This is a genomic window from Flammeovirga sp. AWQ4_249, from assembly GCF_056161045.1.
Window position 1 is genome coordinate 1 of the sequence record NZ_JBSWYJ010000019.1, and the last position, 57,671, is coordinate 57,671.

Below are 57,671 nucleotides of genomic sequence, written 5' to 3' on the forward strand. Positions count from 1 at the left end.
GTTTATTATAGTGTAGATAGAATGATAAAAAGTAGTATAGACAGTAGTTAGTTATACAGAAAGAGGTCTTCCAATGGAGGACCTCTTTTTTTATATACATCTCTATTTATCAATAATTTACATAGTCAAATTTTGATAGCTTATAGACGAATTGTATATATTTTAGTGACGACTATCACCGTTTATTATAATGTAGATAGAATGATAAAAAGTAGTATAGACAGTAGTTAGTTATACAGAAAGAGGTCTTCCAATGGAGGACCTCTTTTTTTATCTCTTTATGCAATAGATTTAATTCAATATTTCAAAGTGAATTGCACTTCCACCTCCCGCATTCATTTGAATTAATAAATTTTCCTTTGCTGTCACATTTTTTTCTGAGATAGCAAATTTCGTAGGTTCTTGTAAATAGGTTGTACCTGGTGCATCTGCATAGATTGTAGCCTTATAAACTTTATTTGGTTCTAAGAAATCTAATGAGACACTCACAGCTCTACCCTTTTCGTCAGTTGCTGCCCCAACAAACCATTCCTGACCATGTCTTCTAGCTGTAATAGCATATTGTCCAATTTCTCCAGCTATCATTTTACTTTGATCCCAATCTGCTGTAGAAGAAGATAAAAATTGGAATGCTTCCATCTCTTTTTGGTAATTTTCTACAACATCAGATGCCATTTGCAATGGACTATACAAAATAATTGATAAAGCTAATTGTTTCGCAAGCGTTGTATGTACTCTCGCTTCGTTCATGACTTTAGCTGTTGTATTCCAAGCGACACGGTTTGGGCTATTTTCGTACTGAACATCAAAGATTCCAGGTGTATAATCTACTGGGCCACCCAACATCCTAGTAAAAGGAATTGTAACAGTATGATTCGGAGGGTTTCCATCACTCCAACCGTTCCATTCCATGCCTCGTACACCTTCCCTTGTCATCATGTTAGGCCATGTACGTCGAATACCCGTAGGTTTTATGGGTTCATGTGCATCCAACATAATTTGATATTTTGCGGCCAACTCCACGACTTTTCTATAATGATTGACCATAAATTGACCATGATGATGTTCTCCTCTTGGATAAATACCGCCAGCATAACCAGTTTTTAAAGCATGAATACCTAATTTTTGATATAATGTAAAAGCTTGATTCATGTATTTCTCATAAGCTGGAATATCACCACCAGTTTCATTATGCATGATTAAGGATACACCTTTCTCTTCAGCATATTTTGCTACTTTTTCTAAGTCATAACCTTTTGCTGGTGTAATGTGATCAAAAGCATCTTTTTGTCCCCATTTATCCCAACCTGCATTCCAACCTTCGACTACGACACCTCCGATATTATTTTCTGCTGCAAAATCTATGTATTTTTCTGCAGACACTGTTGTTGCACCTTGTCTAGGTCCTTCTTTCCATTCTTTAGTTCCTAAATGAAACTCCCACCAAATACCTAGGTATTGCATAGGTTTGATCCATGAGGTATCTTCTATTTTTGAAGGTTCATTCAAGTTGACAATTAAATTAGAGTTGACTAGGTCTGCTGCTTTTTGTCCTACTTGAATCGTTCTCCAAGGTGTTTTCATCGGTGCTTTTGTTCTCACTTTATCACCATTCGCCCAAGGAGTTAATGCAGATTCGTAAGTAAATTTCTTATTATCATCCAGTTTTAACGTCATACCAGCATAATCTGTTAAAGCCGCCTCATGCAAACTGATGTAGATATTGTCCTTTGATTTAAAAGTAACAGGTGTTGCAACCCAAGTAGCTGAATCTACCTTTGTATGATTGTATAACTTTTCATATGTATTATAATCAGCCCAAATCCACCATGTATCATGGTTTTCATCCAGAGTGAATTCGGTTTTTTCATCCATGATTACAAACTCTTTTAAATTAGATTGCTCTGGAATTTCATATCTAAAACCAACACCATCATTGAATATTCTGAAAATGATATTCATCTTTCTTTTCAAACCATCTTTTTCTTGAAGAAAAACTGTCAATTCATTATGATGATCAAGTACTTTTTTATTCTCACCCCAAGGCTGATCCCATGTTTGATTCATGGTATTTCGAAGTTCTTTCACTACTTCAAAATTTCCTTTCAAAGGTGCTTGTTCTTTTAGTTCAAACCCTAAGTAGGACTTAAGAATAATAGGAGATCCATTTAACGTAACCTGATACCATGGTTTTCCTTCTTTATCTAAGTCAAATTCTAGAATTAAAGACTCATTGGGTGATGTTGAAGTTAAATACGATGGTGTACAAGATCCGAAAAAACAGATAGCAGTTATTGTAATAAGAATTACTCTTAATTTATTCATTTATTTAATTGTTATTGAATTTCCACAAATACAGGTAAGTGATCCGAAGGGAATTTTTGGTCTCTTGCTTCACTAATATGTGCATATCTCATTACTTTAAAATAACCATAAGTCATAATAAAGTCAATCTGAGTATCTAATTTAGCATTATAATCAAAGGCTTCCCAAGTACCAATTGGCCCCATCGGCGTTGTCAAACTTAAGGCTCTAGTATCTTGAAAAACATGTTTTAATTCCGTTAGTGCAGTTGAATTAGGTGTTGAATTTAAATCACCCATTAAAATCACAGGTATCTTACCATTTTCTGAAAATTCCTGTGCTTTCTTTGCGATGAGTTTTGAAGACTCAATGACTGCTTCTTTTCCCACATGATCATAATGTGTATTCATCACGATCATTGTTCTTTTAGAATGCTTATGCTTAAGTTTTATCCAAGTACAAATTCTTGGTAATGCTGCATCCCAACCTTGACTCGGTTTCTCAGGAGTGGTTGATAACCAAAAAGTACCAGAACCTAATACTTTAAATTCATTTCTATTATAAAAAATTGGAGAATACTCCCCTCCTTGTTTTCCATCATCCCTACCCACACCTACATAATCCATGTGTGGTAACTCTTTTTCTAAATCTTCTAATTGACCTTGTAAAACTTCTTGACAACCGAGAATATCTACTTGATTAAATTTGATCACATCACCTACCCAAGTTTTTCGGTTAGGCCATGCATTTTCACCATCAGAGGGTGTATTCATTCGTATATTAAAAGTCATTACATTGACAGACTTATCTTGAGCAAATAGTCCACTAACCCAAGCTATATTCAGTAGTAATAATAAGGATATTTTTTTCATAAATCTCTGATTCGAAGTTTTCTTCAATTTCCGATAGAAAATGCGTATTACAATTGCCTATTCAACATTGATAACAAATTTAAACTATTTTATCAGTCAGTTAGATGATTTAAGTTTAGTTATAAGAATGATTCCTTTTTCTATCGATATATGTAGTTTGATTTAAATAAAATGATTGTGTGTTTTAGTTTTGAAAAGAGGTATAAAAGGTATAGTATCTATTGAAACTATACCTTAATTATCAATTTATACTTTTTTCAATGCATCCCAATGTGGTTGTTTCATTCCGCCAAGATCAAAAATTGAAAAGCCTTTTGCTCCTCCTTTTTTGGCCATCTTAATGGCTTTCAACATATCTTCTTCTTTTGGCAATGCAGGTGTGAATAGTCCTGTAAATATTGGTTCTTTAAATTTTCCTTTTACATCTTTCACTCCCTGTTCTGTGGCAAATTTCACCCATTCGATGGGCTCCTCGTAAAAGTTGTTATAAACCATCGGAAAGACCATGTCCAATTTGAAATTATCCCAAGATTGACGACAGATTTTTCTAGCCAAATCAGGATAAGGGAATACCGCTGCAGAAAGCATTTTTCCTTCTTTATGTACTGCGTCATAGATTTTATTCACTAAACGAATTACAGAATCATATCTATATTGACGCCATTCTTCGGAAACTGTAGGGTCTTTTAATTCTTTAATATCAATACCCGATTCTTCTTTGAATTTAGTACGGCAAGTTTCGCAATAGCAGAAATCCCATTCAGGGTATTCTTTATCTTGAACAATACCATAGAGAGGTTGTAATGATGAAGCCAAAATTACATCTGAATACCTAACATAATCTAAATGTACACCCATCACACCCTCTACTTTAGCTAAAGAAACTGCTTGATTGATGATGTGTTGTTGTACTTCATCTTTTGATGGACAAACCCATTGATAATAATCTACATAAGGATGATATGTACTACAAGAACGACCATCGCCACTTACAGCATACCATTCTGGGTGTTTTTTAGCTACTTCATCCCCTGGACGGTTTAATGTCCACATCCACGCATGCATTTCAATATTTCTTGACTTAAGCAATGGATACATTCTTTTGAAAGTAGCTTCATTACCTCCCAGTAGTACTCCTTCTATACCTGCATCTTTTATTAGATCTAGTTTTTCATCCCATTGAGCATCCGTCCAATCATCATGAGCATGTAACCACATCCATTTTGTTGGCAGTTTTTTTCCTTTTGCTAGTACAGGCAACCCCAATACAGCACCCGCTGTGGCTAAACCAGCTATTTTTAAAAATTCTCTTTTATCCATTTTATGTATTGGTCTCTTATTTCATTTCAATTATATCTGTTGAGCTATCTTGTCGTAAGATATATATTTTCTGTTCTTGAGGAAGTTTTAATTCTATATCGTATCCTTTTGCTGTCATCATTAATTGGGGTGAAACAATTTGTCCATTGTACTTCATTTCAGTGTCCCAACCTAATTGGCTTAAACTATTGGCGTATTTTTTATGCTTTCGGTAATAGCTCTTTTGTGCATAATAAATTGTATATAATTGACGATGAAGTCTCTCTCCTTCTGTTTCAGAAACATCAATATTTACCTCTTTTCCTACAACAGTTTCTGTGAATTGTAAATAACCCCATTGTTCAGGCATATGCATAGAAATCTTCCCTTGTGGAGACCAAACCCAATTATGTTCTGGATTTACTTTTCCTGTTTTTGCATCTTTTTGTTTCACATAATTCCCATTATGATTTTCCAAATCCCAGTTCACTCTTGAAAAATTAATTCTCCAACGAACTCCTTCTCTTGGAGTAATTGTATAAGGACTTTCTTGACTTAAAACTTTCCATGGAAATGCAATCTCCAACGTCCATTTTTCATCCTCATCGGAAGGATCATTTAATGTCCCATACATTTTCACTGCTGATTTCAATCCTTCTATATGCCAAGAGTTCATATATTTTCCACCATCTCGATAAGGTTTTGTTAGTATTAAATCCCAAACAGTATTGAGTAAGTTCATTTCAAACTCATAATACATATGTGATGTTGGAACAGGATTAAAAAATACTTCAAAATCATTGTCCTGATAAATGATAGCATCTCTTTCTGTAATCGTACTCCAAAGTTGAGGTTCAATTAACTCTGCAGCTACATATAAATAATCTTTATCCCATAGCATCTTCATCCTAGTACGATGAGTAGGTTTTGGTTGCTTATCACCTTCAATATCAACAAAATCATGAGACCATTTTGTTTCACTCCAATCTGATTCGTCAATAATGCCATCAACATTAATTTTTGTTGAAGATTTATAACATAAATAACTCTCTGGTGTGGGGTATTTTTGTCCCAATGCATTGAATGCAAAAAGTAATAGTACACTTATAAATGTTGTAAATCTGAACTTCATTTTATGTTCAATAATAGTAAGAAGGAACCGTTCTCAAGTTCCTTCTTCAATTTATTTATTTTCTTTGCAACCTCACAGATTTTTGTTCTGCTTATTACTTTTATTTTAATAAATCAGGATGCGTTTGATATACTTTATAAACTAACTCACCAAACAAAGTATTGGTCCAAGCAAACCATGAACGCGTAAATTTCTCTGGATTATCTTTATGGAAAGATTCATGCATGAAGCCCGTTCCTGCATGAGTTGCTTTTAATTGATCTAAACACCATTTCAATTCTTTTGGGTCATTGGATGTTAATCCTTTTTGAATGATAGACATAGGCCAAACATAATCTAAGCCTACATGAGGACCTCCAATTCCTTCATATTTTCCTTTAAAGAAGTAAGGATTCCATTCTGACCAAACAAATTGACGCGTTCTTTGGTACAATGGATCATCAGCATCCATACAATCTAAATAAGGCATAGAAAGTAAACTTGGTACATTGGCGTCATCCATAAAATACTGATTGCCATAACCGTCAACTTCAAAAGCTAAAATTTCACCAAATTCAAGGTGATCTTTTGTTGCTAATTTTTTCAATGCCGCTTCTACCTCATCTGCCAAAGCGGTACATTCTTGTGCAAAAGCTTTATCTTTTACTACATTTTCATAAATATCTCCCATTTGTCTTAATGACGCAACTGCAAAAAGATTAGATGGGATCAAGAATGGTAATAACGAAGAATCATCTGAAGGACGGAAAGAAGATACAATCAATCCACAAGGTTTCATAGATGCTCCAGCACCCCAATTCGCCATAGTATCTTCATATTTCTGTGTAACTCTTGAAAAAGTATATGGGCCAACACCATCTTTTCTTTGTTGCTCCTTAAAGGTTTGAAGAATCAGTTTTGCTGATTTCTGCCATGTGGCATCAAAAATAGAAGCATCTCCAGTTTTCTTCCAATAGCCATTAGCCAAACGAACTGCATAACAAAGAGAATCGATCTCCCACTTTCTTTCATGTGTTCCAGGCTTCATATCAGTGATATCAGTATCAGCCCAGTGTGATTTTACAGTAGCATCTTTCTCAAAAGCATTTGCATATGGATCTAGTAACACACAAGCTGCCTGTCTGTTTACTAAACCTTTAATCATCATCTTTAAATTATCATCATCATTTGCTAGAGGAAGGTAAGGCCAAACTTGTGCAGTAGAATCCCTTAACCACATTGCAGGAATATCCCCCGTAATTACAAAAGTATCCGGTCGATCTCCGTTCATTGTAAACTCAACGGTTGTATCTAAAGTATTAGGGTAACAATTGACGAACATCCATCTTAGTTCATCATCACCTATTTTTTTGGCTACTTGTTTGATCACTTTTTCCACTGCTTCTGAAGTAAATTTCCGTTCAGCAACAGGTGGTCGTTGTGATGTGAATTTATCTTTAAATAGTTCATTTGCAATACTCCCTGAACTCATACTCATTGCCGTTGTAAATAATCCTGTTGTTTTGATAAAGTCTCTACGTTTCATGATCATTGATAGTATTTTTACTCCATAAATAAACTGTTTGAACAGAGATTACTGGAGATTATTTAAACATTTCACTTCTAATAATTTTTCTAATTCTGTAGCACTTAAAGTTGTTCTTTCCACAGCTATTTTCTTTTCTTGATTAGGTTCTAAATGAAAATAGTTGTCTGTAAAATGCGCCATAGCATCTCCTTTTAAAGAGAGTGCTACACTTTCAGCAAAAGCATTGGTTTTTATCATCACAAACGTTTTCCCACCTTCTGAAATCACTTTTGTGTCTAGATTTACTTTTGGTAATTTTTGGTCTTTCGGTTTTGTTAAAAATGTAAATTTATGAGCCACTTCTACACCATTTTCATTTATAGAAGATAAAGCTAAATACATACTTTTTCTTTCTTCTTCAGATGTTTTCTTATCGATTAGATCATCTAAACTGACTTCTAAAACAACTTCAGAAGTATTACCACTTATTGTTGCAGAGAATTCTTTTTCAGCTAATTTTTTTCCTGAAAATGTTTTCCATTGCACAATTAAATTAGTGTCTATTTCTTCCCATGTATCATTGACCATCCAAACTTTTAACTGTTCATTTTCTATATCCGTAGAAATAAGTAAGGGAGCAAAGGCTCTCTCTGCTGCATAGTGTAACGCTTTCCATTCTCCATAATAATCTATGGATGACCACGAAGCAGCAGGCCAACAATCATCCAATTGCCAATAAAGCGTCCCCATACAATAAGGCATTCTTCTTCTATGAATTTCAAAGCCTTGTCGCATACCATCAGCTTGTAGTAATTGGCCTACATATACAAAATCTTCAAAGTTTTCAGGGACCTTAAAATCTCTTTCCATGTATACTTTGATCAGACCATTGCCTGTATAACTTTTCTGATGAGTATTCATCACATCCGTTTCTAAGCCCCAATCTTCTTCTATAGTAAAGCGTTGAATTGACTTGAATGAAGGGAAAGATTGAAAACCATATTCACTCATAAATCTAGGAACATACTCTTTGAAACTTTCAAATGGATATTTGCCATGCCAAACACCCCAAAAATGATTATCGCCTTTTGTAAAATCTTCCAAATTACCCCAATTTGAAATTGGAGATGAAGGGAAATAAAAACGCCCTTTATCGTAAGTTGCTACCATTTCTGGAAGTACTTCTTTAAACAATCGATGATAATCTTCTTGTAACTGATCTTGTACTTCTTGAGACCATCCATAGGAAGTCTGCCATCCCCAATTGTCCCAAGCAACGCCTATTTCGTTGTTTCCACACCACAAAGCAGTTGAAGGACGGTTTCTGATTCTTTTAATATTATATTCAGCTTCCTCTTTTACTCTTCTTATAAAATCTTTATCACCAGGATACATCGTACAAGCAAACATAAAGTCTTGCCATACTAATAATCCATTTTCATCACATTGCTCATAGAAATAATCACTTTCGTAGATACCTCCACCCCAAACACGCACCATATTCATGTGTGCTTTGACCATGCTTTCAATCATCCAATCATATCGATCTTTCGTCACTGAAGGTAAGAAACTGTCTTGAGGAATATAATTCGCTCCTTTCATAAAGACAGGCTTTCCATTTACTTTCACGAAAAATGATTCGCCAATACTATCTGGTTCATTGATTACTTCAACAGTTCTTAAGCCAATTTTATGACTCAATTGGTCGACATATTCCCCATCAACATTCAATTGTGCTGTAATTTCATATCTTGTTTGTTCACCTAGACCATTTGGCCACCATAATTCAGGATTAGAAATTTCTGCATCAAGTTCTACTACATTTATCCCTTTATTTAAGACCACCTTTTTCTCTTCTGAAGAAAATGTATTAGAGCTATTATTTAATCGAATTTTAGCTTCTCCAACTGTATCAGATTTGATTGTAATCGTCGCATGTAAATAGGCTAAATTTTCTGTTAGTGTTTTCTGTACGATATAAACATCATCAATTTTTGCAGTATTCCAAACGACAAGTTTGATAGGTCTCCAAATGCCTGAAGTAACAAACCTTGGGCCCCAATCCCATCCAAATGAATAAGGTGCTTTGCGGGAATAAATACTAAATTTTTCTTTTCGAGCATCGTTGTCAGCAGGGTATTCAAAGCCTGCTTTTTCACGCATGGGCTTTGCAATTTTTATTGGGGAATGAAAATAAACTTTGAGTTCATTCCCTTTTTCTTTTAATAATGATGTTACTTCTTTTTCATATCCGACAAACATATTGTCAGCTGAAAGGATTTTTTCTCCATTTAAAACGACATCAGCATAGGTATCTAATCCATCAAACTTTAAAGCAAATTGATGTCCTTCCATCACTGAAACAGGAGCATCAAACGTAGTTTTATATACCCAATCTTCTTCTTCAATCCATTGTAAATCCTTTTCATTTTGTCTATAAAATGGATCTTCGATAAGTTTGTTGTCGAATAAGTCAGTATGTACTACTCCAGGAACTGTTGCTGGATACCATTTATCTTGGCTTACTTGTTTGAAGGTCCAACCTTCGTGAATAGTATAAGATTTTTTAAGTTGATCAGTTGAACTCCAATCTGTAGAACAACCAAAAACCAAGAGTAATAAAGCGTAAATGAAGTAGTAAATTAATTTTCTCATGTTATTTCAGTTAAGGAAGAAAAGCTCAAGTGTAATTATTAACCCTTGAGCTTTCTATATTTTATTTTAATTCACCGAATAAGTAAGTAGAAACAAACCAGAAGTTTTGCTCCTTTTCTTTTAATTTCTGAGCCGTTGGCATGCTCACAGTGATTTCATGTTTTCCAGAAATATTTTTCATTGGGACGATTACAGGAGGAACATCAGAACCGGGGCACCAATTTGATCTTGATAAATCAGAAGATGCTTCAGGTTCTTCTAGCTCTTTAGTTCTATAGGCTTCTGCTTCCCAATCGATATAATCTACTTTTCTTTTCTTCAACCATACACCTGATGTAGGATTGAATCTTCTGAAGGATGCACAATCTGTTCTCCAAGGCGTAAACTTGTACATTTCTTCACCATCTAATTTGATGATATTTTCAGTTGGAACAAATTCATCTCCCCCACTATGGCCTCCATGTCCTGTGGTGATGTAAGCTAAATTTACATACTTAGAATTTTCAGGAATTTCTACAGAAGTACCAATATCAGCTCTTTGGAATTTATCACAACCTCTTTGAGGAGGAATATATCTTACTGAATTTAAAACAGGAGCTACCCAACGTTTCTTAGCAGGATCATACGCATTCTCCGATTCATCAAAACGTAATTTCACATCCACTTTATACCCTTCTTTCGTCCAAGTATCAATATGAACACCAACATAAACTTCTCCTTCTAATAAGGGTAATAAATGTGTAATATCTTGTTCCCACATTGCCTTATCAGCCCATCCATCTATATAAACTGGCATTCTATTCGGGTATTTTGAAGTATCTCTTTCAGAGTAAAAACCCACTCCAAAAGGAGTCATAAAACGCATCAATTCTACAGCAGGTTTATATTCGCCTTCAGCAATCATCCCAGGAAAATTATCTGTAGCATCTGCATCATCTGTGTGTGCTAATTTGAAATCACCTTGTGCAACTGTCAACATATTCACACCTTTAGCGGGCATCACAAAAACAGACCCTGCCTTATCCCAACGGTCTCCTGCTGAAGTTTCCTCTACAACAATTGATACTTTTGTCTCACGATTGAATTTTGGAATGGAAATTTTCCTCAGCATGATTCTTCCTGATTCTATATAAAAAGGTTCAGAATCACTGACTTTAATACCATCTTTTGTTAAATCAGGATCAAAGTAAAGATGTTGGTGATCAAAAACATGATACTCTTTATCTCCAATTGCTGGAATCTCTTTAGGACCACAACTTACCGCTAATACGGCTAATGCTAAAAGTTGAATTAAATGCTGTTTCATTGCTTGTTTATTTTGATATTTCTTTTTTTAATTCAGCCACAATTTCTTCACTAGTAATAGATCTCAAATATTCAGACCCCGTACTTTCTTTACTCATGGCAACTCCATCATTTTGAAAAGTCATCAGGCTATCTACTGTTTTTGATGCAGATGAATGAACCGCTGTGACACCTGTCTTTTCAATTATTTCTTTTACATTAGAAGGTAAAACACCACTTCCAGCCATTATTTCTATTCGACCATTGGCTTGTTCTACCAGTTCTTTTAGTACTTCCATACCCTCAGGGGCTGTCATTTTTTGACCTGAAGTCAATACCCTATCCACACCTAGAGCAATTAAATCTTCCAGAGCTTTTTGGGTATTTTTTGCCATATCAAAAGCTCTATGGAATGTTACTCCCATAGGTTTTGCAGCTTCTATCAATGGCTTACATCGTTCAATATCTATTTCAGCATCCGCTGTTAAAGCACCAATTACGACACCGTTCATACCTATTCTTTTGGCTGCTTTTACGTCTTCCAACATCTCTTCAAATTCTAAATCCGTAAAGAAGAAATCACCACCTCTCGGGCGAATGATTGGATAAATATCAATATCCACATACTTCCTAACCAATTTCATCATTCCTTCACTTGGTGACGTCCCTCCTTCTAATCGTCCACCACATAGTTCTACACGATCTGCTCCTCCATTTTGTGCATTAATGGCTGAATCTACTGTATAAGAACAAATTTCTAATGTTGTTTTCATATTTATATCATCATTGGAAAAGGGTATTGAATCGTTTTTCTTTTCCTTTATTTTTTCGTTGCTTTGTTCTTGCTATTGAAAGGTCTTCATTGGAATAGTTTCCGTCGTGCCTAGTTTTTTATTAGGTGTATTTGACATTTCAAAAATCAATTCACCTCCATTCATTATCTCTTTATGTGTAATATAAAGACGGTCTATTGTCTTGCCGTTCAATATAATTTTATTGATGTATTTGTTCTCTTTTGAGACATTTTTTGCTAATACTTTAAATTGTTTTCCACTTGAAGGTGTGATCACTGCTTCTTCAAAAATAGGGCTACCAAAAACATAAATTCCTTGTGCAGGGTTTACAGGGTAAAAACCTAAACTACTGAAAACATACCATGCAGACATTTGACCACAATCTTCATTACCACTAATTCCTTCTGGTGTATTATCGTATTGTGTCTCTAAAATTTCACGTATTTTTTCTTGTGTTTTCCAAGGTTGACCTGCGTAATCATATAAATAAGCGATATGATGGCTAGGTTCATTTCCATGGGCGTATTGACCAATTAAACCCGAAATATCAGGAGATACATTTTCACCCTTTAATTCTGATGAAGCAGTAAACAATTCATCTAATTTCTTTACAAACGCTTCCTTTGAGGGATATAAATCAATCAACCCCTGTATATCTTGTAATACAAACCAACTATGTTGATACGCATTACCTTCTGTATAATCTGTATTTTCTCTATGATTAGATTCAGCTGGGTCAAAAGGCAATCGGAAAGTACCATTTGTCATTCTTCCTCTCATAAACTCGGTCGCTGGGTCAAATAAAGGTTTGAATGCCTCTGATCGTTTCATGTATTTTACATATCCCGCTTCATCTCCAACTACTTTAGCTACCTGAGCAATACACCAATCATCATAGGCATATTCTAATGTTTTTGTCACTGATTCATTTCCTTTATCAGAAGGAATAAATCCATACAACTTGTACGCACTAAGATCTCTTTCATCTTGCATAGAAGTGGCTACCATGGCATTGTAAACACGTTTTGGATCAATATTATCAATTCCTTTTAATACAGCATCTGCTAAAACAGGCATTGCATGATAACCTGTCATACAGTTTGTTTCATTCCCTGCCAAAGCCCACACAGGAAGTTTTCCTGTTTCATCAAAATGAGCTAACATTGAATTAATAAAATCAGCATTTCTTTTCTCAGAATTGATAATTGTAGACAATGGATGAACCGCTCTAAATGTATCCCAAAGTGAGAAGGTACTGTAATATTTAAATCCATCCGCATGATGTATTTTATTATCTGCACCCTTGTAATTCCCTTGTGCATCTGAATGTGTTACTGGAGCAATCTTCGAATGATATAATGCAGTATAGAAAATCTCTCTTGCTTTTTCGTCCTTGGTTGTCACCTTAATATGACTTAAAGCTTTTTCCCAGATATCACTCGCTATTTGTTTTTTCAAATCAAAATCATATCCATTGGCTTCTTGTTCTATTGCAACATGAGCCCCTTCTAAGGTCGCCGATGAAATACCCATTGCAGCCGTCACTTGATTTTGTGGATTAACACCCTTAAAGAATACTTGAGCAACAAGACGTTCTCCTTTCTTATCGATTTTTAAGGATTCAATAGGTTCTGAAAACTTCATTTCAAAGAATACTCTTTGGTCAGCCGCCCAACCACCAGATAACCTTTCTCCTTGTATCGTTTTATCATCAATTTGGATTAATGATGACTTCACTACACCATCCCAATTAATAGCAAAACCAAGATTAATTATCATAGAAGGCTTTTCAGTATTTTGGGGATACGTCCAACGGTGATAACCTACTCTTGTTCCTGTAGTTACTTCTGCACGAATACCACTATTTTCTAGTGTTACTGCATAATATCCAGGCTTTGCCACCTCAGTATCATGTGAATATCGTTCTGTATAAGGAAGCTTTGCTCTATCTTGCGTTTTTGCATCCAAATCGTATGCTTTCGCAGTAGGCATAACAATCAGATCATTTAAATCACCGATACCCGTACCACTTAAATGTAAATGGCCAAATCCTATCATCAGAGAATCAGAGATATGATAACCACTTACCCAATCCCATCCACTTACACCATTTACAGGGCTACATTGTACACCTCCATAAGGAATTGTCGCCCCAGGAAAAGTATGACCATGCTCGCCAGTTCCTATAAATGGATCCACATAATCTACTAGATTGGCTATTTCTGCCTGTTTCGGCAAGTCTTCTTTACAAGCAGACACTAATAAAAGCTGAGCTACAGCTACTACTTTTAAAGACTTTTTGATGTAATGTGAGAATGACACGGTTAATAAATTTAAGTTATTTATATAGTACGGGGAAATAAAGTGTTACTTCTACAGCAAAAATAGAAAAAAACAGAAACAACCACGCACCAAAACATGCAAAAACACGCGCTAAATTGATAACTAATGTAAATATTAGAGAAATAAAGAAAGAATATGCATAAATGATTATTTATAAAAATGCCTCTAGCTTTAAACTAGAGGCATGGTTGTTTTATATATTAAGTTTTAATGATCAAAAGGGACTTCTCTTTCACTTGATAAGAAGTAATTAATATTTGCTTGTGATGTACCTGCTATTCTACTTACTTCAAGGATTGAATATTCTTTCTCATCCTTTTGAATAATATAATATTTGCTCTCCCCATCATTTATAGTAGAAGTAGATACCTGTTCGCCATCACTATAAGATTGGCTTACAGAATCAAACACAAATTGTTTTTCTACACCATTAGAAATCGCTAATCCTAAATAAGTATTATACGTTTCACTTGATATCTCAACCATCATGTCATTTGCGTCAGCAGGAACAAAATAGGCTACATCATTATTATTTTTATAACCAGAAAATTCAAGACCTGCATTCGTATCAATATTGTTTCCGTCGTTTTGAGATGGTCCTGTATAATCTAAAGTATTCGCTGTATTTGCTCCTCTTAAGAATTCAGCAATTTCTAAAGTTGTACTTGCTTCATTACCTAATCTATCGACAACTCTACCTTGTAATATCATTACATCAGTTAATACAATATCTGTTGTTTCCATGGCACCATCAGTGACAGGAATTAATGTCACAACAGTATCTTGACTAATATCTATAGTTGTCAACTCAAATACTACAATTCCATCTTCTATATTAGAAGTAGACACTAAGGTCATCGTTTCATTTAGCGTCATACCATAAACTGCTGAACTTATGATTGAGTCAGCTGCATTTTGGAAATAAATTAAAGGTGGATTTACTGCAGTATTAATTGTAAACCTCAAAGATGCTTTATCACCTCTATCGTCACTATCAGATTGAGTAACATATGAGTTGAATTCTTTCTCTCCTACTTGTTGAATATTTAAAATATCAGCAGGGACTGTTAAAATAAATTCACTCGCATTCAAAACATTTGAAGCATCTACATTAAAAGCTTCAAAAATCAATCTTTCTTCATCTGTTATTGGTGCAACTGCAAAGTCAATCGAAAACGGCTTTATTTCAACTATAGTTCCATTGTCATCTATATCTAAGCTATCTGTTGCAAATACTAGACTTTGTATTCCTCCAGTTGGAGCAGAATATTTAATTCCAACATCTTGAAAAGCCCCTTGTGTACCAGATATTCCTGATTCTATTCTAATACCATCATCTTCACCAGTGATAGTAGTTGATGTAGTATCAATACTTACGGTTTCATCATCTTCTGAGCATCCTATGACACCCAAAAGAAATATTAAACTAAATAGTATATTTTTCATTTGATTATTCTCTAGGATTACTTTTTACTAAACCATTGTTTTACTGCAATAAAGTTGGTAGAAGCAGCCTCTCCTGCCTCATCTCTCTGACGAGTGATAGCATCTCCAACATTAACTGGATTTACTGTTAACTCTCTATCTGGATAAGGAAATCTTGATGGTCTAACTCCGTTTGTCACACCAAATGAGTGTAATTCTGTTGACTGAACTCCAGATTGCACTGCTCCTGGGTTCATTACAGGATCGATATTAAATACGGGTAGGTTATATGTTTTATCTGCATCAGTTAATTGGTATTCAACTACAGATGGTAAATGTGTTCTATTCCAGTTTGCAAAAGAATTATAACCATCTCCGATGAAAGCAATCCAATTTTCATAAGCTAATACTTCCAATTTATCACTTGCTGCATTAAAATCAGAAATTGCTTGCGTTATATAAACCGTTTTAGCAGATGAATGATCATAAGTATCATTCGTTTGGCGTTTATATAATTCAACGTACTTCATTTCATTATCTTGACCAGGAAATCCAATCGCATCATATTTCTCAAAAGCGAAAGTCACAGCATTTTCAAAAGCAGTTGCAGCATCACCTACTCCATAACCTCTTAGGTTTGCTTCCGCAATCATAAATTGAACTTCATCCGCACCTATAACAATAGATGGAGTATATCTATTAAAAGTTGCAGGACTAATTGCAGCCAATTGTCCAAATTGACCTCCTGCAGCAAAATCACTGTAAACATCATTTTGTCCAACCCAATAAGCTGCCTGTGTTACTTTTCCTGTTTCACTATTATAGTAAATACCTCTATTTCCATCAGATCTATCTCCTAATCTTACACCTCTATAATGCACTCTATTAAAAGTTCCTTCAAGACCCGCCTGTGCAAAAGGATCAAAATCAACATATAAAGAAGTATCTGAGACAGCTGTAATTATTCCACCTTCATATAAAAGGTGATTTGTAATTCTAAATAATCTAGGATCTTGTTTCCCTTGCATCAATTGTAATGCTAAGTCACTCATATAAGCATAAGAGGCTCCACCTACTTGTCCTTCTATAGCTATACCTGCCCCATTGTTATGTTCTCCCCAAGGTCCTCCATTAGACACATGCCTCACATATACAGCTTCACTCCAATTTGTAATGTATTCACCTGTATCATAACCAAGTTTAAAGATTCTAGCACCTTCAGTTGGGTCTCCTTCAGACATCATTAAACCAATTTTCATTAATAAAGAATTGGCTAATCTTACGTATTTTTCAGATCCAGAGACTCCTGCATCGTATAAATCATAAGTAATAATATCTCCATCTGCTAATCCATCGATAGCATCTCTTGCTTCTTGTAATTCTTTGGCAAGATCTATCAAAATATCACGTTGAGCATCTAATTCAGGATAAAAGTTTAAATCCGTAAAACCTTTACCAGCATCGAAGTAAGGAACATCTCCATACATTTGAGTTAATCTTAAGAAATTAACGGCTCTTACAATTCTAATCTGAGCTAGTTTTCCTTCCACATTTTCTTCGCCTTCTAGTCTAGACTTTACATCTTCGATATTTCTGGCTACATCACCTAAGATCAGATCCCAAGTTGTATTGGTAAAACCATCTGAAAGACCAAAACCTCCTGCTGTTGAATAAAGGTTAGCAGAATTTTGAGCATATGGACCAGACATAATCAAATTGGCTCTCCATCCTTCATGACCAGAAGAGTACATCTTTAATTGTGTAAAGGTATATACATGTTTTACATCTAAATCATTACTTGTCCATGGGTTGGTATTCATTTCTTCAAACTTATCCGTACAACCCATCATTGCAGTTCCTAGACATAAGGAACCTAAGAGTATATTTTTTAATTTCATTATTGGTTTGGTCTTAGAAGTTAGCATTTAATTTAAATCCATATGTTCTTGGAATCGTCAAGTTAGCGTATTCAATACCTTGACCATTACCTGTTGTAAATGAAGATTCTGGATCAATATTATCTGTATTTTTCCATAAATACACTAAGTTAAATGCATTGGCTGAAAGTGATAAATTACGAATAGGAGTATTGCCAATTAAATTATCAGAGAATCTATAGGTTAATGAAACTTCTCTTAACTTAATAAATGATGCATCGTAAACAAATTCTTCAGAAATACCTGCAACTGCACCATAATATTGTTCAGGGTCAATATTTCGAGTAAAAGGTGTACCATCAGAACTTACTAAATTTCCTGGATTCCAAAATCCATTTCCATTAGTATAATATTCTTCTCTACCCACTAAAGTATCTTTATGTTTACCTAAGCTAAACATTGTAGATTCTGTAGAAGAGTAAATATCACCTCCAAATTTACCATCGATTAAGAAGCTAAATGTAAAATTGCTGAAGTTGAAAGTATTTCTCCACCCTGCCATCCAAGGTTGAACACCATTTCCAATTTCATGTACTCCATCCATTGCTTGTGGTCTACCTTGATCGTCCACCACTATTTTTCCTGTAGCTTCATCTCTTAAATATTTCTTACCTACAATAACACCATAGGCATCACCAGGAATGGCTTGTACAGAGACACTACCCAATGACATCAATTGATATGATTCCACTCCATCTGTAAGTGAAACTACCTTGTTATCATTGTAGGCAGTATTAAATGTAAATGACCATGTGAAGTTCTCTTTTTGAATTGGTGTATAATTTAACATGATCTCAACGCCAGAGTTGTCAATTTGTCCTGCATTAATTAATGCATTTTCAAACCCTGATCCTTTAGAAATATCAACACCTAATATCTGATCTACTGCTGATGTTTTATAGTAAGCGACATCTAATCCAAATCGATCTTCAAAGAATCTTAAATCTAAACCAATCTCATAAGAAGTCTGAATTGAAGGTTTTAAGGTTTTATTTGGAATTTGTCCTCCTTCAATTTTACCTATATTAATACCATTATGATCCCAACCATCTAATGAATATTGAAGGGCTAATTTATACGGATCTGTATCACCACCTACTTGTGCTACATTGGCTCTAATTTTACCAAAAGAGAACCAATCTGGTGTATCCCAATCCATATCAGAGAAAATCCATGATGCAGAAATTGATGGATAGAAGAACGAATTATTATCAATTGGTAAAGTTGATGCCCAGTCATTTCTAGCAGAAACATCCACAAATAAAAATCCTTTATACCCGAAAGAGGCCGTTCCATAAAATGAAGCAATAGCTCTTTCATAAGTACTAAATTCTAAGAATTTATCGGAACCAGCTGAAGGATTTTGAAAGTCAATTGAATTAAACCCACTAGAACCCGTATCAGAATACTCTCTTCTTTGGTACATGTATGATCCACCAAAATTGGCCGTGATATCAAAATTTCCAAATTGCTTATTGAACATTAAAAGGAAATCATAATTGTTTTCTCTTTCAATACTCTTTCTTTCATATGCTCTTCCATTTTCATACCATGGAGTATATAAAGGTTGTAATACATCTTGTGAGAAACTACTGTAGTCTGTTCCACCTCTTGCCATTAATTTTAGATAATCAGTGAATTCATAAGTCAAACTAATCATACCCACTAATCGATCTAGTTCATCTTCATTGACTACTTCATTAATAGTCCAATAAGGGTTCGTTTCTTTATCATCATAACCGATCGGTCGACCCGTATCAGGATCTTTGTAATCTTCTAACCAAGCTTGATCAATAGTATTAGGCATGGTCAAAAGGTTTGACATATAGTTGTTTACAGAATTACCCATTTCTAACCTATTGTAAGCATTCTGATTGATATAAGTAGCTCTGGCATCCAATGTTAATTTTTCATTGGCCAATTTTGTTTTCCCTCTTAAGTTGAAAGTATTACGTTTGTATGTACTTTTATCAACTTGTCCTTTGTTATTCATATTTGAATAAGAAAAACGAACTGTTGTATTTTCTGTTCCTCCATTTAAGGCCACATTGGTATTCCAAGTCTGTCCTGTTTTAAAGAAACTACTGTAGTTATCATATGCTTGTACTACTCTTTCTTGTCCATCATAATAAGCAGAAGATGTTTGCCCCATAATTTTTGGACCCCACATTGCAGTTTGTGCTTTGGAATTAGAAGGTTCTTGCCCTAAAGTACCTTGTGCATATTTAGTCTGATCGGAAGGCCTAATATTTAAAGCATCAAATGTAACTCCTGTATTAAAGTCAATACCTAAAGATTTACCTTGTGTTCCAGACTTTGTTGTAATTAAAACTACACCATTAATTGCTCTTGAACCATATAAAGCGGTTGCTGCACCACCTTTTAAAACAGACATTGATTCTATATCATCAGGGTTCAATGAAGATAAACCATCACCTGTATTGACATCACCTGAATCAGAATTATCACCAGCATCTTTTAATGTATTATTCGCAATAGGTACACCATCTACAACATAAAGTGGTTGGTTATTACCTGCTAGGTTGGCATTACCTCTAATCACCACACGTGAACCTGTACCAGGTCCACCAGAAACAGGAGCGACTTGCACACCAGCCACTTTACCTGAAAGTGAGTTCATTACGTTGGAAGAATTACCTGCTGAACCTAAAGCTTCTGAATCAACTTCTTGCACAGCGTATCCTAAGGATCTTTCTGATCTTTCGATACCCAATGCCGTTACAACTACTTCTTCTAGTTCTTCAGCATCTACATCTAATTTTATTGTTATATCAGTTGCTGTAGTTACATCAACTTCTTTGGAAGCATATCCTATGAAAGAGAAAATCAAATAATTTTGTCCTTCTTCTAAAGTTATTTTGAATTTACCATCAAGATCGGTCACCGTACCCGTAGCTGTACCTTTCACAAGGACATTTACACCGGGAAGAACAGAGTCATCAGTCACGTCTATTACAGTACCAGTTACTACCTTCTCTTGAGCTAATAAGTTACTTTGCAACAATAGTATGCTGAGCAACAGTAGTAAGTATTTTTTCATTGTAAATAATAAGTTAATTAATAGGTTTTTGACTTTAGTTTTTAGCAGAAACAGTCAAGATTACCATCAAATTAGACTTTTTTTTTAATTAAAAAAAAACACCAAACTGATTATTAAAGAAAGCCTTTCACTATTTAAAGTAGGAATATAAAGAATTCAACAGATGACTAATAATCAATGTTATAACACTATATTTTTCAAGAAAATAAAAAGTCTTAAAAACAAAAAAACCAATTCAAACGAATTGGTTGATTGCATATCTAATAAGATTCGATATGAAATGATTGATAGTTAATTAATTTTTAGATTTACAATAATTCATTTCACTGCATACTATATAATATCTACCCCTTCATTGATGAAAGGTCTAAGCACATCGGCTGTTGGATTTAATTCTGTAATGATCGTATTGACCTGTTGCAATTTCACGCCCAAGAAAGGTTGTGCTGTCATCAGTTTATCTGATGTTGCAACTGAAATAACTTTTCTTGCCGCTCTTGCCATCGCTCCTTTAACTTCTACTTCCTCACGATCAATATCTGTAATACCTCTATTGACATCAATACTTCTTGTTCCCATAAAACAAAGATCCGCTTTAATATCTGACAATTCATTGATCACTGAATACCCTACCGTTACTAATGCATTCGGTAATAGTTTACCTCCTAAAAAGTAAACATCAAGAAAACGATATGGAGCAAGGCTTGAAGCAATAGGTAAGCAATTTGTAATAATTGTTGCCTTTAAATCTTTGGGGAGCTTTTTAGTAATCTCTAAGTTGGTTGTACCACCATCAATCAAAATCACTAAATCATCTTTAATCAAAGAAATCGCCTTATCTGCTATGATTTCTTTTTTTGCTTTGGAATACACTTCTCTATCTTCATAACTAAAAGGAATATATGAAGATACATCATTTGACATTTCTGTATCATTGGCATGCTTTACAGCACCTCCATGCACACGTCTAATTTTTCCAGAATCAGACAACTCTCTTAAATCTCTACGAATAGTATCTTCAGATACACTCAAAGAAATACTAAGTTCAGAACTTAAAACCTTGTTGTTTTTTCTGATTTCATCTAAGATATATTGTTGCCTCTCCTCTTTTAGCATTCTAATTAATAATAAAGTGTGATGATTACACTGCAAATTATGAAAACATGCACAAACATGCAAATAGTATCTCTTGTCATTTTGTAATAAATGCTAACAAATACAACAAAATCAACTTTCTGTTTAAATTAATAATTGTATATAATCAAGCTAAAAATTAGAAATAAGCCCTTATTTATTGATAAAATTATATCTTTTAAAATGTAGAGTTTCACAATCGAAATTTATGAAAGCACACATTAAGTAGGCAAAAACACGCATAAAAAAAAGAGAAAGCATTTCTACCTTCTCTTTTTTATCTATAATAATGCTGTATTTAAACCGTTACGTTGGTTGCATTTTCTTCTAAAAACCCTTTCACTTGTTCCATCAACCACATTGGTGTTGACGTTGCTCCAGAGATCCCTATTTTATCTCCTTCTTTGATCCATGATAAATCAATCTCATGTTCGTTTTCTACAAAATAACTTCTTGGATTATTTTTCAAACAAACATTATATAAAGCTTTACCGTTAGATGATTTCTTTCCACTAACAAAAATGATTACATCCATTTCAGTAGAGAATTTCACCATTTGTGGTTCACGATTGGAAACTTGACGACAGATACTATCGTTCGCATTGAAGTAGTCAATATGTGCTCCTTCACCATGTAAATCATCAAATTGTTTTTCGATTTCAGCTTTTAATTCATAAAATCCTTTTGTTGATTTCGTGGTCTGACTGAAAAGTGTTACGGGTTGATTGAAGTCAACATTAACTAAATCTTCAATTCCAGTAACGATAATACAGTTATCCCCTGTTTGACCTGTTAAGCCGATCACTTCAGCATGCCCAGGCTTACCATAGATCACTAATTGTCCTTCTTTAGCCTCAGTTTTGTCATAAGCATTCTTGACTCTGTTCTGTAATTTTAAAACAACAGGACATGAAGCATCAATCAGTTCAATGTTATTTTCTATAGCTGTTTTATATGTTGCAGGAGGCTCACCATGTGCTCTGATAAGTACCTTACAATCCCTTAGATCCTTAAGTTCTTCTCTATCAATTACGACTAACCCCTTTGCACGAAGACGTTTTACCTCCATATCATTATGCACAATATCACCCAAGCAATAAAGCTTTCCTGACTCGTCCATTTCTTCTTCAGCCATTTGAATTGCGAATTCAACGCCAAAACAATAACCTGATTTATGATCTATTGTAACTTCCATTAGTGTAATTAAATTTGAGAACAATGCAAAAATAACATTTTTTCAGCAGTGAATTGCTATTTTTCTTGTTGTTCGGTGAATTTTTCAATCTTGTTAAGTTCTCCACGATCCACTTCCTTTAAGTCGAAGTTCGATGGTTTGAACTCATTAATTAAATATTCCATTGCTTTTTCAGGAAAAGCCGTATCACCACAAGTATAAAAATCAACGGATACAAATTGATGCTCAGGCCAAGAATGAATTGCAAAATGACTCTCCTGTATGACAACAACACCTGATACACCATAAGGGGAAAAATGATGAAAAACAGATTGCACGATAGTTGCATTTGCTGCTACCGCTGCAGCTTCCATTACTTTCTTCATTTCTTCGGGATTGTTTAATGCTTCATGATTACATGCATACAATTCACCCAAAAGTTGTTTCCCTAAAAAAATTTCTTCTCCTTTATAAAAACTCATGTATTATTACTCTAACAAGTTATACATTCTTATGTTTAAAAATACTTTTATTTTTTTAGTTTGCTTAGGACTATTTATTAGCTGTGACAACAAACCAAAACAAATTTCCACTCCACTTACAGAGCTTGAGTCGGATACAAATTCTAAAACTGATACATTAATTCAACAAATGATCAGCCAAAAAATGGCACAACAGAAATATTGGGATGAAATAAAAAATCTTCCAGATTCTTCCTTTGTTGAGTTAGTAAAGCTAGATAGTATGTTTGTGTTAGATATACGATATGCCACCACCAATAACTTCACAAAAACAGTCTTGTATCCATGTGCAGAGGCTATGCTTCGAAAAGTTGTCGCCCTACAGCTTGTAAAGGTACAACAAGAACTGATTAAAAAAGGATATCGACTTAAAATTTTTGATGGTTATAGACCTTTAAGTGTCCAATGGAAAATGTGGGAAGTCTACCCAGACAGAAGATATGTTGCAGATCCTAAGAAAGGTTCATGGCACAATAGAGGTTCTGCAGTCGATCTAACGCTCTGTACTTTAGAAGGTAAACAAATAGAAATGGGAACGCCTTATGATTTCTTTGGAAAGGAAGCTTGGCCAACTTATACCGATCTTCCCAAAGATGTATTAAAGCACAGAAAGTTACTTGCTGATACCATGTGGAAGTTTGGATTTAGACCAACTTCTACAGAATGGTGGCATTATTCTTACCGTCCAAAGAACTTTGCAGTCTCTAATCATCCACTAAATTGTAAATAGTGGTTCAAAAAAATAAAAAAACGCTTAATAAAGTACTGTAAGATACCGATTTATAAAAAAAATGTATACATTGGAAATGGATATAACAAGGTTTCTAACCTAATTGTTTTTATCTGTATCGTCAATTATTTTATTAATCATGAACACCCCGCTTCCAACATGATTGTATTCAAGAATGAATCAGGATTTGTAGAATGGGATACCATCACAAATACGATTATTTGTAACTGGATAACTGTTTCTCGTACTTCAAAAATGGACGAAGTAATTCAAGCCATTATCGAAATCAGAAATGAAAACAAAATTATAAATTACGTTTCGAATAGAAGCCAACTAATTTATAATTGGTCAGGTATTAAAGAGTGGAAATTGTTTCAAAAAAATGATGAAAGCTCTAACAAAAAGTTTAAAAACATTTTTGTTATTGACCCTAAGAAAGAATCCAATCAAGTGCTATTTGGTAATTTAAAGAAGATATTCAACTTCAAAAGTTACAAATACACGACCTTTAAAAGCTTAAAAGTGTATCAATCACTTTCCAAAAGCCAAGTGGTTTAAAAAAATAGCCTACTCCTTTTTATAGAGAAGTAGGCTATTTTTCAAGTAGACCATTATAGTAAATCCATTATTGGTTTAATTGTAAACAAACTTATCTACAATAGGAACTAGTTAATACCTTATCAATTATATCATTTCGGCTCCACTTGTAGCCTTTGACATATATTGTTATTTCATAGGTATTATTAGAAAATGGTAATTTAATTGTATCAAAACTAACTATTTCACCAATTGCTTGATCTTCTAAAAGAAGGTGTTTTCCAATTATTATTTCTCCAATCAAAAGTTCACAGACAAAAATTAAGTTATCTATACTATGAAAATCTCTAAATATACCATTGAGTTTTAATTTATTTTCTGTCTTCATATAAAATTGTTTTAGCACTATTTCTAGTAGACCATTAAATTCATTTCCTTCAAATATTTATAAATTCTAGTTTGTGAACCCATTTCTTTGTTGCCATTTGACAAATATTGATTCCCTTGAGTTTGATCTATTATCCTTCCCTTTACAGCGTCTTCCCACTGTATTTGCATAAATTTCTTGACCTTTTCAAAATTTTCCTTGTCTAAAACAGGTGTTATTACCTCTATTCTATGATCAATATTTCTTGTCATCCAATCTGCAGAACCTATGTACATCTTCTCATCTTCTCCCTCTCCAAATAAATAAACTCTAGCATGTTCTAGATAACGATCAATAATACTAACAATCTCTATATTTTCACTTTGACCCTTTACTCCTGGGACTAAACAGCATATTCCTCTCACAATCAACTTTATCTTCACTCCTGCATTGCTGGCTTTATATAATTGTTTGATCATTTTCGGGTCCTCTATACTATTCAATTTTAAGAATACATTCCCGTTCTTCCCTTCTTTAGCTTTTTTTATTTCTTTATCTAATAACCTTGTAAAATGATCTCTAGAGGTAAATGGAGATACAATTAAATTTTTGATTTTTGGCACAATCAACTCTCCTTCTAAAACTCTAAATACCTGATTTACTTCTTCAGTTAATTTTTTATTTGCTGTCAAAAGCCCATAATCTGTATAAATCCCAGCCGTTTTTTCATTAAAATTGCCTGTTCCAATGTAAGCAAAAGCACTATCTTTCTTTTGGATAAATAAGATTTTAGAATGCACTTTAATTCCAGGGTAACTATATCTCACTGTTGCTCCAGCACTTTCTAAAGCTTTTCCCCACTTAATATTATTCTCCTCATCAAAACGAGCCTTTGTCTCAATAAATACAAATACTTGTTTTCCATTTTGTACTGCTTGGACTAATGCTTTTGCGATTTTTGAATCAGAAGACACTCTATACAAAGTAATCTTAATTGTATCCACTTCATCATCTTCTGCAGCTTCCTCAATCCATTGTACAATACTTTCATAGGATTCATAAGGAAAATGGAGGATTCTTTCTTTTTCTTCTAGTAATGAAAAAGTTGTTTTTTCTTCTTTAAAATAATTGGGTGTTAAAGCTTCTTGCTTTTCATTTTCAAGTGATGCCCCAATTGGGTTTGGCAATCCAAAAAAGTCTTTAAGGTTATGATACCTACCCCCCATTACAAGATCAGTATCATTGATATCTAATGAGTTTTTTAAAGCCATTAATGTATGCTCGTCCACTGATGCATCAATTAATGCTCTTGTAATTTGTCCTACTTCACGATTTGACAATGAATCTTTTATTTTTTCTAAAAGATTTCCAGAATATTCATCATCAATATACAACTCTGCATCTCTAGAAATTTTCAAAGCATAAAATGTTGTCTGATATTCTTGATTAAGGTTATACTTTAAAATATCATCGATATACGTATACAAATGTCCCTGTGGAGATAGTAGTTTTATAAAACGATTGTTGGATGGAATTTTAGCAATCATCAAACCCTTCTCTTCATTTTGAGCAACAAGGTATAATTTTTCATTTTCCAACTCTAAATGATCCACGAAGGAAATTTCTTGTTTTATGGAATGAAAATAATTGACAACAAATTTTTGTTGTTCCACATTATATTGCTGCTCATTTAATATTTCAATATTATGCTTTTTAAGCTCAGGGAAAAGCTCATTTTTTAATACTTTACCTAAACGTTCTCCTTGACGATCTACTTCCTTTTTAATTTCTTTTAAAAGTCGATTTGGCTTTGTGATTAGTTTTTTTCGAAGGGCTTTATCTAAAGTCTTAATTTGACGAATATCAGATACTCTGACTTTAAAAAATTCATCAAGATTAGAAGAATATATTGCCACGAATTTTATGCGTTCATACAGAGGATTATTTTTGTCTTCTGCCTCTTGCAACACTCTTTCATTAAAACGAAGCCAAGAAAGATCACGATTGAAATAAGTATATTTCATATTAAAAAAATGCAATTCTAAGTTTTTCTCAACAATAATACTCTAATCTAAGGAAAACATAAAATAGAATAGATGATGATTCTGTTAAATACAAAAAAGGGTTTCAATTAAGCATTGAAACCCTTTTCAGTTGGAAATGTTATTGCTTATTTAGCACCTAACATTAAGTTTTTAAGCTTTTTATCAGCAGGTTTGTTTCCTAACCAAATACCAAATAAAGCTCTTTGGAAGTCCTCACCTTCAACTGTTGTTAAAAGTTTGTCATTCTTATATGCTTTTAATGAAGTACCAGTAGTTGTAAATTTAAATACATCTCCTACTTCGATTTCTTCTTTAAATACACCGATAAAGTTATCGATTTGAGACTGTAAGCTAGACGTGTCTCCATTTAATGAGTTTTCAAAACCTTCTCTTACAGAGTCTTCCATCTTTTCAGCAGTAATTAAGCTTGAAATGATGTCCAATTGGATCATTTTCAACTCCTTGCTATATAGAATCTTGTTTGCATCTGAAGTTTTCGATGGTAGATATAAACTTCCAACATACAATGAAAGGAAGTACTTCGATCTTACTCCAGCTCCATTCAGTTGTAAAGTTGTTCCGTCTACTTCCACTGAGTTTTGTAATGTTACATCAGAAACTTCAGTAGTTTGTGCGCTTACAGAAAATACAGAAAGTACCGCAAGCATTAATGCAAAAAATGTTTGTTTCATTCTTATTTAATCTAAAAAGTGTGTTTAAACAGGTTTTAATGTGTGTATTTAAATCAAAAAACACAATGACTTAACTATCAAATATAAGTAATAATAGTTTATGAATAAACGTTCATTCTAAACTCTTATTGCATCTTTGTATGCTAATTTTAATTCAATCCACTTCACAAGTCTAGATAACAACCTGTAATACAATGCAATAAACAGTAGAAAATACATTACCCAAAGAATACAAATGTTAAACCAGAAAGTGCTATACATTTTTCCTGCAAAATATTTTTTAGGGGAGAAAAAATGAGTTCTAAAGTCAAAAATGTGTTTTCCCTCATTTGGAAAATTGTATACTGGATAAATCTTTTGAACTAATTTTGATCCATACTCTACAATTCGTTTCTCTGCTATGACATTCGTAACAAATTCAGTGATTTTATCATTTGTATAAACATCTCGCTGATGTAGGTAATTTTCTTTACCCATATCTTTCAACATCTGTTGTACTTTTTCTTCTTTTTTCTTTTTCCAATAGATGTACGCCATATTCACATGTTCTCTTGCTTCAACAAAGAAAGCATGAAGTTCACTTGCATCTTTAACAGTAAATTTCTCAGGTGAAAAATCAATTTTCAACTTCAATTCAGCACCAAAATCATCATTGCCAACAAACTTTTGAGATTCATGATCTAACAATTGCAAATTATCTACAAATCTTTCTTTTGTTACTTTAGCCCCATCTTTATTGTATAAATAGATTTTACAATCTTCCAGTTTACTAATTAAAGTAGGAATATAATAGGTCCTTAAATAGTCTGTAGAGTGAATTTCCACATCTATATCGAAGAAGTTTTTCTCAAATACATTATCTGAGAATTGCTCTACCATTAGTCCCTCAAAGGCCCATCGAGAAGCCATTAATTCACCAACCATAGGCACTTTACCATCTTGACTTTTGAAGACAGGATTGATATTAGAATATTGTACTACTACACCTCCTAGAAGTAATTGGGGAATTAGAATAATAGGTATTAAAATATATACAGTAGCGACAGATTTAAAGGCACTGGATACATTTAGTCCTATCATATTGGCCACGCATGCAGTAGAAACTAACATGAGGAAATATTCTAAATACAAACCTTTGATGCCCATAATTGAATTGCCTATTAAGACAAAAACAAAAACTTGGATGGCTGACATTCCTGAGAGAATTGCCATCTTTGAAAATAAATAAGACTTTTTACTTAGAGATAAATAGACTTCCCTTTTCCGTATCTTACGATCTTTAATTAGTTCCTCAGCACTAATCATAAGCCCCAAAAAGAGGGAAACAATAACTGCCATGAAAATATAAGATGGCATGTTCATATTCTCTCTAAAAACATAATCAATTCTATTTCCTAACTCATCTAGATGATAGAAATAGACAATCAATGAAAGCATTAAGGCTAATAAAGGTGCTTGAATTAGATTGACAAAAACATATTGTTTGTTATTGAACTTTGTTCGAATGTCTCTTGAAGCAAAAATTTTGAACTGTTTTAATTTAGAAGGTAAATCTAAAACACTCTTAGGCTTTTGCTTTACTGTTTCAACTTCTGGTAACTTGACATGTTTTTTATATTTTTCAAACCAATACTCAGGGTTCCACTTTCTCTTTCTTGTTCTTCGCCCATATTCATCCAAAACTTTTGATTCTATAATTTCAAAAACTTCTTCAGAATCTACATTTCCACAACGCACACATTCACTTTCTACTTCAGCATATCTTGCTTCAGATTTAAAGTAACTAACCGCATTGACAGGGTTACCATAATATACAGGGTAGCCTCCTACATCAAGTACAAGAAGTTTATCAAACATCTTATAAATATTGGAAGAAGGTTGGTGAATAACCACAAAAATCAGCTTCCCTCTATTGGTCAATTGACGCAATAAATCAATTACATTTTCTGAATCTTGAGACGACAAACCTGAAGTAGGTTCATCTACAAATAAAACGCTTGGTTCTCTTAATAATTCAAGACCAATATTCAAACGTTTTCTCTGTCCACCACTTATTGTTTTTTCAAGAGGATTTCCAACTTTTAGATCCTTTGCTGCATATAAACCAAGATTTTCAATGGTTTTAATGATAATCTTTTCTAACTCTTCTGGCGGTAAATGAGCGAAACTTAATTTCGCAGCATAGTAAAGGTTTTCATAAACTGTGAGTTCTTCAATTAAAAGGTCATCTTGTGGAACGTATCCAAGGACACCTTTCACCTGTTCAGGATGTTTATGAATATCAATTCCGTTAATTAATACTTCACCCGTTTTCGGTTTATGCGTTCCGTTTAATACATTTAATAATGTAGACTTTCCTGATCCACTTGCCCCCATTAAGGCTACCATATTTCCACCTTCTTCACGAAGATCTATATCATGTAGACCTTGTTTTCTACCAAAGAAATAATTGATTTTGTTGGCTTCAAACGAGATAGGATCAGATGATTCACTACCAATGAAGATTGCAGCGATTTCAGAATGGTATAAATTGATGGTTGTTGACCCTCGATGAATCTTTATTACTCCACCAACATCCAATGGTTGAGCACGTCCGACCTTCATTTTTTCACCGTTGATTACAAAGCTTTGGCCAGTATTAGTCACTTTCACAAAATACATTCTCACCAAAGGCATATAAAGAACCGCGATTGGAATACTTACTTCCTCTTTATAAAGATACTTACCTCCTTCTACTATTCCCCTATCTGTATTTGAGATGACTAAACAGCTAGATATTTTTGACAACTCCTCTACATCATCAGTATTCATGAAGCTTTGCATTCTGTCTAATCGACTAAAATCAAGATTGAATGCATCGCAAATTACCTTCATTATGGCTTGTTCATCTTCAGAAAACACCCCATTAGAATAGGCTAACTCCAGAAGATCAATAACTAAGATAATTCTTTGGCGTAGGGTAAGATCATCCGCTGCAGAACTCGCAATATCAAAGATTTTATCTTCGTTTACTTGCTGTCTTGCTTGTAATTCAAAAATTTCTACATACTTGTTGGTATTACTTTCATGTAGGGTATTTCTTAAGTACTCTTCTAAAATATCTAATGCTTCATCTATTGAACCATCAGCACACGCCATAATTGCAAAAAGTTTGGTAAGAGATCTTAATACCTTCTCGTTCATAAATAAGAGTGTTTCTAAAGCGACATTATCGCTTTACTAATCAATTTGTTGTCGTAATAGTGACATAAAGAAACAAAAAAAGTCCTGTGTTTTCAAACACAGGACTCTTAAATCATGTAGTTTCTTATAAACTATTTAGAAACTGTCATTTTTCTTAATTTTTCAACGATTTTAGAGATACCTTCTAAGTCAGCTGCCTTTAATTGGTAACCACCTTTGTTATCTTTTAATTTTTCGTCAAAGTTTAATTTATCAAATTCTTTTTGTAAATCTTGGAATGCAGCGAAGTATTGTAACGCTTGCTCATTACCTGATTGTAATGGCTCTAAGATTTGTACAATTGCATCTACTGAAGAACGTTGCTTAGCAATAGAAGACATTAAATCTACTAATAAAGCATCTCTTGCAGCTTCTGGTAAATCTTTAGGAGCATTGTTTACTAAACCTAAAGAAATATGTAAAGCTTCTAAAGTAGTACCTGTAACAATTAAAGCTGCTACATCATACTGAGAATTTGTATTCAAGAAAGTCTTTACTTTACCTTCAGACTGTGAGATTACTTTAAGCATTGCATCTTTATCAGATAAAGATTTTTCTAATTGCTCACTTAAATCTTCACCCATTGCTTGAGAAACACCTAACTTATCAGATAATGTTTTGGCAGTTGTGAAATAATCAATTGCTTCTTGTGCCTTACCAAATGCTGATAAGTAAGCAATGTCTGAAATATATACACCAAAATTTAATGCTGCAGAAGCTTCTGTTAAAGTATATGCCTTCGCATTATCTCTACTATTTAATAATGATGCATCAAACTCAGCTCCACTTCTTTCCAATAATACTGGAATAGCAGTTGGTTCGGGTGCATTATTTAAAATAATATTGAAATCTGCTTTAGTTGCTTTTTGAGCTGCAATTTCTTTTTTCGCTTCTTCTTTTTTTGCAGAGTCAGATGATCCTCCACATGCTACTAGAGTAGTCGCTAAGCCACAAGCTATAGCCACTTTTCCTAATTGTCTTAATTGTGAGCTTAATGCCATAATATTATTTTCGATCAGGTTATGTCATAAAAAAATTCAAAAACAAAAATAATCGTTAATCTTTTATATAAAAAAAATTCAACATATTCCTTGAAAAAAAAAAGATTTTATAAGAAATGATCTTAACTTTGCAATATGGAAAATGAACTTGGTTTTATCTCACAAATGTTTGATACTCTGTATCTATTCCCTGAGGAATTGGAAGATGTGGAGATCCCAGAGGAGGAATTACAGGATGAAAAAAAAGTAGAAAAAAAATCTTCTACAGAGGAAAAATCACCAGAAATCACCCCTAAAAAAGTTATTAAAAGACAATTACCCACTGATTATTATGGTGAAAATAAGAGACATATCGTCGTACTTATTGAACATAGTGGTGTAGATATATTTAGAAGTAAAGAATTTCAACTTTTATTAAAAATTCTAGGAGCATTACAGCTTACCTTACAAGAAGTTGCCGTAATCAATGTACTAGAACAAAAAGAAAACCTAGAGTCGTTGATAGAGAAGTTGGCACCTGAATATTTCCTCTATTTCATCAATAATAATAAAAGCCCAATTAGTGGTGATGATGTAGTAAAATACATACCAACCGAGATAGATGGCAAACAAGCTGTTGCCGCCGATGGCTTAACAAAATTATTATTAGACGTAGAGAAAAAACGAGAGTTATGGATGGCGCTAAAAGCACTATTCGAATTATAAAGAAAGACCTTTCAGTAATTGAACATTGAAAGGTCTTTCTTTTTATATCATTAATAATCGCCAAATTCCTGTAATAAAAACTAGCAGCAAACCGGCAGGAGTTAGATACTTCCAACATAAAGTCATGAGTTGATCAACTCTCAAACGAGGATAAGTCCATCGTATCCACATTTGTACAAATACTAAAAATAGAGATTTACTCATTAACCAAACAAATCCCCAAATAAAACCGGATAACTCTCCCATTGTACCTGTCGTCCAATCAGCTAATCTAACACTTCCAATATTAATTAAAGGAGTATTCCATGATCCTAAAAATAATACTGTAGCAAATACAGAACCTAATAACATGACACCATATTCTGATAACATCATAAATGCGAAACGCATTCCTGAATATTCAATATGATATCCCGCTATAATTTCAGACTCCGCTTCTGGTATATCAAATGGGGCTCTATTTGCTTCTGCTAAAGAAGAAATGAAGAAGATAATAAAGGCAAAAAACAAGAATGGATTTCTAAAAATATTCCAAGATAAAATCCCTCCTAACTCTGTGACCTCAAGACCTAAAAACTTTAATCCAAAAAGGTAATTTTCATCTGCCGAAAATAAACCTTGTTGAAGAGAAATCATTTCAGTATTTAAACTCTGTGAAGTCATCACTACACAAAGTACTGAAAGTCCTAATGGCACCTCATAGGAAACCATTTGTGCAGCAGAACGCATCGCTCCATATAGAGAATACTTGTTATTTGAACTCCAACCTGCTGCCAAAATCCCCAATACTTCTAATGATAAGATGGCCAAAACATAAAATACACCCACATCAGTTGCAGATCCATAAATCCCATTTGTAAATGGCAATACAGCAAACCCTGCAAAGACAGGCATAAATATTAGAAATGGAGCAACTTTAAAAATCGTTTTATCAGCTGCTTTAGGTATGATATCTTCTTTTAAAAGTAATTTTAATATATCTGCTAAAGTCTGTAACAAACCTTTAGGACCCACATTTACAGGACCTAATCTATCTTGAATCCAAGCTGAAACTTTTCTTTCCGCATAAACCCCAAATAGTGCAAATACTAATAAAAAAGGAAGATAAAATAGAAGTGCTAGCATAGTTTTTCTTTATTCCTCTGTAGTAATAACACTGCAAGTTAATCAATCATCTGCTTAACAAAAAGAATAGTTTTAATTTGAATTGACATTTCGAACCTCTATTTACTTGAAATTGATTACAAAATTTTAATTTTCAGATAATTAGTACTATTAATTGAGTGCAATTCTTACAATTTTTCAAAAATGTTTGTTACGTTTAACTTAATTTAATAATTTTGCACTATTACTACATTCTAGATTTCTTTTGGAATTTCTTTTTCAAAGCAATCTGATTTTTTAATTACAATTAATCTTTTAGACTAAAATTCGCACTATTTTGAAAAGATTTTTATCAGTATTGATATTACTATTTTCGTATAATGCATTTTCTCAAAATAGTATTAAAGTTACTGGTCAAGTAATTGATCAGAAAACTAATGAATCTATACCCTATGCTAGTGTTTATATTGAAGGAACAACAATTGGAACACTATCAGATTTAGATGGAAACTTTTCGATTCAAGTCCCATCACCTATCTCTAAAAAAGTACTAATCGTATCTTTTATGGGATATTCTGAAATCAAAAAGAAGCTTAACGATAAGCTAGTTGCAAAAGGTATTAAGATCAAGCTTAAGGAGAATGCGAAGCAGTTAGACGAAATCGTTATTCGTACTAAAAAGTGGGAGAACCCTGCATGGGCAATCATGAGGGCCGTACAAAAAAATAAGTCCTTGAATAACAAGGAAGGGCTTAAAGCGTATCAATATGAAAGTTATACCAAAACAGATATTTGGGTAGGTAATGTCAACGAAAATTTCAAAAAGAAAAAAGTAGTTCAAGGTATTCTTGATTCTTTTGAAAATTTTGAAAAAGTAACGGATGAAACAGGACAGCCTATTATACCAATATTTGCTTCTGAATCACTTTCAAACTTATTCTACATTCGAAATCCTGACTCTAAAACAGAAGAGATTTTGAAATCTAGAATTAGAAGTTTGGGGCCTGATGATGATGAAATGGTATCACAAATTGTTGGTTCTTCTTTTGTTGATTTCAACCTATATAAGAATCAATTTAATTTCTTGAAAAAGAGTTTTATCTCTCCAATCACTTCGGAATGGAGAAACTATTATGATTATACGTTAGACCCTAAAAAGGTAGATATAAATGGCGTTACATGTCATAAAATTGATTTTGAACCCCGACGTGAAGAAGACCTTGCTTTTGGAGGTACCATTTATATTGCAGACTCTACTAATCATTATGCTTTAGTAAAAATTGACGCAACATTAGGTCAAGGTGCAAATATTAACTTTGTAGATAGTGTTCGTATTGACCAAACATATAAACCTATCAAATTAAGTGAGACAGAAACCGCTTGGTTACCTTCTCATCAAGACTTTATTTTGTCAGTGGGTAAAATAGCTGATAAATGGGCAAAAGTGAAAATTAAAATTGATGTTAGAAATAAAGATTTTATCGTAAACCACCCAAAACAGAGATCTTTTTATGATCAACCTGTTTTAGTATCTACTGATGCCTATTTAAATAGTAATGAAGACTATTGGAGCCAACACAGACATGTTGAACTTTCTTCCAAAGAACAACAAGTTTTCTCGATGATTGACTCAGCGGAAGAAACACCAAGGGTTAAAATGATTGCTGGTATTGGTGATATTGTTATTAGTGGACATAAAAAAGTAGGGCCAATAGAATTTGGACCTGTACCTTATGTATATGCAAGTAATAGTGTAGAAAATCATCGCTTTCAAGTTGGTTTTAGAACTAATAATGAATTCAGTAATAAATTTTCATTATCAACTTATACTGCTTATGGCACAAACGATAAGGAATGGAAATATGGTGCAAATGCTCGATTGATTCTTGATAGAGAAAAATGGAGTGTTTTAGGCGTTCGATATTCAAAGGATTTATCTCGAGTGAGTGTCAATCAAGCCAATTTCAATTCTAGACCTATTTTCTTAGCATCTCTTCGTTGGGGAGATATGCGTTATCCTTACATGGAAGAAAATGGAAGTATTTGGTATGAAACTGATTTGATCAGAGGATTGAATGTAATGGGTCGATTCAGTAAAAGACTTATTACTCCATTATTTCCATACAGTAGAGATGGAGAATTTGTAGATGGAGTTCCTGTTTATGATCAATTAAATGGATCTGAATTCTATTTTAAATTAACCTATGGTTTAGGGCATAAATTTGTAGCAACGAGAGCACATCAAAGAAAGAAAATTTCTCAAGATAACCGACCTCGTTTCTTTATGGATTATACTGTTGGCTTACCTGATTTCTTAGGAAGTAATTACAGTTATCAGCAAATTCGTGTAGGTATGGAACAAAGAGCTCAATTAGGTAAATACGGAAACACTGAATATACATTATCTGCAGGTTACATTCCTACAGAAGCTCCTTTCCCATTATTAGCAATGCCTTTTGGTAATAATGTTCCTCTTTTATATAACAAGTTTGCATTCAACTTATTGGACTTAGGTGAATTTGTGGGTGATAGATGGGCTTCTCTACAATTAATGCACCGTTTTGAAGGTAATATCCTGAACAGAATTCCATTCATTAAAAAATTAGGTTGGAGAACGGTTGGTATTTGTAACATTATGTATGGTGATCTTTCTGATAAGAATGCAAATCAAAATGTACAACCACAACTTCTTCCAGGTGAAACATATGATCCTAGCAGACAATCAAAACCTCTACAAAGTGACATGCCTTATGTCGAAGTTGGAACAGGTATAGAAAATATCTTCAAAATGTTTAGAGTATACACGATCTGGAGAACAACCTATCATACACCTGATTCAAGAAATTTTGGCGTATTCTTCGCTTTTGGATTGAGTTTCTAAAATTCCTCTGATTATATTTGAAAAAAAATACTGATATGAAAATTAGAGTTGGACAAGGTTACGACGTTCATAAACTTGGAGAAGGTGAAGAACTTTGGTTAGGAGGATTAAAGTTAGAGCATACACATGGATTAATAGGACACTCTGATGCAGATGTTTTAATTCATGCAATTTGTGACGCTATTTTAGGTGCCGCAAATATGAGAGATATTGGCTATCATTTTGCGGATACAGATCCTCAATTTAAAGGGATTGACAGTAAAATATTACTTAAAGATGTCATGAAAATCGTCAGAAATGAAGGTTGGGAATTTGGTAATGTTGACTGTACTATAGTGGCACAACGACCAAAAATCAATCCTCATATCCCTGCCATGAAAAAATGCATGGCTGAGGTAATGAATGTCGATGAAGAAGATATATCCATTAAAGCTACAACCTCTGAGAAGATGGGCTTTGTAGGACGAGAGGAAGGTATGGCTGTTCATGCAGTTGCCTTAATCACAAAAGCATAAAAAAATCCCTTTGTTTTTTCAACAAAGGGATTTTTCTTTTTTAAGCATTTATATAATATAAGCCTTCCAAATATATTTTCTTATCGGCTTTACTATTCTCACTTTCCATCATTTCCTTTAAAACACCTCCAATTATAATTGTTTTCACTGGAAGTCTTTGTTGATCTTTAGATTGAGCAACAATAATTTCTTGAGACGAATATTCATCTACAATTTTATAGAGTTCATATTCATCCATCATAGGCATTAACATAAAAGTAGTGACATTACCTGACATGCCTGGAACCATGATAAATCCTTTAAAATTTGAACTACTATCAATTAATTTAGGCACACCTTTAACAATCGCATTAGAAGTCTTAACTGTGGCTTCATTTGTTATACTTGATGTAAGATGTTTAGATTTATGTTTTTCAAATAAACTTTGTAAAGTACTATCTAAACGCCCAATGATATCTTTTTTATTCTCATCATTTAAATCTGAAATAGACATTTCAAAGAATAAAATCATTTGTTGTTTACTACTAAAACCTCCACCTACTTTACCTAATTCTGCAGATTCTATTAAGCCGTCTTTGGCTTTCGTCAAAAAATTATAAAACCTACCACCGTTATCAAGTGATTGCATTGCATCAGTAAGTGAACTATATGGTATAATATTTTTCATAAATGGTTTATTTATGTGAATATGGTTTATTTACCGAATAGTGAATTGTTAATATAAGGTTTTAATTTAAAGCATGCAATTCTATTAGAGTTCATAGATGTAGCATTTAAATTAAAAAAATACGATTACACTACTTCAATTAGTTTGTTTGTAATCCCAATTCATTTAATAATAAAGAGGCATTAAATTTCTCACAAACACCATTTTTTAATTTATAATCAAAGTCAAATTGATTGTTACTGTAGTCAAAGTCAAAATGGTAATTTTTAGTGAAATTTGGGTGCTTTTGTTCAAACTCAGATAGCTGTAAGTCATGAGTAGCGACTAAAATATTTGCTTCTACAGATTCTTGAAGTTTGTCTAATAAAGCAAATGAACCTTTTAGTTTATCTACTGAATTTGTCCCTCTTAGCATTTCATCTACTAAGAATAAATAGGCTCCTTTAGTATCAATAGCCTCGATTATTAAACGAATTCTTTCTAATTCAGCTTTAAATGTGGATTCACTTAGCATTAAAGAATCAGCTATTCTCATTGAAGAAATAATCTGTACTCTCTTCCCTACTTTAAATGAATTTGCACAAGTTACACTTCCAGCATATGCCATTAATAAATTGATACCAACAACTCTCAAAAATGTACTTTTCCCAGACATATTTGATCCTGTTACGATACTAATTCTATTCTCTGAATCCAAAGCATAAGTATTTCGTATACCACCTTCTATCGCTCCATTTTTACCTTCAAAAATCAATGGATGTCCCATTTCAACCCCATTTAGAATAAAATCATCTGATTCCTCAAAGGTTGGCTGAGCCCAATCTGGATGGTTACGTTTTAAAACAGCCATGCTGTTGTAGGCTTCTAAATGCCCAATTACTTCAAATAAATGATTGAATAAATCAGGATATTGATTGAACCATTTTCTAATCTTGATAACCACAAAAATATCAAAAGGAATAATCGTATAAAGCACTACTAAGCCCATCATGTTTTTACGAATATCTAATTGCTGAATAGCATTTGAAAGTTTAATTAATGGCGTATAAAAGTCTCCTTCATCCAAATATTGGATTTTATCATTAATAAGTTCACTATCAAATTTTTCTTTGCTAATAAGGTGAATCGCTTCGGCTAATCGCTCTAATGATGCTGAAGTACTGTCTAAATCCTCCATAAAGCTCAATACTTCCTTACCAACTTTCCCCATGATAGCAAAGTTGATAAAGACAATTACTAAGGAAACTTCATTTGTATATTCAAAGTCAATAAATAAACTTACAACGACTCCTAACCATAAAAAAGGGACTAAATAGATGTAAGATTTAAGAGCAGATTCGTTGGAAAATGAAAACTCACGAAGCGCCTTAATATTGATTTTGAAACTTCTTTTCTCATTAATATTTCCAAAAAGATATAGTGCTAGTTTATTAGAAAATTGTTCTTTTATAGATAATTCTTCAACTGCTTTTTGTCTTTTCAATACCTCATTTTTATCAATATTGTAACTAGATTGAGAAAAGAAAGAAGCGAGTAAATCTCTCCCCCACTTTGTCGCACATCGATTGATAAAATGAAATAAAGAATGAGCTCCAAAAATATCTAAATCATGTCCGTAATTTAAAACAGAACTTTGATATTCTGCCCCATCATTATATAAATTTGGTTCACCAGCTAAGACATTCATTTCATTTTCTGTAAGATGAATATGTAACTTTTTTTCTTCTAATAACCTTGAAATAGTAGCATGAACTCTTACAAAATAGATGAATACCAAAACCATCAAACCCAAGATGACAAATACTAAGTCTTCTTTGAACTGATAGACTATACTACTACCCGTCAAACCTGCCACAACAGTTGTCAATCTTAACCAAGAGAATTTTTGAGATTTCACCTCCAAATCTTTCAGTTCTTGTTGTAATGTTGACAATTGCTCTTGATACTTCATTCTAATTTATAATTTCGTTAAACGAGTAATAATAAGTAATACGTAAAAATAGAATTTATTCATTGAAACAAAAGGTGTATTTCATATTTTGGTGAAAATAATCAATTACAACCTATCTTACCTTAGTTTTCTTTTGATGAAATGAGGATGTTATTGATGATTCTGTAATCTATTTCATTTCCTTCTTCCCCTTAATAAAAGTACATAAGTAAACTTTTTCGGATTTTACTTCGTAACTTAAGTAGAATAAAATAGCTGTTTAATTTCAATTAATACAGTTATTAAGTGACTTTCAATGAAATAAATTATGTGGGAAACATTTGATATACAATCTCTTATCTATGGTTTAGGTATTGGTTTAGCCATTGCTGCAGTGATGCAAGTTCGTGGTTGGATGAAACAATCTGGACTTAAAAAAGAAATTAAAAGACTTAAAAATCATCTTCATGATAAATTAGAAATTGATGCTGAAGCTATTTCTGATAAAAAATCTGAGATTACTCGATTAAAAAGAGAGAATGAAAACCTTAGAGTAACTAATAAAACACTTTCGAATAAGCCTGGTCGACAAGAGGTCTTAACATATCATGCTTATCAAACAGCAATTGATAAATTAAATAGTAATATGATGGGCTTTGGTCCCGCTTGGCAAGATGCACTTAAGGAAGCCAACCAAGAAATCAAAGAAATTGAAGAAGGACAGAGATCTTTCGTTAAGAAGGTATTACCCAAAGGATTATTTGGTGGAAATACCTATGAAATTGGAGAAGGTGATCATTAGCATTATCCTCTGCTTATTCAAATCCCCAATAATAACACTACATTGATTGTAGAGGTTGTTATTGGGGATTTTTGTATCATATAATTTCAGTCCCCACTATTTCTTTGTATATTGAATGAACACTCAACCAATAACCAATTTAATACTACTAGCATGACTGTCAGAGAAGATAGAAATGATTATGATGCTATTATAATCGGGAGTGGAATTGGTGCATTAACTACTGCGTCTCTCCTTTCTCAACTAAAAAAGAAAAAGGTTTTAATCCTTGAAAAACACTGGGTAATAGGTGGTCAAACACATGTCTTTAAAAGAAAAAAATATCATTTTGATGTTGGGGTACACTACATTGGCAACATGGATCAAAGGTGTATGCCTCGACAAATATTTAATTTTATCACTGATAATAAATTAGAGTGGAACAAAATGCCTCATGTATTTGAGAAGTTTGTTTACCCTGATTTTACTTTTGAAGTTCCTGCACATCCCCAAGAATATAAAGAAAAATTAATTGCCCAATTTCCAAAGGAAGAGAAAGCAATAGAACAATATTTTATCGATGTAAAAACAGCTTCCAAATGGATGGAAGGGAATTACGCTACCTCATTTCAAGTACCTATAATGAAATTTATTACGGGTATAATGAAAACCAAAAAAGGGAAAGAACTTGCCTTATCTTATACAAAAGAGTACATGGATAAAAACTTTAAAGATCCTAAATTGAAAGCTGTTTTATGCTCACAATGGGGAGACTTTGGTTTACCTCCTTCAAAAAGTGCTTTCGGTATGCATTCTCTTATCGTAACCCATTATTTCTACGGTGGATATTATCCTGAAGGTGGTTCAAAAAATATCGCTAAATATATTATTCCAACAATAGAAAGAAACGGTGGAAATCTAATGGTCAACCAAGATGTTGAAGAAATCATTATCGAAAACGGAAGAGCAGTTGGTGTTAAAGTCAAGGAAAAACATGGTAAGAACTTTACAATGAAAAATTACTTTGCTCCAATAGTTATCTCTTCTGTTGGTTTTCATGGAACATTTAATCAATTGGTTAAAGAGAAAGTTCCTTTCCTACCTCAACTTGATGAATTATCTGGTGGAATGAGTGCTATATCATTATATATCGGTTTAAAGGAAGATCCGTCAAAACTAGGTGTAAAAGGTGAAAATTATTGGATTTCAGATTCATATGATCACGATGCTACTTATGAAAGGAGAAATGATGTTGTGAATGGTGATATAGAAAATTGTTACCTATCATTTCCTTCCTTAAAAGAACAAAATCCAGCACTACACACAGCCGAGATTGTTACTTTTGCAGATTTTGAAGCTTTCAATAAATGGAAAGATCTGCCTTGGAAAAAAAGAGGAGAAGAATATGAAAAGTTGAAAGAACAAATTGCTGAAGGCCTAATCAAATGTGTAGAAAAACAACATCCTGGTTTTAGAGACATGATAGACTTTTATGAACTATCCACTCCTTTAACTATGGAAACATTCACTAGTAAACTAGCCGGAAGAATGTATGGATTAGCACATACTCCTCAACGATTTTCTAGTGATTGGATTAAACCTCAAACACCCTTCAAAGGACTTTATGTAACAGGTGGAGATATTTGTACAACAGGTGTCGTTGGTGCAATGATGGGCGGTGTAGCTACTGCTTCTGTTTTGGATGGAGCATTTGGGTTTGGTAAACACCTTTATAAAATTCGAAAATACAATAAAGCTGAAGTAGAAGCTTAATTATACAGCAGTCAAGTGATTAGTCATTTGACTGCTTTTTTATTTGATGTGAACTTAGTTTTCTATCCCACAAGCTAATTTGATGACATTCATCACCAAAAAGTTCTATTTAGTAAAAACTCATTAACAACATTCTCTTGTAAACATTCTCATTCTCAGATATTTTTGTATGTATCGTGTAATTAATACCTAAACAACTTACAACTACAATTTGTCATGAATATTTATAGATGGGCCCTTGTGATCATCGCAATCATTGTCGGAATAGGCAATATATGGTTGCTGGATTTTAAAGATCTAAGTCTTTATAATAATGCTTATGAATATGCTGGAATAATCAGTATGATTGGCATTACGTATTTCTTGGCGGTTAATTCTCCGCAAAAAAATGAAGATAAAGAATCCGTTTCCTAATTATTTTTCAAAATTTCTTATAAGTTTTCCTAAAAAACTGACGAATCTTATTCAAATAAACTAAAACCTTCTATACATTGCAGATAAATCAAATTAAATAAAATTACTGCAATGGTATTTTTCAAAAGATGGTCACGAAAAAACTATGCGGTCTTTAACTCTTTAAAAAGAGAAATAAAGATCTGTATTATCGACGTGTGCCTTCACATAAATGCTCCTGCTTTAATTCGTGAAGTATTTTCATTCCGTCAACATAGCGATGAATATCCTCCAGAAAAAGAGGATGATCTTATATGGAATGAATTAGAATGCTCACAATTAATGACGCTGAGCAATACAAAGGATGTTTTAGTAGAAAGTCCTCGTAGCTTTTATCGCATATTGCACTGTTATACTACGACTACTATTTCGCTAAAACCAACCTTCCAATTTTTCTTATTAAATCAAAAAACATCTTGGATTCTTTTCAACGATTCAAATAATCGTAAAGGATTCTTATTGTCATTTTTTTCATAACCGTGAGGTAGTTTATTCTGAATATAAGCTACATCATAGGATGAGAATACCTCTGTGTAGGCTTATGTTTGGCTATATACTATTTCAAAAAATTAGTATAACATGCAATCAAGTATTAGACACGACTGGACAAGACAAGAAGTAGCTGAAATCTATCATCAACCTTTGATGGAATTGATTCATCAAGCGGCTACAATTCACAAGGAATATCAACAAACAGGTGAAGTACAAGTATGTACGCTTTTATCGGTAAAAACAGGTGGATGTAAGGAAGATTGTTCTTACTGTTCACAATCGGCAAGATACAATACTCATGTTGCTCCTCATAAATTGATGACAACAGAATCTGTAGTAAATAAGGCACGTCAAGCAAAAGATAATGGTTCTACTCGTTTTTGTATGGGTGCAGCCTGGAGAGAAGCAAGAAGTAACAAGGACTTCGAACGTGTCTTGGATATGGTAGGTCAGATCAATGACATGGGAATGGAAGTTTGTGCGACGCTTGGAATGCTAGATGAAGAGCAAGCGGAACAACTAAAACAAGCTGGACTATATGCTTATAATCATAACCTAGATACAAGTAGAGAATACTATGACAAAGTAATCACTACAAGAACATTTGATGACCGTTTGGATACCATCAAGAATGTACAGAAAGCAAAAATATCTGTTTGCTCTGGAGGTATTATTGGTTTAGGTGAAAAAGATGAAGACAGAATCGGTATGTTACATACTTTAGCTTGCCTACCGACACACCCTGAATCTGTTCCGGTAAATGCTTTAGTCCCAGTAGAAGGTACACCAATGGAAGGAAATAAAATGGTCTCTACTTGGGAAATGGTACGTATGATTGCTACAGCAAGAATCTTGATGCCTGAAGCCATGGTTCGTCTTTCGGCCGGTAGAACAGAAATGACTACTGAAGCACAAGCTTTATGTTTTATGGCGGGTGCAAACTCTATTTTCGCTGGAGATCAACTACTCACTACACCTAACCCTGAGGAAGATGAGGACATGAAAATGTTCCAAACTTTAGGACTTACTCCAAGAGCCTCATTCAAATTAGAACAAAAAGAAGAAATGGTTTAGAGCCAAAGAAATACAAAGCAGTGGGGTAAAATACAGAATACTCCACTGCACCCTCTATTTTCTTTGTTCACTTTTTAAAATTCTAGAATAATGGAAATTTTAAATCAATTATCTTCTTTTAAAGAACAACATCAATGGCGTTCACTTAAAAAATTAGACCGTCTAGATGGTGGGAAAGTAATGCATCAAGGAGTTGAAATGTGTAGTTTTATCTCTAATGATTATCTAGGAATAGCATCACATAAGAGTTTATATCAAAGTTTTTTGTATCAAATGCAGGATGATTTTATTGGCTTTGGCAGTGCTTCTTCAAGACTTCTTGAAGGACATTCTAGTAGCTTCCAAGTTTTAGAAGAGTCAGTTGCGAATACTTTTCAAAAAGAAGCATGCTTGTATATGAATAGTGGCTATCATGCTAATATTGGTATTCTTTCGAGTATTCCACAAAAAGAAGATTTAATTCTTTCGGATAAACTGAATCATGCAAGCATAGTAGATGGATTGAAACTTAGTAAAGCTCATTTTGAAAGATTCAGTCACCTTAATTACGAACATCTTGAACGTCTTCTATTAAAGTCAAGAGACCAATACAAAGAGGTATACATCATTTCTGAAGCACTTTTCAGTATGGATGGTGATTTTTGTGATTTAAAAAAATTAGTTGATCTCAAAAAGAAATTCAATTGCCACCTTATACTTGACGAAGCTCATAGTATTGGTAGTATAGGTCAAAATGGTTTAGGGCTTTCTGAAAAAGAAAACCTCACCAATGAAGTAGACATTATTATTGCTCCATGTGGGAAAGCATTAGGAGGAGTAGGTGCTTTGGTACTTCTATCACAAAATTGGAAAGATTACCTCATTAATACTTGTCGTTCCTTTATTTACACTACTTCTCTACCTCCGATCAATGCAGCATGGCTAGCATTCACGTGGCAAATTATCAATCAACAAAATGAGCTAAGGAAGCAATTGGCCGACATCACTTCTTACTTTTTAGAGCAATGTGAAAAGTTGGAGATAAAAACACCTTCAACATCCTATATACAACCCATTATCATCGGTAATAATGAAGCTTGTTTAGCACTTGCTAATACACTTCAAAAAGAAGGTTTTCTAGTAGGAGCTATACGCTATCCCACTGTTCCAAAAGGTACTGCTCGATTGAGAATTTCATTGACTGTCAATCATACAAAAGATGAAATTGATCGATTACTTATTCTAATTCAACCTCACATTAAACTAGAAAAAAAGCATGCAGATCAGTTGGCTATCTAAACAAAATACATCATCTGTCCTACTCTTTTTTGGTGGATGGGGACAGCATCCATCTTTTTTCAAAGAAGTATTATCTTCAAAAAAAGATGCTTTAATGCTTTATAACTACTCTCATCTTGATTTTTCAGAATTAAGAGAAAGTATTAAAAATTATGACTCAATAGAAATTATTAGTTGGTCCTTCGGTGTACTTGTCGCAGGACATTATATGAATAAATTCAAAAATATATCAAACGCAATTGCCATCAATGGTTCATTAAAACCTGTGGATGATACAGAAGGAATTCCGACTAAAATTTTTAAGGGTACATTAAAATTATTGACAGTAAATTCCTGGGAAAAATTCATTTATAGAATGATTGGAAACAAAGAATTGTCAAATTTTTTTTTAGAAAAAAATGATAGGTCCATTGAAGAGTTAAAAGCCGAATTAAATTTCTTAGGTAATCTCCCATCATTAGAAGTTAATCCTCATTTTAATCATATTATTTTGAGTCAAAAAGATAGAATTTTCCCTTTCCAAAACTTAATGAATCATTGGGAGGAAAATACTTCTAATCTTACAATTTTCGGTACACAACATTACCCTTTCGAAAGGTTTAATACTTGGGAAGAGATTTTAGAACTAAAAAACGAATTGGCATTATGATTAGTATCGATAAAGAAAAAGTTGCCAGCCGTTTTGGTCGTAATGTCAAAACATATGACGAAGAAGCTTTTATTCAAAAGAAAATTACAGAACACCTTTATGAAGTTTTATTATTAGAGGAAAATACTTTTTTCTCTGCTTTTGAAATTGGATGTGGCTCAGGTTTTTTAACCAAAAAAATTTACCCTCATATACAAAATGAGTATATCGTCAATGATTTGGATAGACTTTGTACGCATCAATTGCTTAAAGAAAATCCACATTTACAATTTTTAGGAGGTGATATAGAAAAGACAATAATTCCTTCGGAAAAAGATCTGATTTTATCTTCTTCTGCTTTACAATGGATACAAGACATCCCTCAACTTCTTACTAGAATTCATACTGCATTAAAACCTAATGGATACTTTGCTTTTTCTACTTTTGGGAAAGATAATTTCCTAGAGATTAAGGCGCTTCTTAATCAGGGTTTACAGTATTATTCTTTAGAGGAATGGTTGAAAATGCTTCATGATGCTGGGTTTACGACCATTAAAAATTGGGAATGGAAAGAAGAATGCTTGTTTGATAATGGTACAGCAGTCCTCAAACACATTAAACAAACTGGTGTCAGCGGTAGTGCTACATCTAGTAAAGTTTGGAACAGAAAAAGGTTATTTCAATTCAATCAAGAATATGCTACTCATTTTCTAAAAGATGATAAAGTAAGATTAACCTATCACCCTTTATTTTTTATCCTCAAAAAAGAAATCTAATGGAATTATTTATTACAGCCATAGGTACAGATAGTGGAAAATCTGTTATTTCAGCAATATTTACTGAAGCCTTAAAAGCAAATTACTGGAAACCAGTTCAAGCAGGATTCCCTACGGATACAGAAACTGTTCATGCACTTCTCCCAACAAAAATTGAAAAGATTACGGAAGCCTGTTTATTACAATACCCAATGTCTCCCCATGCTTCAGCAAAAAGAGAAAATGTTGAGGTTAAACTCGAAAATATTACAATTCCTTCGTATCCTTCTGAACATTTGATTATAGAAGGGGCTGGTGGAATGATGGTTCCTTTGAATGATGAGGAAATGGTGATTGATATTGCTGAAAAACATGATTTACCTGTAGTATTAGTTTCGAATAACTACTTAGGAAGTATCAACCATACGCTTTTATCGATTAGAGAGATTCAAAGAAGAAAATTAAATCTGATCGGTATCGTATTCAACGGTGAAAGAAATGAAGATACAGAAGATGTTATTTTGAAACATGCGAAAGTACCTTGTTTATTAAAAGTTCCTCAATTGGAAAAAGTTGATCAACATGTCATTACTGAATATGCTGAAAACCTTCGTGAACAATTAGAGATTTTTCAACTTATAAACGCTAGAGAAAATGCATAAAACATTAGTTGAAAAAGATAAGGAGTTGATTTGGCATCCTTTTACTCCTCAAACTCTAACACCTCCACCTCTTCCAGTCCAAAGTGCAAAAGGAACCAAATTAAAACTTGAAGATGGGACTGAAATAATTGATGCTGTTTCATCTTGGTGGGTAAATATCCATGGACATGGCAATGAAGAATTAGCAGAAACGTTAAAACAACAAACCTTAACATTGGACCATGTCATTTTCGCTGGCTTTACGCATCAACCTGCTGTTGAACTTGCAGAAAAGATGATGCCTTTGCTTCCTGGAGAATATTCGAAAGTATTTTTCTCTGATAATGGAAGTACCGCGAATGAAATCGCCATAAAAATGATCATTCAGTATTTCTATAACAAAGGAATTCATCATCGAAAAAAGGTGATTGCTTTCGAAGGTGCTTATCACGGAGATACTTTTGGGGCATTGTCAATGGCAGCAAGAACTGCTTTTTCAAAGCCTTTCGATGACTATTTATTCGATGTGGATTTTCTTCCTTTTCCAACAGAAGATAATTGGGAAGAGGTCAAAACAAAAATGTTAGCACTAGCATCTACAGAGGAATATTGTGCGTTTATATTTGAACCACTTGTTCAAGGAGCTTCTGGGATGAGAATGTACAAAAGTGAGTGGCTTGATGAATTAATAGGAATTGCTCAAGAGTATGGTACGCTATGTATCGCAGACGAAGTAATGACTGGTTTTTACCGTACAGGAAAATTATTCGCGACAAATCATTTAACAAAGAATTCCCCTGATATCATCACTATGTCAAAAGCCTTGACGGGTGGAATAATGCCTTTAAGCATAACGATTTGTACGGAAGAAATTTACAATGCATACCTCACTGACGATGTATTGAAAACATTCTTTCACGGACATTCATTTACGGGTAATCCTTTAGCTTGTGCTGTTGCTTCCAAAAGTTTGGATATGTTGTTAAGTCAAGAAAGACAAAAACAAATTAAAGATATTATTGTTAGCCATTCAACATTTAAAAAGGAAATTGAAAAAGAACCATTCTGTAAATCTATAAGGCAAACGGGGACAATTTTAGCAATAGAATTTGATACAGAAAAAGAAACCTCCTACTTCAATTCAATTAGAGATGAGCTCTATAATTACTTTATGAAAGAGAAAGTTTTGTTAAGACCACTTGGAAATATCGTTTACATTAACACTACTTATACAATACAAAAAGAAGAATTGAATAGAATATATAGTGTAATTAAAAACGTCTTTCGCCATGGAATTTCAGTAATTAATGAGAAAAAGCTCTTTTATTAACCTAACGGTTAATAGTACACTATGTTATGCGTTTTATTATTAAAAAAAACACATAAAAAGTCATTTTAATTATATTTTTTCTTGACATAATCAAATTATTTTCCGTATTTAGTACACGAAAACAGCAATAAGAAATAGTTTTTGGGTTATTAAAGGAATTAAAAAGATCATTACTTTGTAGTGGTCTTTTTTTATGCAACACAAAAAAAGTCCAACAACATAATGTCATTGGACTTATAAAAAATGAATGCTTTAAGCGAATAGTGTCATTTTTGGATTCCACAAATGATAAAGCAAAACTTTATCTATTCAGCTTACTATTACTTACCTAACAATTCAAAGGTGCAACATTATTGATGCATTTCAATTGATCTATGATAATAATAGTTTAACATTCAACTTATTTCATTAAAAATCAAAAGTATCAGGATCTGGTCCTACTCTTTTACCTTCATCCATCGTTTTAATCTGATTCATATCATCAGTAGATAATTCAAAATCAAAAATATCTAGGTTAGCAATAATTCTTTTTGGAGTTACCGATTTAGGTAATGGGTTTACACCCGATTGAATATGCCATCTCAACATCACTTGAGCAGTAGATTTGTTGTATTTCTCAGCAATCGCTATTAATGTTTCATCCTCAAATAATCCTGCCTGCATCAAAGGACCCCATGCCTGTACAAGAATTCCTTTGTCAGCACAATAAGCGATAAAGTCATTTTGTTGTAATTTAGGATGTCTTTCAATTTGATTCACAGTAGGAACTACTTCAAGATCTGCAATATCTTCAAGATGATGTTGTTTAAAGTTACTGACACCAATACTCTTAATTAAGCCTTCTTTTTGCAAAGCAATCATCTCTTTATATGCAGCTTTATACCCATCTGCTGGCCAGTGAATAAGGTAAAGGTCAATATAATCCAGCTGAAGCCTTTTCAAAGACGCTAATAATGCTTCTCTAACTTTACCACTTCTGATATCATCATTCCACAATTTAGTTGTTACAAAAATTTCTTCACGAGGAATACCTGAAGCTTTAATAGCATTTCCGACACCTTCCTCATTCTTATAAATCATTGCTGTATCAATATGACGATACCCCGCTTCTAATGCTACTTTTACCGCATTTTCAACTTCTTCACCACTCTTTGATAGATAAGTACCAAACCCAACGTCTGGAATAATTTGACCGTTATTTAATTTCATCTTATTAATTATTTTTTTGATTGATAATCGAATTTAAAAATAAATAATAGAAGATTAAATATATAATTGTTTATTTAATATTTGTCTAAACAATTATACTTATTTTTTTTATCAATCACCTATCCACTTCCATTTATACTCTCCTTCATCAAGGTAAAATACAGCTGAGGCACTTTCTTTGGTAACTAATACTACAACCTCTTTACTAGTAGGGTAAATTTCACTATCACCTTCATAGCCTATCGTCACATTACTTGCCTTTTTAACGTAACAAGCACCTATATAACTTAGGTCTTCATCCACTCCATTAAAAGGTTGCCCTGCTCCCATAATAAAATAGCGATCTGGTGCATAATCTTTCAATACGATAAAACCTTTCTTTCCTGAATTAATTTGTTCAATTCGAAGAACATAGAAAAAAGTATCATCAGTACTCAAATTTGCCTTCAAGAAAAAAGGATTAATATCTGGCTCAACCTTATATTCTGTTGATATAGATTTCAAAACTGAAAGGATTTCAGAGGGTAAGAAATAACCTAAATTAGACTCAAACCCTATCAGTTCTTCATTGATTTTTTGATTAAAGATTTTTTGTTCTAAATCCTTCACAGCCTGTTTTAAACTATCATTTTCATGTTGAATAGTCACCCATTTTTCCAAGTGTTCTAATTCAGTATTCTTGGTCTTTAATTCTTCATTCAGTGTAATATTTTTTGCATTTATAGCTGCTATCTGAGTTTTATATTCTCCTATTTCTTTTTTGTTATTATCACAAGAAATGATCAGTACAAATGACAATAGATAAAAGTATTTCATTGTTAATTTGATTAAGAGAGTTGAAAGATTAATCAGCTTGTGCGTAAAGTTTAAATTCACCTTCATCTAAATAAGCCACCGCAGATGAGAAATTACTAAACGACAAAGAAATTACATTCGATGATTTGATTTGAGGAACTGGATTTTCATCCCTACTTTCAACTAGATTAGTATTCAAAGTTGTCAAAGCTAATAACCCATTCAAATCATCACTACCATCATTTAATGTATTTCCTGCTCCTAAAATATAGAATTGACTATAATCACTCCCCTTTATCACAGCAACACCTTGTTTGTTGTTCAGTCTGTTTTCAATAAAAACAGCATAATCAAGTTTATCATCAAGATCAAAATGGCCAGTCGTATAAAATGGATTCAGAGCGGAAGATATTTTATACTTATCTGAGACAGCTTCGAACGCTTGTAAGAACTCATTAGGTAGAGAAAATATAAAAGATTTTCTGAAGTTTTCAGGATCTACTTGCTTACTCATCGCATTTTCAGCAACTGTTTGATTTAATTTTTGAGTCTGTGCCTTTAAGTCTTTATTAGTGATTTCTAAAGCATCCTTATCCCATTTCGCAGTCACATCTTTGACTGTTTTAATCTTTATATCCTGTTCCTTTAATTTATTTTCTAAAGTAAGATGAATAGCTTCTAATTCGGCTAATTTCGTTTTATATGATTGAAGTTCTTGTTCTTGATTCCCACATGAAATTAAGAAGAGCAAGAGTATAAAGTTTGTGTATTTTTTCATAGTAGATGTTAGTAAAAAAATCTTATTGGTTTACCTCAAAAAGTTTGCCTTAAAGTGCTAATGAAGAAATATTGCAAGTGTTAAGTAATGCCTTCAGCTTAAGACTGTAGTATAAGATTAATCAAACTTCAATAAAAATTAGACCTCGAAAATTATGCTTTTCATAGATTGCTTTAAAATCATATTCGAGATCAACATTATCACCTTGATAACAAAATATCTCATTTGATTCAGGTATCATAAATATTGAATCTGATGTTAACCTATGTGCATGAAATTTATAATCTAAAACACGAGAAATTTCATTATTATGAGGGTATCTTAATAAGATTGAGTTTTCTAGATCTAAAGCATGGAGATAATTTTTACATTGATAAATATAAATTTCACCATATAACTCATGATTAATAGTAATTATTTCACCTGTCATTTCTAGTATAGTGTAAAGATCTGATTCACACACTTTTTTATCAAAAGCGATTATACCTGCTCCAGAAGCAAGAAAAAAATCATCTTTTACTTTTCTAAATTCACAATTGTACCATGTATAATTACTCCAATTTTCTATTGACGTATAAACAAAGTCGTCTTTTTTATCATCTGGAACAATTACAGAAGCATCATTTTCATCATTTAGATTTCCGATTCTTATTTTGTAAACTTTCATATTATTTTGATATAGTTTGCTTTAGTTTTCTTTAAAAAATATTGTAATAGTTTATTTTCTCAAAGTACAAAATCAACTAAACATAAAAAAAACGGGTAACATTTCTGCTACCCGTCTTCAATATCTAAATGTAAGCTAAGATTACTTGCTCACTTTTAATTTTACTTCAACACCATCAAGGTCAAGTACAGTTGCGTCTGCAACGGTATCTTCTACTAATAATGATACCGCTTGTGTTTCTTCACAGATATAATCCTTGAATGATTCAAAAGCACCGTTCACTAACTCATCACCTTTTTCAGCAACGATATTGATTTTGTCTTGTACTTCTAAACCAGTGTCTTTACGGATGTTTTGAACTCGGTTTACAATATCACGAGCGATACCTTCTTTCTTCAACTCTTCTGTTAAAGTGATATCCAATGCAACTGTAATACCTTGATCTTTTGCCATTGACCAACCTGGGATATCATCCGAAGTGATCAATACATCCTCAATACCAAGAACTACTTCATTGCCATCTACATCAAAAGTATAAGAACCTGTTGACTCGATTGCTTTAATGTCGTCTTGTGACATTTGGTTTACTGTTCCAGCAATGCCTTTCATCAGTTTACCGTACTTTCTACCTAAAGTAGCGAAGTTTGGTTTGATGTGCTTCACAAACATCCCTTCGTTTTCTTCAGTCAAGAATTCGATTTCTTTAATGTTTACTTCGGCAGCGATTACATCTTCAACAGCTTTGATTTGAGCAGTTACTTTAGCATTTACATCTGGAATCAAGATACGTTGCAATGGCTGACGCACTTTCAACTTGTCTTTCTTACGGATAGAGTGTGTAAGTGATGAAATTACTTGTGCCAAGTGCATCTTCTCTTCTAAGTCGATGTTGATCAACGCTTCATTTACTGAAGGGAAGTTCGCTAAGTGAACTGACTCTGCTTTATCTTTTCCAGTTGCTGCATTCAAATCTTGGAATAAACGATCCGAGAAGAATGGAGCAATTGGAGACATTAATACTGAAATTGTTTCCAAGCAAGTGTAAAGCGTTTGGTAAGCTGCAATCTTGTCTGATGCATACTCTCCTTTCCAGAAACGCTTACGGTTCAATCTTACATACCAGTTCGACATGTCTTCGATTGTAAACGCTTGAATTGCTCTAGCTGCTTTTGTAGGTTCATAGTCATTGAATGCTGCATCTACCTCTTTCACTAATGTGTTTAGACGAGATAAGATCCAACGGTCAGACTCATGACGATCTTCCATAGGAACTTCCGCTTCTGAATACGTGAAGTTGTCTAAGTTCGCATATAATGAGAAGAAAGAATACGTATTGTAAAGTGTTCCGAAGAATTTACGTTTTGTTTCTTTTACCCCTTCTAAGTCAAACTTCAAGTTATCCCATGGGTTGGCATTTGAAATCATGTACCAACGTGTCGCATCAGCTCCGTGCTCTCCCATTGTTTCAAATGGATCAATTACGTTACCAACACGCTTAGACATTTTCGCTCCTTTCGCATCCAATACTAAACCATTAGATACTACGTTTTTGTAAGCTACTGAGTCTTGCGTCATACCTGCAATTGCATGTAAAGTGAAGAACCAACCACGTGTTTGGTCAACACCTTCTGCAATAAAGTCAGCAGGGAATGAACCATCAAAAATATCTTTATTTTCGAATGGATAGTGCCATTGAGCGTAAGGCATTGCTCCTGAATCAAACCATACATCAATAAGGTCTAATTCACGATACATTGGCTTACCGCTTTCTGATACTAATACGATATCATCTACGTAAGGACGGTGTAAATCGAATTCCTCAGTCAGCTCATCATTATCTGTGATGTACTTTGGATTTCTTGGCATTACCCCTGCCTTCACTGATTTTTTCACTAATTCACCCAATTCAGCTACTGAACCGATACAAACTTCTTCGTTTCCATCTTCAGTTCTCCAAATTGGAAGTGGTGTACCCCAATAACGTGAACGAGACAAGTTCCAGTCTACTAAGTTTTCTAACCAGTTTCCGAAACGTCCTTCACCTGTTGCTTTTGGCTTCCAGTTGATTGTTTTGTTTAATTCAACTAAACGATCTTTTACAGAAGTTGTACGGATAAACCATGAATCTAATGGATAGTATAAAACGGGCTTATCTGTTCTCCAACAGTGTGGGTAACTGTGGACATACTTCGCTACTAAAAACGCTCTGTTTTCCGTTTTTAATTTAATAGCGATACGAACGTCCATTGATTTGTACCCTTTTTCAGCGGCAGCTTCCTCTTCGTATTCAGATTTAACGAACTGCTCACCAAATTCTCCCATTTCTTTTACATAACGACCTGTTTTGTCTACTAATGGAAGTGGCTCACCTTTTTCGTCAAATACAACAACTGGAGAAATACCTGCAAGATTAGCAACTCTCTGGTCATCTGCACCAAAAGTTGGAGCGATGTGAACGATACCTGTACCGTCTTCAGTAGTTACGAAATCACCAGGGATTACTTCAAATGCTTTACCTTTAGGTTTTACGTATGGCAATAATTGCTCATATTTTGTACCTACTAAGTCAGCACCTTTTAATTCGGCAACTACTCTTGCAGGAACAACTTTAGCACCTTTTTCATAGGCATCAAAATCAGCATCTAATTGCTTCTTCGTTACATATGCATTTAAACGATCTTTGGCTAAGATTACTGTAATTGGCTCAAAAGTATACGCATTGTATGTTTGAACTTTCACGTAATCAATGTTTTTACCTACCGCTAATGCTGCATTAGAAGACAATGTCCAAGGAGTTGTCGTCCATGCTAGGAAGAATAAATCACCGTATAAATCTGAGAATAAAGCAGGATTATTACCCTCATCAATTGCTTTGAATTGAGCAGTAATCGTTGTATCCGTTACATCTCTATAAGCACCTGGCTGGTTTAATTCGTGAGAAGATAAACCTGTACCAGCAGCTGGAGAATAAGGTTGGATAGTATATCCTTTATATAATAAATCTTTCTTGTATAGTTCTTTTAGTAAGTACCATACAGATTCCATATAATTCTTTTCAAAAGTGATATAAGGTGTTTTTAAGTCTACCCAATATCCCATTTGTCTTGTTAACTCATCCCACTGCTCTTTGAATTCCATTACCGTTTTACGGCAAGCAGCGTTATATTCATCAACAGAAATTTTCTTACCAATATCTTCTTTAGTAATGCCAAGCTCTTTTTCAACTTTCAACTCTACCGGTAAACCGTGAGTATCCCATCCTGCTTTACGCTTTACTTCAAATCCCTTTAATGTTTTGTATCTATTGAAAAGGTCTTTTACAGCACGGCCCATTACGTGGTGAATACCAGGTGCACCGTTTGCCGAAGGAGGCCCTTCATAGAAAACGAAAGATGGATTTCCCTGTCTTGATGAGACAGACTTATCGAAGATATTTTGCTCTTCCCAATATTGACGAATTTCTTGATTCGCAGCTACTAGGTCAAGCCCTTTGTATTCCTTAAATCCCATTGATTGTAGAATGAAATTGTCTAACTAAATTTTGTTTTATCTATACCTATGGGTACAGATCACGCAAATATCGTAATTTGTTTCTAAATGAGAAAGTACTTCTTAAGGTTATTCACCATTATTTTAAACCTAAAAACACGACCAAATGAAACTTTATCTTTTGATAAACGTGTAAATAAATCTAAACACGGACTATCATATTTTTTAAGCATTATCATTATGTCTACTGTGAAGATTTATATACCGCTGGATTTCAAGGGAATCGTCAAAAAACCAAAATACTATGGAGGACTTACTTTACAACAGATAATGGTCTATATCGGTGCTATTGCATTAGGTGTAGACGCATTAGTTTATCTTAAGAACTTTCTTTTCACAAATCTTTCAATCGATACTTTTTTAAAAGATTTTTGGTTTGATGATCTTATATTTATTGGAGAAGTAAGCTTTTTAATTGCTATCAAACCTTACCTTTCCAACTCACCATTAGCTTGGTATAAGAGCTTTATCTATTTTGATGGTGATACTTTTATGATCAATAGAACAGGTTTTAAAAGATCTAAAATTTCTCTCAAAAACATCATTAAGTTTGATGTAAGTGAAGGCAACTCTGTAACAAAATATCTAGTTTTTACACATAAAAATGGTGAAGAAATGAATTTACCTTGGTTATCAAATACTGAAATTAGAAAAGAAGACCAAAACACTATTCAAGGATTATTTAAAGTGATTCAAAATAGAATTGACCAAAACTTACTTAATATAGATGAAAGAGACATTCAATTAAAATCACATAAAAACATTTAACAAGTCACTCTAAAAACTACACGAACCAACTACTAATCAGAACACTATTTTTTTTATACTATAATTACTTAAACAAATGAATATTGCTGCATCACGAAAAACTATTTTATCACATTTCAATAATGATAAAGAAATTCTTATTCCTCTAAAAAATACTATTCTGATAGATACTGAGAGATTAAATTTTGAAACAAAGAGAGCTCAAAAATTTATTACAAAAACAATTGAAATCAGTTTATTGATTTTCACATTCTACCTATTTACTTTCCTGATAAAGGACTTTATAAATAACGGAAGAGTCGATTATGGTAGATTTGATGTTTTTGTATTAGGGATTTTACTCTTCCTATCTCCTTTTTACATTTATAACAAAATGAATTTCAAAGGTTACATCAAACTAACAGATGAATATTTTGAAATAAAAAAAGGGAGTAAAATAAATTCTTTTAAATATTCTGAAACACAAAATATAGCTTATATTTACAATGAAAATTTTGATGACAGCTTTCTTGAAATTGAATTAAAAGATGGAAGCACTTTTCAAGACAGATGGTTTTATAATGCTGGACAAAGTACTTCTTGGGTAATTGGAAATTCTATTATTGATGAAGTTAAAACTAGACTAATTTAGATGGACGTTAACACAAATATTAAAACAAAGAATATACTCTCTGATTTTAAAATAAATAATGAGGTCTTTATTCCTCTTGATAATCCAATTAATATAGACTATTCAAGATTAAACCCTATACGAGCTAAATGGTTTAAAAAAATTCAGCATTATGTTGAGATAGGTATTTTAGCATTGAATGGCATTTTAATAAGTTCATTATTATACAAATTTAGCTTTTTAGAAATAGAC

At 33.2% G+C, this 57,671-nt stretch carries 46 protein-coding genes (1 of these 46 running past the window's edge); 18 read left to right on the top strand and 28 right to left on the bottom strand.

The features are described from left to right. Positions 1 to 291: 291 nt before the first annotated feature. From ACXAHM_RS14630 to speD, 15 genes are all read right to left on the bottom strand, one after another. On the bottom strand, positions 292 to 2,325 hold the full coding sequence (locus ACXAHM_RS14630) for a glycoside hydrolase family 97 protein (RefSeq protein WP_474961197.1): 2,034 nt from the start codon (positions 2,323 to 2,325) through the stop codon (positions 292 to 294). An 11-nt stretch (positions 2,326 to 2,336) separates the two neighbouring features. Next, the gene (locus ACXAHM_RS14635; RefSeq protein WP_474961198.1) at positions 2,337 to 3,176 is read right to left on the bottom strand and encodes an endonuclease/exonuclease/phosphatase family protein; all 840 of its coding nucleotides are present in this window, start codon (positions 3,174 to 3,176) and stop codon (positions 2,337 to 2,339) included. A gap of 246 nt (positions 3,177 to 3,422) precedes the next feature. Further along, positions 3,423 to 4,496 carry a glycoside hydrolase family protein gene (locus tag ACXAHM_RS14640; protein ID WP_474961199.1) on the bottom strand — a complete coding sequence of 358 codons (1,074 nt, stop codon included), beginning with the start codon at positions 4,494 to 4,496 and terminating at the stop codon, positions 3,423 to 3,425. A gap of 16 nt (positions 4,497 to 4,512) precedes the next feature. After that, positions 4,513 to 5,607, bottom strand: a complete 1,095-nt coding sequence (locus ACXAHM_RS14645) for a carbohydrate-binding family 9-like protein (protein ID WP_474961200.1) — start codon at positions 5,605 to 5,607, stop codon at positions 4,513 to 4,515. Between the two features lie 100 nt (positions 5,608 to 5,707). Then, a complete protein-coding gene (locus ACXAHM_RS14650; RefSeq protein ID WP_474961201.1) occupies positions 5,708 to 7,132 on the bottom strand; it encodes a glycoside hydrolase family 125 protein in 1,425 nt (474 codons plus the stop codon). 48 nt (positions 7,133 to 7,180) lie between these two features. After that, positions 7,181 to 9,769: a beta-mannosidase gene (locus tag ACXAHM_RS14655; RefSeq protein ID WP_474961202.1), complete on the bottom strand. Its 2,589-nt coding sequence runs from the start codon at positions 9,767 to 9,769 to the stop codon at positions 7,181 to 7,183. Between the two features lie 61 nt (positions 9,770 to 9,830). Then, positions 9,831 to 11,075 carry a PNGase F N-terminal domain-containing protein gene (locus ACXAHM_RS14660; RefSeq protein ID WP_474961203.1) on the bottom strand — a complete coding sequence of 415 codons (1,245 nt, stop codon included), beginning with the start codon at positions 11,073 to 11,075 and terminating at the stop codon, positions 9,831 to 9,833. A 7-nt stretch (positions 11,076 to 11,082) separates the two neighbouring features. Beyond that, positions 11,083 to 11,826 (bottom strand): copper homeostasis protein CutC, encoded by a 744-nt coding sequence (locus tag ACXAHM_RS14665; protein WP_474961204.1) that lies wholly within the window; start codon positions 11,824 to 11,826, stop codon positions 11,083 to 11,085. A 72-nt stretch (positions 11,827 to 11,898) separates the two neighbouring features. Next, on the bottom strand, positions 11,899 to 14,169 hold the full coding sequence (locus ACXAHM_RS14670; RefSeq protein WP_474961205.1) for a GH92 family glycosyl hydrolase: 2,271 nt from the start codon (positions 14,167 to 14,169) through the stop codon (positions 11,899 to 11,901). A 228-nt stretch (positions 14,170 to 14,397) separates the two neighbouring features. Continuing rightward, complete coding sequence (locus ACXAHM_RS14675; protein WP_474961206.1) at positions 14,398 to 15,636, bottom strand: hypothetical protein; 1,239 nt, start codon at positions 15,634 to 15,636, stop codon at positions 14,398 to 14,400. Between the two features lie 17 nt (positions 15,637 to 15,653). Then, positions 15,654 to 17,513: a SusD/RagB family nutrient-binding outer membrane lipoprotein gene (locus ACXAHM_RS14680; RefSeq protein ID WP_474961207.1), complete on the bottom strand. Its 1,860-nt coding sequence runs from the start codon at positions 17,511 to 17,513 to the stop codon at positions 15,654 to 15,656. 13 nt (positions 17,514 to 17,526) lie between these two features. Further along, a complete protein-coding gene (locus tag ACXAHM_RS14685; RefSeq protein WP_474961208.1) occupies positions 17,527 to 20,613 on the bottom strand; it encodes a SusC/RagA family TonB-linked outer membrane protein in 3,087 nt (1,028 codons plus the stop codon). 333 nt (positions 20,614 to 20,946) lie between these two features. Beyond that, on the bottom strand, positions 20,947 to 21,729 hold the full coding sequence (locus ACXAHM_RS14690) for a DeoR/GlpR family DNA-binding transcription regulator (RefSeq protein ID WP_474961209.1): 783 nt from the start codon (positions 21,727 to 21,729) through the stop codon (positions 20,947 to 20,949). A gap of 316 nt (positions 21,730 to 22,045) precedes the next feature. Continuing rightward, positions 22,046 to 22,942: a 4-hydroxy-3-methylbut-2-enyl diphosphate reductase gene (locus ACXAHM_RS14695; protein WP_474961210.1), complete on the bottom strand. Its 897-nt coding sequence runs from the start codon at positions 22,940 to 22,942 to the stop codon at positions 22,046 to 22,048. 56 nt (positions 22,943 to 22,998) lie between these two features. Next, the gene (gene speD, locus ACXAHM_RS14700) at positions 22,999 to 23,403 is read right to left on the bottom strand and encodes an adenosylmethionine decarboxylase (RefSeq protein ID WP_474961211.1); all 405 of its coding nucleotides are present in this window, start codon (positions 23,401 to 23,403) and stop codon (positions 22,999 to 23,001) included. A 31-nt stretch (positions 23,404 to 23,434) separates the two neighbouring features. Here speD and ACXAHM_RS14705 point away from each other — a divergent pair, with 31 nt between their 5' ends. Then, positions 23,435 to 24,172 carry a M15 family metallopeptidase gene (locus ACXAHM_RS14705; protein WP_474961212.1) on the top strand — a complete coding sequence of 246 codons (738 nt, stop codon included), beginning with the start codon at positions 23,435 to 23,437 and terminating at the stop codon, positions 24,170 to 24,172. Between the two features lie 159 nt (positions 24,173 to 24,331). Next, positions 24,332 to 24,730, top strand: a complete 399-nt coding sequence (locus ACXAHM_RS14710) for a hypothetical protein (RefSeq protein ID WP_474961213.1) — start codon at positions 24,332 to 24,334, stop codon at positions 24,728 to 24,730. Between the two features lie 91 nt (positions 24,731 to 24,821). On the opposite strand, the gene ACXAHM_RS14715 is transcribed toward ACXAHM_RS14710, so the two are convergent. The 5 genes from ACXAHM_RS14715 to ACXAHM_RS14735 all read right to left on the bottom strand — a co-directional run bounded on the left by ACXAHM_RS14715 (position 24,822) and on the right by ACXAHM_RS14735 (position 32,036). Further along, positions 24,822 to 25,097 (bottom strand): hypothetical protein, encoded by a 276-nt coding sequence (locus ACXAHM_RS14715; protein WP_474961214.1) that lies wholly within the window; start codon positions 25,095 to 25,097, stop codon positions 24,822 to 24,824. 23 nt (positions 25,098 to 25,120) lie between these two features. Further along, positions 25,121 to 27,100, bottom strand: a complete 1,980-nt coding sequence (gene ppk1, locus ACXAHM_RS14720) for a polyphosphate kinase 1 (RefSeq protein ID WP_474961215.1) — start codon at positions 27,098 to 27,100, stop codon at positions 25,121 to 25,123. Positions 27,101 to 27,246: 146 nt separating this feature from the next. Then, positions 27,247 to 27,813, bottom strand: coding sequence for a chalcone isomerase family protein (locus ACXAHM_RS14725; protein WP_474961216.1), 567 nt, complete (start codon positions 27,811 to 27,813; stop codon positions 27,247 to 27,249). A 117-nt stretch (positions 27,814 to 27,930) separates the two neighbouring features. Beyond that, positions 27,931 to 30,996: an ATP-binding cassette domain-containing protein gene (locus ACXAHM_RS14730; RefSeq protein ID WP_474961217.1), complete on the bottom strand. Its 3,066-nt coding sequence runs from the start codon at positions 30,994 to 30,996 to the stop codon at positions 27,931 to 27,933. Between the two features lie 131 nt (positions 30,997 to 31,127). Beyond that, positions 31,128 to 32,036 (bottom strand): hypothetical protein, encoded by a 909-nt coding sequence (locus ACXAHM_RS14735; RefSeq protein ID WP_474961218.1) that lies wholly within the window; start codon positions 32,034 to 32,036, stop codon positions 31,128 to 31,130. A gap of 135 nt (positions 32,037 to 32,171) precedes the next feature. Here ACXAHM_RS14735 and ACXAHM_RS14740 point away from each other — a divergent pair, with 135 nt between their 5' ends. Then, the gene (locus ACXAHM_RS14740; RefSeq protein WP_474961219.1) at positions 32,172 to 32,741 is read left to right on the top strand and encodes a hypothetical protein; all 570 of its coding nucleotides are present in this window, start codon (positions 32,172 to 32,174) and stop codon (positions 32,739 to 32,741) included. Between the two features lie 42 nt (positions 32,742 to 32,783). Here the strand turns inward: ACXAHM_RS14740 and ACXAHM_RS14745 are convergent, their stop codons facing one another. Continuing rightward, complete coding sequence (locus ACXAHM_RS14745) at positions 32,784 to 33,866, bottom strand: complex I subunit 1/NuoH family protein (protein WP_474961220.1); 1,083 nt, start codon at positions 33,864 to 33,866, stop codon at positions 32,784 to 32,786. Between the two features lie 316 nt (positions 33,867 to 34,182). Here ACXAHM_RS14745 and ACXAHM_RS14750 point away from each other — a divergent pair, with 316 nt between their 5' ends. Together ACXAHM_RS14750 and ispF are read left to right on the top strand one after the other, a co-directional pair. Continuing rightward, complete coding sequence (locus ACXAHM_RS14750; protein WP_474961221.1) at positions 34,183 to 36,726, top strand: DUF5686 family protein; 2,544 nt, start codon at positions 34,183 to 34,185, stop codon at positions 36,724 to 36,726. 35 nt (positions 36,727 to 36,761) lie between these two features. Continuing rightward, a complete protein-coding gene (ispF, locus tag ACXAHM_RS14755) occupies positions 36,762 to 37,241 on the top strand; it encodes a 2-C-methyl-D-erythritol 2,4-cyclodiphosphate synthase (RefSeq protein WP_474961222.1) in 480 nt (159 codons plus the stop codon). 40 nt (positions 37,242 to 37,281) lie between these two features. On the opposite strand, the gene ACXAHM_RS14760 is transcribed toward ispF, so the two are convergent. Together ACXAHM_RS14760 and ACXAHM_RS14765 are read right to left on the bottom strand one after the other, a co-directional pair. Continuing rightward, positions 37,282 to 37,908, bottom strand: coding sequence for a hypothetical protein (locus ACXAHM_RS14760; RefSeq protein ID WP_474961223.1), 627 nt, complete (start codon positions 37,906 to 37,908; stop codon positions 37,282 to 37,284). A gap of 139 nt (positions 37,909 to 38,047) precedes the next feature. Next, positions 38,048 to 39,859 (bottom strand): MutS-related protein, encoded by a 1,812-nt coding sequence (locus tag ACXAHM_RS14765; RefSeq protein ID WP_474961224.1) that lies wholly within the window; start codon positions 39,857 to 39,859, stop codon positions 38,048 to 38,050. A gap of 307 nt (positions 39,860 to 40,166) precedes the next feature. Between ACXAHM_RS14765 and ACXAHM_RS14770 the strand changes: the two genes are divergently transcribed. The 10 genes from ACXAHM_RS14770 (at position 40,167) to bioA (ending at position 49,043) form a co-directional block, all read left to right on the top strand. Next, positions 40,167 to 40,640, top strand: coding sequence for a hypothetical protein (locus ACXAHM_RS14770; protein WP_474961225.1), 474 nt, complete (start codon positions 40,167 to 40,169; stop codon positions 40,638 to 40,640). Positions 40,641 to 40,793: 153 nt separating this feature from the next. Continuing rightward, positions 40,794 to 42,392, top strand: a complete 1,599-nt coding sequence (locus tag ACXAHM_RS14775; RefSeq protein ID WP_474961226.1) for a phytoene desaturase family protein — start codon at positions 40,794 to 40,796, stop codon at positions 42,390 to 42,392. 216 nt (positions 42,393 to 42,608) lie between these two features. Then, entirely contained in the window at positions 42,609 to 42,806 is a 198-nt protein-coding gene (locus ACXAHM_RS14780; RefSeq protein WP_474961227.1) for a hypothetical protein, read from the top strand. A 111-nt stretch (positions 42,807 to 42,917) separates the two neighbouring features. Continuing rightward, on the top strand, positions 42,918 to 43,322 hold the full coding sequence (locus tag ACXAHM_RS14785) for a hypothetical protein (RefSeq protein ID WP_474961228.1): 405 nt from the start codon (positions 42,918 to 42,920) through the stop codon (positions 43,320 to 43,322). Between the two features lie 102 nt (positions 43,323 to 43,424). Further along, the gene (gene bioB / locus ACXAHM_RS14790) at positions 43,425 to 44,411 is read left to right on the top strand and encodes a biotin synthase BioB (RefSeq protein WP_474961229.1); all 987 of its coding nucleotides are present in this window, start codon (positions 43,425 to 43,427) and stop codon (positions 44,409 to 44,411) included. A 90-nt stretch (positions 44,412 to 44,501) separates the two neighbouring features. Further along, positions 44,502 to 45,689: an aminotransferase class I/II-fold pyridoxal phosphate-dependent enzyme gene (locus ACXAHM_RS14795; protein WP_474961230.1), complete on the top strand. Its 1,188-nt coding sequence runs from the start codon at positions 44,502 to 44,504 to the stop codon at positions 45,687 to 45,689. Beyond that, a complete protein-coding gene (locus tag ACXAHM_RS14800; RefSeq protein WP_474961231.1) occupies positions 45,667 to 46,338 on the top strand; it encodes a pimeloyl-ACP methyl esterase BioG family protein in 672 nt (223 codons plus the stop codon). Before ACXAHM_RS14795 ends, ACXAHM_RS14800 begins: the two co-directional genes overlap by 23 nt. Further along, on the top strand, positions 46,335 to 47,093 hold the full coding sequence (gene bioC, locus ACXAHM_RS14805; protein WP_474961232.1) for a malonyl-ACP O-methyltransferase BioC: 759 nt from the start codon (positions 46,335 to 46,337) through the stop codon (positions 47,091 to 47,093). The genes ACXAHM_RS14800 and bioC overlap by 4 nt, the downstream gene beginning before the upstream one ends. Continuing rightward, on the top strand, positions 47,093 to 47,734 hold the full coding sequence (gene bioD / locus ACXAHM_RS14810) for a dethiobiotin synthase (RefSeq protein WP_474961233.1): 642 nt from the start codon (positions 47,093 to 47,095) through the stop codon (positions 47,732 to 47,734). Before bioC ends, bioD begins: the two co-directional genes overlap by 1 nt. Continuing rightward, positions 47,727 to 49,043, top strand: coding sequence for an adenosylmethionine--8-amino-7-oxononanoate transaminase (gene bioA / locus ACXAHM_RS14815; RefSeq protein ID WP_474961234.1), 1,317 nt, complete (start codon positions 47,727 to 47,729; stop codon positions 49,041 to 49,043). The genes bioD and bioA overlap by 8 nt, the downstream gene beginning before the upstream one ends. Positions 49,044 to 49,451: 408 nt before the next feature. Here bioA and ACXAHM_RS14820 read toward each other — a convergent pair whose 3' ends face one another. The 5 genes from ACXAHM_RS14820 to ileS form a co-directional block, all read right to left on the bottom strand. Then, the gene (locus ACXAHM_RS14820; RefSeq protein WP_474961235.1) at positions 49,452 to 50,252 is read right to left on the bottom strand and encodes an aldo/keto reductase; all 801 of its coding nucleotides are present in this window, start codon (positions 50,250 to 50,252) and stop codon (positions 49,452 to 49,454) included. A 111-nt stretch (positions 50,253 to 50,363) separates the two neighbouring features. Next, on the bottom strand, positions 50,364 to 51,068 hold the full coding sequence (locus ACXAHM_RS14825) for a hypothetical protein (protein WP_474961236.1): 705 nt from the start codon (positions 51,066 to 51,068) through the stop codon (positions 50,364 to 50,366). A 28-nt stretch (positions 51,069 to 51,096) separates the two neighbouring features. Then, on the bottom strand, positions 51,097 to 51,825 hold the full coding sequence (locus ACXAHM_RS14830; RefSeq protein ID WP_474961237.1) for a hypothetical protein: 729 nt from the start codon (positions 51,823 to 51,825) through the stop codon (positions 51,097 to 51,099). A 121-nt stretch (positions 51,826 to 51,946) separates the two neighbouring features. Then, complete coding sequence (locus ACXAHM_RS14835) at positions 51,947 to 52,492, bottom strand: hypothetical protein (protein ID WP_474961238.1); 546 nt, start codon at positions 52,490 to 52,492, stop codon at positions 51,947 to 51,949. Positions 52,493 to 52,633: 141 nt separating this feature from the next. Beyond that, complete coding sequence (gene ileS, locus ACXAHM_RS14840; protein ID WP_474961239.1) at positions 52,634 to 56,002, bottom strand: isoleucine--tRNA ligase; 3,369 nt, start codon at positions 56,000 to 56,002, stop codon at positions 52,634 to 52,636. Positions 56,003 to 56,221: 219 nt separating this feature from the next. On the opposite strand from ileS, the gene ACXAHM_RS14845 reads away from it, so the two are divergent. The 3 genes from ACXAHM_RS14845 to ACXAHM_RS14855 all read left to right on the top strand — a co-directional run. Further along, positions 56,222 to 56,809, top strand: coding sequence for a hypothetical protein (locus ACXAHM_RS14845; protein ID WP_474961240.1), 588 nt, complete (start codon positions 56,222 to 56,224; stop codon positions 56,807 to 56,809). A gap of 76 nt (positions 56,810 to 56,885) precedes the next feature. After that, positions 56,886 to 57,440, top strand: a complete 555-nt coding sequence (locus tag ACXAHM_RS14850) for a hypothetical protein (protein ID WP_474961241.1) — start codon at positions 56,886 to 56,888, stop codon at positions 57,438 to 57,440. Then, positions 57,441 to 57,671, top strand: partial view of a hypothetical protein gene (locus ACXAHM_RS14855; RefSeq protein WP_474961242.1) — the beginning only. It continues 342 nt past the right edge of the window; 231 of the gene's 573 nt are visible here — the first part of the coding sequence; the start codon lies at positions 57,441 to 57,443; the stop codon falls past the right edge of the window.

Bases quoted from the DNA above. Each gene is read 5' to 3' on its own strand.
- ACXAHM_RS14685 (WP_474961208.1), bottom strand. From the start codon at position 20,613: ATGAAAAAATACTTACTACTGTTGCTCAGCATACTATTGTTGCAAAGT.
- ppk1 (WP_474961215.1), bottom strand. From the start codon at position 27,100: ATGAAATATACTTATTTCAATCGTGATCTTTCTTGGCTTCGTTTTAAT.
- bioA (WP_474961234.1), top strand. From the start codon at position 47,727: ATGCATAAAACATTAGTTGAAAAAGATAAGGAGTTGATTTGGCATCCT.
- ACXAHM_RS14820 (WP_474961235.1), bottom strand. From the start codon at position 50,252: ATGAAATTAAATAACGGTCAAATTATTCCAGACGTTGGGTTTGGTACT.
- ACXAHM_RS14655 (WP_474961202.1), bottom strand. From the start codon at position 9,769: ATGAGAAAATTAATTTACTACTTCATTTACGCTTTATTACTCTTGGTT.
- ACXAHM_RS14690 (WP_474961209.1), bottom strand. From the start codon at position 21,729: ATGCTAAAAGAGGAGAGGCAACAATATATCTTAGATGAAATCAGAAAA.
- ACXAHM_RS14645 (WP_474961200.1), bottom strand. From the start codon at position 5,607: ATGAAGTTCAGATTTACAACATTTATAAGTGTACTATTACTTTTTGCA.
- ACXAHM_RS14740 (WP_474961219.1), top strand. From the start codon at position 32,172: ATGGAAAATGAACTTGGTTTTATCTCACAAATGTTTGATACTCTGTAT.
- ACXAHM_RS14765 (WP_474961224.1), bottom strand. From the start codon at position 39,859: ATGAAGTATCAAGAGCAATTGTCAACATTACAACAAGAACTGAAAGAT.
- ACXAHM_RS14795 (WP_474961230.1), top strand. From the start codon at position 44,502: ATGGAAATTTTAAATCAATTATCTTCTTTTAAAGAACAACATCAATGG.
- ACXAHM_RS14730 (WP_474961217.1), bottom strand. From the start codon at position 30,996: ATGAACGAGAAGGTATTAAGATCTCTTACCAAACTTTTTGCAATTATG.
- ACXAHM_RS14745 (WP_474961220.1), bottom strand. From the start codon at position 33,866: ATGCTAGCACTTCTATTTTATCTTCCTTTTTTATTAGTATTTGCACTA.
- ACXAHM_RS14835 (WP_474961238.1), bottom strand. From the start codon at position 52,492: ATGAAAGTTTACAAAATAAGAATCGGAAATCTAAATGATGAAAATGAT.
- ACXAHM_RS14630 (WP_474961197.1), bottom strand. From the start codon at position 2,325: ATGAATAAATTAAGAGTAATTCTTATTACAATAACTGCTATCTGTTTT.
- ACXAHM_RS14800 (WP_474961231.1), top strand. From the start codon at position 45,667: ATGCAGATCAGTTGGCTATCTAAACAAAATACATCATCTGTCCTACTC.
- ACXAHM_RS14775 (WP_474961226.1), top strand. From the start codon at position 40,794: ATGACTGTCAGAGAAGATAGAAATGATTATGATGCTATTATAATCGGG.
- ACXAHM_RS14825 (WP_474961236.1), bottom strand. From the start codon at position 51,068: ATGAAATACTTTTATCTATTGTCATTTGTACTGATCATTTCTTGTGAT.
- ACXAHM_RS14675 (WP_474961206.1), bottom strand. From the start codon at position 15,636: ATGAAAAATATACTATTTAGTTTAATATTTCTTTTGGGTGTCATAGGA.
- ACXAHM_RS14770 (WP_474961225.1), top strand. From the start codon at position 40,167: ATGTGGGAAACATTTGATATACAATCTCTTATCTATGGTTTAGGTATT.
- ACXAHM_RS14785 (WP_474961228.1), top strand. From the start codon at position 42,918: ATGGTATTTTTCAAAAGATGGTCACGAAAAAACTATGCGGTCTTTAAC.
- ACXAHM_RS14660 (WP_474961203.1), bottom strand. From the start codon at position 11,075: ATGAAACAGCATTTAATTCAACTTTTAGCATTAGCCGTATTAGCGGTA.
- ACXAHM_RS14650 (WP_474961201.1), bottom strand. From the start codon at position 7,132: ATGAAACGTAGAGACTTTATCAAAACAACAGGATTATTTACAACGGCA.
- speD (WP_474961211.1), bottom strand. From the start codon at position 23,403: ATGAGTTTTTATAAAGGAGAAGAAATTTTTTTAGGGAAACAACTTTTG.
- bioB (WP_474961229.1), top strand. From the start codon at position 43,425: ATGCAATCAAGTATTAGACACGACTGGACAAGACAAGAAGTAGCTGAA.
- ACXAHM_RS14735 (WP_474961218.1), bottom strand. From the start codon at position 32,036: ATGGCATTAAGCTCACAATTAAGACAATTAGGAAAAGTGGCTATAGCT.
- ACXAHM_RS14715 (WP_474961214.1), bottom strand. From the start codon at position 25,097: ATGAAGACAGAAAATAAATTAAAACTCAATGGTATATTTAGAGATTTT.
- ACXAHM_RS14725 (WP_474961216.1), bottom strand. From the start codon at position 27,813: ATGAAACAAACATTTTTTGCATTAATGCTTGCGGTACTTTCTGTATTT.
- ACXAHM_RS14710 (WP_474961213.1), top strand. From the start codon at position 24,332: ATGATTGTATTCAAGAATGAATCAGGATTTGTAGAATGGGATACCATC.
- ACXAHM_RS14830 (WP_474961237.1), bottom strand. From the start codon at position 51,825: ATGAAAAAATACACAAACTTTATACTCTTGCTCTTCTTAATTTCATGT.
- ACXAHM_RS14845 (WP_474961240.1), top strand. From the start codon at position 56,222: ATGTCTACTGTGAAGATTTATATACCGCTGGATTTCAAGGGAATCGTC.
- ACXAHM_RS14640 (WP_474961199.1), bottom strand. From the start codon at position 4,496: ATGGATAAAAGAGAATTTTTAAAAATAGCTGGTTTAGCCACAGCGGGT.
- ACXAHM_RS14635 (WP_474961198.1), bottom strand. From the start codon at position 3,176: ATGAAAAAAATATCCTTATTATTACTACTGAATATAGCTTGGGTTAGT.
- bioD (WP_474961233.1), top strand. From the start codon at position 47,093: ATGGAATTATTTATTACAGCCATAGGTACAGATAGTGGAAAATCTGTT.
- ACXAHM_RS14680 (WP_474961207.1), bottom strand. From the start codon at position 17,513: ATGAAATTAAAAAATATACTCTTAGGTTCCTTATGTCTAGGAACTGCA.
- bioC (WP_474961232.1), top strand. From the start codon at position 46,335: ATGATTAGTATCGATAAAGAAAAAGTTGCCAGCCGTTTTGGTCGTAAT.
- ACXAHM_RS14850 (WP_474961241.1), top strand. From the start codon at position 56,886: ATGAATATTGCTGCATCACGAAAAACTATTTTATCACATTTCAATAAT.
- ACXAHM_RS14780 (WP_474961227.1), top strand. From the start codon at position 42,609: ATGAATATTTATAGATGGGCCCTTGTGATCATCGCAATCATTGTCGGA.
- ACXAHM_RS14695 (WP_474961210.1), bottom strand. From the start codon at position 22,942: ATGGAAGTTACAATAGATCATAAATCAGGTTATTGTTTTGGCGTTGAA.
- ACXAHM_RS14665 (WP_474961204.1), bottom strand. From the start codon at position 11,826: ATGAAAACAACATTAGAAATTTGTTCTTATACAGTAGATTCAGCCATT.
- ileS (WP_474961239.1), bottom strand. From the start codon at position 56,002: ATGGGATTTAAGGAATACAAAGGGCTTGACCTAGTAGCTGCGAATCAA.
- ispF (WP_474961222.1), top strand. From the start codon at position 36,762: ATGAAAATTAGAGTTGGACAAGGTTACGACGTTCATAAACTTGGAGAA.
- ACXAHM_RS14705 (WP_474961212.1), top strand. From the start codon at position 23,435: ATGTTTAAAAATACTTTTATTTTTTTAGTTTGCTTAGGACTATTTATT.
- ACXAHM_RS14760 (WP_474961223.1), bottom strand. From the start codon at position 37,908: ATGAAAAATATTATACCATATAGTTCACTTACTGATGCAATGCAATCA.